The organism is Streptomyces mangrovi (assembly GCF_900114215.1).
GTDB classification, from domain to species: domain Bacteria; phylum Actinomycetota; class Actinomycetes; order Streptomycetales; family Streptomycetaceae; genus Streptomyces; species Streptomyces barkulensis.
The window spans coordinates 111,654-161,825 of record NZ_FOSG01000014.1 but is presented as its reverse complement, the minus strand read 5'-3'; the positions used below and the strand labels follow the sequence as shown (position 1 = coordinate 161,825).

The 50,172-nt window shown below is 71.2% G+C and carries 47 protein-coding genes and 3 tRNA genes; 26 read left to right on the top strand and 24 right to left on the bottom strand.

The window, feature by feature from the left end; translation table 11 throughout:
- The first annotated feature begins 2 nt into the window (after positions 1-2).
- Together trxB and trxA are read left to right on the top strand one after the other, a co-directional pair.
- Complete coding sequence (gene trxB / locus BM237_RS19830; protein ID WP_245793788.1) at positions 3-977, top strand: thioredoxin-disulfide reductase; 975 nt, start codon at positions 3-5, stop codon at positions 975-977.
- A 55-nt stretch (positions 978-1,032) separates the two neighbouring features.
- A complete protein-coding gene (gene trxA, locus BM237_RS19825; protein WP_093851040.1) occupies positions 1,033-1,356 on the top strand; it encodes a thioredoxin in 324 nt (107 codons plus the stop codon).
- A 66-nt stretch (positions 1,357-1,422) separates the two neighbouring features.
- On the opposite strand, the gene BM237_RS19820 is transcribed toward trxA, so the two are convergent.
- The 9 genes from BM237_RS19820 to rpmH form a co-directional block, all read right to left on the bottom strand.
- Complete coding sequence (locus BM237_RS19820) at positions 1,423-2,040, bottom strand: GNAT family N-acetyltransferase (protein WP_093851039.1); 618 nt, start codon at positions 2,038-2,040, stop codon at positions 1,423-1,425.
- Positions 2,041-2,105: 65 nt separating this feature from the next.
- On the bottom strand, positions 2,106-3,221 hold the full coding sequence (locus BM237_RS19815; protein WP_093851038.1) for a ParB/RepB/Spo0J family partition protein: 1,116 nt from the start codon (positions 3,219-3,221) through the stop codon (positions 2,106-2,108).
- Positions 3,218-4,291 (bottom strand): ParA family protein, encoded by a 1,074-nt coding sequence (locus BM237_RS19810; protein ID WP_093851037.1) that lies wholly within the window; start codon positions 4,289-4,291, stop codon positions 3,218-3,220. The genes BM237_RS19815 and BM237_RS19810 overlap by 4 nt, the downstream gene beginning before the upstream one ends.
- Positions 4,292-4,543: 252 nt before the next feature.
- On the bottom strand, positions 4,544-5,275 hold the full coding sequence (rsmG, locus tag BM237_RS19805) for a 16S rRNA (guanine(527)-N(7))-methyltransferase RsmG (RefSeq protein WP_093851036.1): 732 nt from the start codon (positions 5,273-5,275) through the stop codon (positions 4,544-4,546).
- Positions 5,272-5,769 (bottom strand): Jag family protein, encoded by a 498-nt coding sequence (locus tag BM237_RS19800; protein WP_093851035.1) that lies wholly within the window; start codon positions 5,767-5,769, stop codon positions 5,272-5,274. Before BM237_RS19800 ends, rsmG begins: the two co-directional genes overlap by 4 nt.
- Before the next feature lie 14 nt (positions 5,770-5,783).
- The gene (yidC, locus tag BM237_RS19795; protein WP_093851059.1) at positions 5,784-6,884 is read right to left on the bottom strand and encodes a membrane protein insertase YidC; all 1,101 of its coding nucleotides are present in this window, start codon (positions 6,882-6,884) and stop codon (positions 5,784-5,786) included.
- Between the two features lie 12 nt (positions 6,885-6,896).
- Complete coding sequence (gene yidD / locus BM237_RS19790) at positions 6,897-7,184, bottom strand: membrane protein insertion efficiency factor YidD (protein ID WP_093657129.1); 288 nt, start codon at positions 7,182-7,184, stop codon at positions 6,897-6,899.
- Positions 7,181-7,573: a ribonuclease P protein component gene (rnpA, locus tag BM237_RS19785; protein ID WP_093851034.1), complete on the bottom strand. Its 393-nt coding sequence runs from the start codon at positions 7,571-7,573 to the stop codon at positions 7,181-7,183. The genes yidD and rnpA overlap by 4 nt, the downstream gene beginning before the upstream one ends.
- A 33-nt stretch (positions 7,574-7,606) precedes the next feature.
- Positions 7,607-7,744 carry a 50S ribosomal protein L34 gene (gene rpmH, locus BM237_RS19780; RefSeq protein WP_003949374.1) on the bottom strand — a complete coding sequence of 46 codons (138 nt, stop codon included), beginning with the start codon at positions 7,742-7,744 and terminating at the stop codon, positions 7,607-7,609.
- A gap of 378 nt (positions 7,745-8,122) precedes the next feature.
- On the opposite strand from rpmH, the gene dnaA reads away from it, so the two are divergent.
- From dnaA to BM237_RS19725, 12 genes are all read left to right on the top strand, one after another.
- Entirely contained in the window at positions 8,123-9,952 is a 1,830-nt protein-coding gene (gene dnaA, locus BM237_RS19775) for a chromosomal replication initiator protein DnaA (RefSeq protein WP_093851033.1), read from the top strand.
- An 858-nt stretch (positions 9,953-10,810) separates the two neighbouring features.
- Positions 10,811-11,941, top strand: a complete 1,131-nt coding sequence (dnaN, locus tag BM237_RS19770) for a DNA polymerase III subunit beta (RefSeq protein WP_093851032.1) — start codon at positions 10,811-10,813, stop codon at positions 11,939-11,941.
- 186 nt (positions 11,942-12,127) lie between these two features.
- Positions 12,128-13,063 carry a phosphogluconate dehydrogenase (NAD(+)-dependent, decarboxylating) gene (gene gnd, locus BM237_RS19765; protein WP_093851031.1) on the top strand — a complete coding sequence of 312 codons (936 nt, stop codon included), beginning with the start codon at positions 12,128-12,130 and terminating at the stop codon, positions 13,061-13,063.
- A 20-nt stretch (positions 13,064-13,083) separates the two neighbouring features.
- Positions 13,084-14,205, top strand: a complete 1,122-nt coding sequence (gene recF / locus BM237_RS19760) for a DNA replication/repair protein RecF (protein ID WP_093851030.1) — start codon at positions 13,084-13,086, stop codon at positions 14,203-14,205.
- Positions 14,206-14,297: 92 nt separating this feature from the next.
- Entirely contained in the window at positions 14,298-14,816 is a 519-nt protein-coding gene (locus BM237_RS19755; RefSeq protein WP_093851058.1) for a DciA family protein, read from the top strand.
- Positions 14,817-15,279: 463 nt separating this feature from the next.
- Positions 15,280-17,376: a DNA topoisomerase (ATP-hydrolyzing) subunit B gene (gene gyrB, locus BM237_RS19750; RefSeq protein ID WP_093851029.1), complete on the top strand. Its 2,097-nt coding sequence runs from the start codon at positions 15,280-15,282 to the stop codon at positions 17,374-17,376.
- A 38-nt stretch (positions 17,377-17,414) separates the two neighbouring features.
- Positions 17,415-20,069, top strand: a complete 2,655-nt coding sequence (gene gyrA, locus BM237_RS19745) for a DNA gyrase subunit A (RefSeq protein ID WP_281253942.1) — start codon at positions 17,415-17,417, stop codon at positions 20,067-20,069.
- Between the two features lie 7 nt (positions 20,070-20,076).
- Positions 20,077-20,751 (top strand): DUF3566 domain-containing protein, encoded by a 675-nt coding sequence (locus BM237_RS19740; RefSeq protein ID WP_093851028.1) that lies wholly within the window; start codon positions 20,077-20,079, stop codon positions 20,749-20,751.
- Positions 20,752-20,844: 93 nt separating this feature from the next.
- Positions 20,845-20,918 (top strand) — tRNA-Ile (locus tag BM237_RS19735).
- 179 nt (positions 20,919-21,097) lie between these two features.
- Positions 21,098-21,232, top strand: a complete 135-nt coding sequence (locus BM237_RS29600) for a DLW-39 family protein (protein ID WP_217655894.1) — start codon at positions 21,098-21,100, stop codon at positions 21,230-21,232.
- 195 nt (positions 21,233-21,427) lie between these two features.
- Positions 21,428-23,506, top strand: coding sequence for a vWA domain-containing protein (locus BM237_RS19730; protein ID WP_175541067.1), 2,079 nt, complete (start codon positions 21,428-21,430; stop codon positions 23,504-23,506).
- 20 nt (positions 23,507-23,526) lie between these two features.
- Positions 23,527-24,819: a hypothetical protein gene (locus BM237_RS19725; protein WP_139238133.1), complete on the top strand. Its 1,293-nt coding sequence runs from the start codon at positions 23,527-23,529 to the stop codon at positions 24,817-24,819.
- Between the two features lie 57 nt (positions 24,820-24,876).
- Here the strand turns inward: BM237_RS19725 and BM237_RS19720 are convergent, their stop codons facing one another.
- Both BM237_RS19720 and BM237_RS19715 read right to left on the bottom strand, forming a co-directional pair.
- Complete coding sequence (locus BM237_RS19720; protein ID WP_093851025.1) at positions 24,877-26,277, bottom strand: serine/threonine-protein kinase; 1,401 nt, start codon at positions 26,275-26,277, stop codon at positions 24,877-24,879.
- Between the two features lie 65 nt (positions 26,278-26,342).
- Complete coding sequence (locus tag BM237_RS19715) at positions 26,343-26,894, bottom strand: helix-turn-helix domain-containing protein (protein ID WP_093851024.1); 552 nt, start codon at positions 26,892-26,894, stop codon at positions 26,343-26,345.
- Positions 26,895-27,023: 129 nt separating this feature from the next.
- Here BM237_RS19715 and BM237_RS19710 point away from each other — a divergent pair.
- Positions 27,024-27,096, top strand: a tRNA-Ala gene (locus BM237_RS19710).
- Positions 27,097-27,240: 144 nt separating this feature from the next.
- Here BM237_RS19710 and BM237_RS19705 read toward each other — a convergent pair.
- Positions 27,241-27,897, bottom strand: a complete 657-nt coding sequence (locus BM237_RS19705) for a DUF5324 family protein (RefSeq protein ID WP_093851023.1) — start codon at positions 27,895-27,897, stop codon at positions 27,241-27,243.
- Between the two features lie 317 nt (positions 27,898-28,214).
- Between BM237_RS19705 and BM237_RS19700 the strand changes: the two genes are divergently transcribed.
- The gene (locus tag BM237_RS19700; protein WP_093851022.1) at positions 28,215-28,742 is read left to right on the top strand and encodes a peptidylprolyl isomerase; all 528 of its coding nucleotides are present in this window, start codon (positions 28,215-28,217) and stop codon (positions 28,740-28,742) included.
- 200 nt (positions 28,743-28,942) lie between these two features.
- Positions 28,943-29,833 carry a rhomboid family intramembrane serine protease gene (locus tag BM237_RS19695; RefSeq protein WP_093851021.1) on the top strand — a complete coding sequence of 297 codons (891 nt, stop codon included), beginning with the start codon at positions 28,943-28,945 and terminating at the stop codon, positions 29,831-29,833.
- Between the two features lie 364 nt (positions 29,834-30,197).
- Here BM237_RS19695 and crgA read toward each other — a convergent pair whose 3' ends face one another.
- Positions 30,198-30,455: a cell division protein CrgA gene (gene crgA, locus BM237_RS19690; protein ID WP_093851020.1), complete on the bottom strand. Its 258-nt coding sequence runs from the start codon at positions 30,453-30,455 to the stop codon at positions 30,198-30,200.
- Positions 30,456-30,623: 168 nt separating this feature from the next.
- Here crgA and BM237_RS19685 point away from each other — a divergent pair, with 168 nt between their 5' ends.
- From BM237_RS19685 to BM237_RS19665, 5 genes are all read left to right on the top strand, one after another.
- Positions 30,624-31,361 (top strand): DUF881 domain-containing protein, encoded by a 738-nt coding sequence (locus BM237_RS19685; protein ID WP_245793782.1) that lies wholly within the window; start codon positions 30,624-30,626, stop codon positions 31,359-31,361.
- A 134-nt stretch (positions 31,362-31,495) separates the two neighbouring features.
- Positions 31,496-31,681: a hypothetical protein gene (locus BM237_RS19680; protein WP_093851019.1), complete on the top strand. Its 186-nt coding sequence runs from the start codon at positions 31,496-31,498 to the stop codon at positions 31,679-31,681.
- Positions 31,678-32,307, top strand: a complete 630-nt coding sequence (locus BM237_RS19675; protein WP_093851018.1) for an aminodeoxychorismate/anthranilate synthase component II — start codon at positions 31,678-31,680, stop codon at positions 32,305-32,307. The genes BM237_RS19680 and BM237_RS19675 overlap by 4 nt, the downstream gene beginning before the upstream one ends.
- Positions 32,304-33,593: a class E sortase gene (locus BM237_RS19670; RefSeq protein WP_245793780.1), complete on the top strand. Its 1,290-nt coding sequence runs from the start codon at positions 32,304-32,306 to the stop codon at positions 33,591-33,593. The genes BM237_RS19675 and BM237_RS19670 overlap by 4 nt, the downstream gene beginning before the upstream one ends.
- 42 nt (positions 33,594-33,635) lie before the next feature.
- Positions 33,636-34,376, top strand: a complete 741-nt coding sequence (locus tag BM237_RS19665) for a class E sortase (RefSeq protein ID WP_175541066.1) — start codon at positions 33,636-33,638, stop codon at positions 34,374-34,376.
- 201 nt (positions 34,377-34,577) lie between these two features.
- Here the strand turns inward: BM237_RS19665 and pknB are convergent, their stop codons facing one another.
- The 6 genes from pknB to BM237_RS19635 all read right to left on the bottom strand — a co-directional run bounded on the left by pknB (position 34,578) and on the right by BM237_RS19635 (position 42,582).
- Complete coding sequence (gene pknB, locus BM237_RS19660; RefSeq protein ID WP_093851016.1) at positions 34,578-36,569, bottom strand: Stk1 family PASTA domain-containing Ser/Thr kinase; 1,992 nt, start codon at positions 36,567-36,569, stop codon at positions 34,578-34,580.
- Positions 36,570-36,718: 149 nt separating this feature from the next.
- Positions 36,719-38,176, bottom strand: a complete 1,458-nt coding sequence (locus BM237_RS19655) for a peptidoglycan D,D-transpeptidase FtsI family protein (protein ID WP_093851015.1) — start codon at positions 38,174-38,176, stop codon at positions 36,719-36,721.
- The gene (locus tag BM237_RS19650; RefSeq protein WP_093851014.1) at positions 38,173-39,612 is read right to left on the bottom strand and encodes an FtsW/RodA/SpoVE family cell cycle protein; all 1,440 of its coding nucleotides are present in this window, start codon (positions 39,610-39,612) and stop codon (positions 38,173-38,175) included. Before BM237_RS19650 ends, BM237_RS19655 begins: the two co-directional genes overlap by 4 nt.
- 16 nt (positions 39,613-39,628) lie before the next feature.
- A complete protein-coding gene (locus BM237_RS19645) occupies positions 39,629-41,230 on the bottom strand; it encodes a Stp1/IreP family PP2C-type Ser/Thr phosphatase (RefSeq protein WP_093851013.1) in 1,602 nt (533 codons plus the stop codon).
- 25 nt (positions 41,231-41,255) lie between these two features.
- Positions 41,256-41,756 (bottom strand): FHA domain-containing protein FhaB/FipA, encoded by a 501-nt coding sequence (locus BM237_RS19640; protein WP_093851012.1) that lies wholly within the window; start codon positions 41,754-41,756, stop codon positions 41,256-41,258.
- 10 nt (positions 41,757-41,766) lie between these two features.
- Positions 41,767-42,582: an FHA domain-containing protein gene (locus tag BM237_RS19635; RefSeq protein WP_093851011.1), complete on the bottom strand. Its 816-nt coding sequence runs from the start codon at positions 42,580-42,582 to the stop codon at positions 41,767-41,769.
- 323 nt (positions 42,583-42,905) lie between these two features.
- Here BM237_RS19635 and BM237_RS19630 point away from each other — a divergent pair.
- The 4 genes from BM237_RS19630 (at position 42,906) to BM237_RS19615 (ending at position 46,231) form a co-directional block, all read left to right on the top strand.
- A tRNA-Leu gene (locus tag BM237_RS19630) sits at positions 42,906-42,989 on the top strand.
- A 218-nt stretch (positions 42,990-43,207) separates the two neighbouring features.
- A complete protein-coding gene (locus tag BM237_RS19625; protein ID WP_093851010.1) occupies positions 43,208-44,629 on the top strand; it encodes a DUF2252 domain-containing protein in 1,422 nt (473 codons plus the stop codon).
- Positions 44,630-44,851: 222 nt separating this feature from the next.
- A complete protein-coding gene (locus BM237_RS19620) occupies positions 44,852-45,784 on the top strand; it encodes a J domain-containing protein (protein WP_425443717.1) in 933 nt (310 codons plus the stop codon).
- Positions 45,785-45,889: 105 nt separating this feature from the next.
- On the top strand, positions 45,890-46,231 hold the full coding sequence (locus BM237_RS19615; RefSeq protein WP_093851009.1) for a rhodanese-like domain-containing protein: 342 nt from the start codon (positions 45,890-45,892) through the stop codon (positions 46,229-46,231).
- 149 nt (positions 46,232-46,380) lie between these two features.
- Here the strand turns inward: BM237_RS19615 and paaE are convergent, their stop codons facing one another.
- The 5 genes from paaE to paaA form a co-directional block, all read right to left on the bottom strand.
- Positions 46,381-47,448 carry a 1,2-phenylacetyl-CoA epoxidase subunit PaaE gene (paaE, locus tag BM237_RS19610; protein ID WP_093851008.1) on the bottom strand — a complete coding sequence of 356 codons (1,068 nt, stop codon included), beginning with the start codon at positions 47,446-47,448 and terminating at the stop codon, positions 46,381-46,383.
- On the bottom strand, positions 47,445-47,939 hold the full coding sequence (gene paaD / locus BM237_RS19605; protein WP_093851007.1) for a 1,2-phenylacetyl-CoA epoxidase subunit PaaD: 495 nt from the start codon (positions 47,937-47,939) through the stop codon (positions 47,445-47,447). Before paaD ends, paaE begins: the two co-directional genes overlap by 4 nt.
- Positions 47,940-48,004: 65 nt before the next feature.
- Positions 48,005-48,727: a 1,2-phenylacetyl-CoA epoxidase subunit PaaC gene (gene paaC / locus BM237_RS19600; RefSeq protein ID WP_093851006.1), complete on the bottom strand. Its 723-nt coding sequence runs from the start codon at positions 48,725-48,727 to the stop codon at positions 48,005-48,007.
- The gene (gene paaB / locus BM237_RS19595) at positions 48,724-49,011 is read right to left on the bottom strand and encodes a 1,2-phenylacetyl-CoA epoxidase subunit PaaB (RefSeq protein WP_093851005.1); all 288 of its coding nucleotides are present in this window, start codon (positions 49,009-49,011) and stop codon (positions 48,724-48,726) included. Before paaB ends, paaC begins: the two co-directional genes overlap by 4 nt.
- Positions 49,008-49,994 carry a 1,2-phenylacetyl-CoA epoxidase subunit PaaA gene (paaA, locus tag BM237_RS19590; protein ID WP_093851004.1) on the bottom strand — a complete coding sequence of 329 codons (987 nt, stop codon included), beginning with the start codon at positions 49,992-49,994 and terminating at the stop codon, positions 49,008-49,010. The genes paaB and paaA overlap by 4 nt, the downstream gene beginning before the upstream one ends.
- Positions 49,995-50,172: the final 178 nt, after the last annotated feature.

Here is a 50,172-nt window from a genome sequence, read left to right as displayed (position 1 = left end):
TCATCGGCTCCGGGCCGGCGGGATACACCGCAGCGCTCTACACCGCCCGCGCCGCCCTGAAGCCGCTGGTCTTCGAAGGCTCGGTGACCGCCGGCGGCGCGCTGATGAACACCACCGAGGTGGAGAACTTCCCCGGCTTCCGCGACGGCGTCATGGGCCCGGACCTGATGGACGACATGCGCGCCCAGGCCGAGCGGTTCGGCGCCGAACTGATCGCCGACGACATCACCGCCGTCGACCTCGAGGGCGAGATCAAGACCGTGACCGACTCGGCCGGCACCACCCACCGGGCGCGGACGGTCATCGTCGCCACCGGCTCGGCCTACCGCAAGCTCGGCCTGCCCCGGGAGGAGGAGCTGTCCGGCCGCGGAGTGTCCTGGTGCGCCACCTGCGACGGGTTCTTCTTCCGGGGTCAGCACATCGCGGTGGTCGGCGGTGGTGACACCGCCATGGAGGAGGCCACCTTCCTGTCCCGCTTCGCCGAGAAGGTCACCATCGTCCACCGCCGCGACACCCTGCGGGCGTCCAAGGCCATGCAGGAGCGGGCCTTCGCCGACGACAAGATCGAGTTCGTCTGGAACAGCGAGGTCGCCGAGCTGCACGCCGACGGCGGCAAGCTGTCCGGGCTGACCCTGCGCGACACCGCCACCGGCGCCACCTCCCAGCTGCCGGTGACCGGGCTGTTCATCGCCATCGGCCACGATCCGCGCACCGAGCTGTTCCACGGCCAGCTCACCCTGGACGGCGAGGGCTATCTGACCGTGGACGCGCCTTCCACCCGCACCAACATTCCCGGGGTCTTCGCCGCCGGCGACGTGGTCGACCACACCTACCGCCAGGCCATCACCGCCGCCGGCACCGGCTGCTCGGCCGCCCTGGACGCGGAGCGCTATCTGGCCGCCCTGGTCGACGCCCCCGAGAAGCACCACGCCGAGCCGGAGAAGACCGACCGGGCCGCGGCCGCCGCCGCCCTCTGAGACCCCACCCCCACCCCCACCCCCACCCCTACACCGAGGTACAAGGAGATTCACCATGGCCACCGTGACCGCCACCGACGCCACCTTCGAGGAAGTCGTCCTCAAGAGCGACAAGCCGGTCCTGGTCGACTTCTGGGCAGCCTGGTGCGGTCCGTGCCGTCAGATCGCCCCGTCGCTGGAGGCGATCTCGGAGGAGCAGGCCGACAAGCTCACCATCGTCAAGCTCAACATCGACGAGAACCCGGCCACGGCCGCCAAGTACGGGATCATGTCCATCCCGACGATGAACGTCTACCAGGGCGGCGAGGTCGTGAAGACCATCGTCGGCGCCAAGCCCAAGGCCGCCATCGAGCGCGACCTGGCCGACTTCATCGGCTGACGTTTCACGTGGAACAGGCCCGCCCCGTCTCGGGGCGGGCCTGTCGCCTTTCCGCCACCACAGAAATCACAGGGGCCTGAGAGCAGGCTCCTTCTGCACCGCTCCCAGCAGTCGGTCGATCGCCAGCTCCACATCCTGTTTCCAGGAGAGAGTGGTACGCAGCTCCAACCTCAGCCTGGGGTAGGCATAGTGCGGCCGGACCGTCTTGAAGCCCACCGAGAGAAGATGATCGGCAGGGAGCAGACAGGCGGGCTCCTTCCACCGAGCGTCCCCGAACGCCTCGATCGCCTTGAAGCCCCGCCTCAGCACATCCTTGGCCACGGTCTGCACCATCACCCGGCCCAGCCCCTGCCCCTGATACCCGGGCATCAGCCAGGCTGTGATCAGTTGCACCGCATCCGGAGAGACAGGACTGGTGGGGAAAGCCGTCGAGCGCGGCACATACGCGGGCGGCGCGTACAGCACGAAGCCCACCGGTACGTCATCGACATAGACGAGCCGTCCACAGGAGCCCCACTCCAGCAGCACCGCCGATATCCAGGCTTCTTTCTCCAGATCGGGCCGACCCGCCTTCACCGCGGCATCGCCGCTGACAGGGTCTAGCTCCCAGAAGACGCACCTGCGGCAGCGCTTCGGGAGATCCGGCAGGTTGTCCAGGGTGAGCGGAACGAGTTGACGCCCCATGGAGACATCGTATCCATGGGGCGTCGTAAGGCGGTGTTCTTGGCTGTGTCCTCGGCGACTCGGATTCACTCGTCGCTGTCGTCGTCTCCTTGAGCGAGCTGGCGCTCCAGAAGCTGGTTCTCTCCGGGTGCGAACTGGCTCAGAATCCTCTCCAGATCCTCCATCGAGGCGAACTCGACGACGATCTTGCCCTTCCTCTGCCCGAGGTCCACCTTGACCCGGGTATCGAAGCGGTCCGAGAGGCGGTTCGCCAGATGATCCAGCGCGGGGGAGACCCGCTTACCGGCCCGCGGCCCCCGAGCCTTGCTCTTCCCCTTCGGCTTGGGGTCCATCACGGTCACGATCTCCTCGACCGCCCGCACCGACAGTCCTTCGGCCACGATGCGGTGGGCGAGACGGTCCTGCTCCTCGGAGTCATCCACCGACAGCAGCGCACGCGCATGCCCTGCCGACAGCACCCCGGCCGCCACACGACGCTGAACCGACGGCGAGAGACGCAGCAACCGGAGCGTGTTGGAGACCTGAGGACGCGAGCGGCCGATACGGTCCGCCAACTGGTCATGGGTGCAGTTGAAGTCCTTCAGCAACTGATCGTAGGCCGCCGCTTCCTCCAGGGGGTTCAGCTGTGCCCGGTGCAGGTTCTCCAGCAGGGCATCCAGAAGGAGCTTCTCGTCCTCTGTGGCCCGGATGATCGCAGGAATCCGCTCCAGACCCGCCTCCCGGCAGGCCCGCCAGCGACGCTCCCCCATGATGAGCTCATACTGCTCCGGGCCCGTCTGCCGAACGACCACCGGCTGCAGGAGACCCACCTCCTGGATGGAGGTCACCAGCTCCGCCAGGGCATCTTCATCGAACACCTCACGCGGCTGCCGAGGGTTCGGGGTGATCGCTTCGACAGGCACCTCGGCGAAGTGAGCCCCTGTCGCCTCACTGCCCACATCACCGTCCATGGCTTCGGTTTCACGTGAAACACCGCTGCCATGCTGCTGCCCAGCACCACTGGACAGACCGGCCACCTTGGCCGCCGCCACACCACGCCCCGGGGTGAGCACCGGAACAGCGGTCGGAGAGGTCGCTCCATTCTCTCCCACCACAGGGGTGACACTGTCATCCGGTCCCGCCGGCGCCGCGGGAATCAGCGCGCCGAGCCCTCGACCCAGCCCTCTACGTCGTTCCGTCACTGAGTCCCCTCCACCATGTGCTGCTCCTGCTGCTTACCGGCGCCTCGCAGCGCGATCTCCCGGGCCGCCTCCAGATAGGAGAGCGAACCACTGGAACTCGGATCGTAAGTGAGAACCGTCTGCCCGTAGCTGGGCGCCTCCGAGATGCGCACCGACCGCGGGATGTTGGTCCGCAGGACCTCGTTACCGAAGTGTCCTCGTACCTCCTCCGCCACCTGGGAGGCCAGCCGTGTACGGCCGTCGTACATCGTCAGCAGAATCGTCGAGACATGGAGCTTGGGGTTGAGGTGCCCCTTCACCAGCTCGACGTTCCGCAGAAGCTGCCCCAGTCCTTCGAGCGCGTAGTACTCGCACTGGATCGGGATGACCACTTCCGCGCCGGCGACCAGCGCATTGACGGTCAGCAGGCCGAGCGAGGGCGGACAGTCGATGAAGATGTAGTCCAGCGGCTGCTCATAAGCGGAGATCGCCTTGTGCAGACGGCTTTCCCTCGCCACCAGCGACACCAGCTCGATCTCCGCACCGGCGAGATCGATCGTGGCCGGAGCACAGAAGAGACCCTCCACATCCCGCACCGGCTGGACGACGTCGGAGAGCGGCTTGCTGTCCACCAGAACGTCGTAGATCGACGGCACCTCGGCGTGGTGGTCTATCCCCAGGGCGGTGGATGCGTTGCCCTGGGGGTCCAGGTCGATCACCAGGACCCGGGCACCGTGCAAGGCCAGGGAGGCAGCGAGATTGACCGTGGTCGTGGTCTTACCCACTCCGCCCTTCTGGTTGGCGACCACCATCACCCGGGTCTCCTCGGGCCTGGGAAGACCCTCGCCGGCACGATTCATCGCCTCGACCGCCTGCTGAGCGGCACGGCCGACGGGGGCGGAGACATCCCCTTCGTACCGGGGGGAGGCGTCCATCGGAGGCGGTGTCTCACTCATCGTTTCACGTGAAACATCCGCCGTTTCGGAACGGGGACCCGGGACCGGATCGGTCATCGGTCCCGCGATATGGCCGTCGGACCGCAACGGTTCACTCTCCTCGACGTCAGGCTCGCAATGAGAAGAGCCTGCCATGCCCTCCGGGTCGGGAACCAGCGAGCCCCGCTCACCTGTGGATGAATCCACCTCTGAGCGGGGCTCGGATGGGTCTGACGCGTCAGCCGCGCGCCCTCGACGGATGAATCCATGCAGAAAGCGACGTTTCACGGGAAGCACGATGCATCCACGCTCGCCCGCGGGCGCGACGACACTCCGCATGGCTCGTCTTTGGCGACTCTACGGAGTAACGGAAGCCCTTCCAGGAGGGCGCCGTGGACCTTCCGGGAATCAGCGTCGGCGGCGTGCACTCCGCGAGCGGCCCGTCCTGGCTGCCTTCGCTTTCTTGGCCGCGAAGCGCACCCCGCCCGGGCTCTCACCGACCTCGACGCGGACCACGGTGGCCGCCGGCTCCACCAGGCCCTCACCGATACGGAGTACCGAGGAGTCCACCGCGCCGAGCTTCTGAAGTGCGGACCGTGCCGCCTTCAGCTCCTCCTCCGCCGTGTCTCCCTTGAGGGCCAGCATCTCGCCGTACGGCCGCAGCAGCGGTACACCCCAGCCGGCGAGCCGGTCCAGCGGAGCCACGGCCCGGGCCGTCACCACATGCACCGGAGACAGCGACCCCAGAACCTCCTCGGCCCGGCCTCGCACCACCGACACATGGTCCAGCCCCAGCAGCTCGACGACCTCCTGGAGGAAGGTCGTACGCCGCAGCAGCGGCTCCAGCAGCGTGATCTTCAGATCCTGCCGCACCAGAGCGAGCGGAATACCCGGCAGGCCGGCACCGGAGCCGACATCGCAGACCGTCACACCATCGGGCACGACCTCGGAGAGCACCGCACAGTTCAGCAGATGGCGCTCCCACAGCCGGGGCACCTCGCGCGGCCCGATCAGCCCGCGCTTGACCCCGACCTCCGCCAGCAGTTCCGCGTAGCGGACGGCATCGTCGAAGCGGTCACCGAAAACCTCCCGCGCCACCTCGGGCGCGGGAGGAAGGGGCGACGACACGGCGTCGGTCACGGCAGCACGACCACGCAGCGCTGCGGTTCCTCGCCCTCGGACTCGCTGCGCAGCCCCGCCTCGGCCACCGCGTCGTGCACCACCTTGCGCTCGAAGGGCGTCATCGGCTTCAGCTTCACCGGCTCACCGGTGCGCTGCGCCTCCTTGGCCGCCTTGGTGCCCAGCGCCGACAGCTCCTCGCGCTTACGGGCCCGGTAGCCGGCGATGTCCAGCATCAGCCGACTGCGGTCACCGGTCTCGCGGTGCACCGCGAGCCGCGTCAGCTCCTGCAGTGCCTCCAGCACCTCACCGTCCCGGCCGACGAGCTTCTGCAGGTCCCGGCTGTCACCGTCGCTGATGATCGACACGGCGGCGCGGTCGCCTTCGACGTCCATGTCGATGTCGCCGTCGAGGTCCGCGATGTCGAGGAGCCCCTCGAGATAGTCGGCCGCGATCTCACCCTCCTGCTCAAGGCGGGTCAGGGTGTCGGTGCCCTCTGCGGTCGTGTCCGTCACGAGTGGACTCCTTCTTACTTCTTGGACGGGTGCTTGGAACGCTGCGAGCCCTTGCGCTGTCCGGGCTTCTTCTTGGACTGCTGCCCGGGCCGCGTCGACGGGGAGTCCTCGGAGGCCCCCTTGCTCAGCGAGGTCTTCTGCCCGGCCTCCTTCTTCGCCTTGGCGTCCGCCTCCGCCTGGGCCGCGGCGGCCTGGCGCTGCGCCTTGGTCATGCGCTTGGGCTGCTGGCGGTTGGCACGGGCGGCCTCGACGGCCTTCCTGGTCTCGACCTCCGCCGGGTCCTCCTTGAGCTTGCCCTTGGCCCGCAGCTTCTCCTGACGCTGCTTGTAGGCCAGCGATCCCGGCGTCGGGTTGCGCTTGATGATGTACATCTGCTGCCCGAGGGTCCACACGTTGGTGGTCAGCCAGTAGACGAGGACACCGACGGGGAAGTTGATGCCGAAGACGGCGAAGATGATCGGGAAGACGTACATCAGCATCTTCTGCTGCTGCATGAACGGCGTCTTCGCCGTCAGGTCGACGTTCTTGGTCATCAGCTGGCGCTGCGTGTAGAACTGCGACGCCGACATCATCAGGATCATGATGACCGTGACCACGCGCACGTCGGTCAGTTCGGCGCCCAGCGCCTCGACCTTCTCGGCGCTGTCCATGAACCGGGTCGCGATCGGGGCCCCGAAGATGCTCGCGTTCCGGGCGCTCTCCACCAGGCCGGCGCCCATGACGCCGACCTCCTGGTTGTTCGCGATCTTGTTCAGCACCTGGTAGAGCGCCAGGAAGAACGGTGACTGCGCGAGGATCGGAAGGCAGCTGGAGAGCGGGTTGGTACCCGTCTCCTTGTACAGCTTCATCATCTCTTCCGACTGGCGCTGCCGGTCGTTCTTGTAGCGCTCCTGGATCGCCTTCATCTTCGGCTGGATCGCCTGCATGTTCCGCGTCGCCTTGATCTGCTTCACGAAGAGCGGGATCAGGGCGATGCGGATCACGATCACCAGCGAGACGATGGACAGACCCCAGGCCCAACCGCTGTCCTCGTCGAACACGAGGCTGTACAGCTTGTGGAACTGGACGATGATCCAGGAAACAGCGGTATAGAGAGGACCGAGGATCGTGTCGATCGTGTCCACGAGTCAGGCTCCTTGGGCGTTGGACTGGGACCGGTGCTGCCAGCGGTCACGCATTCGCTGGTGCCAGACCGGATGCTTCCGGGCGGGAACGTGGTCGACCCCACCGGGCGACCATGGATTGCAGCGCAGAATGCGCCAGGCGGTCAGCGCCGTCCCCTTCACCGCGCCGTGCCGTCGGATGGCTTCGTAGCCGTAGTGCGAACACGACGGGTAGTACCGGCACACCGGGCCGAGCAGCGGGCTGATGGTCCACTGGTACAACTTGATCAACCACAGCAGCGGGTATTTCACGACGGGCCTCCAAGCAGCCGCTGCAGCGCGGTGTCCAGATCGCGGGCCAGCCTGTCGTGGTCCGCCTCCCCCGCACCGGGCAGCGCCCGTATGACCATCAGGCTACCGGGCGGCAGAACGTCAAGCCTCTCCCGGACCAGATGACGCAGCCGCCGCTTCACAAGGTTGCGAACCACCGCGTTGCCCACTGCCTTGCTCACGACGAAACCCGCACGCGCCGGGGGAGTGTCTCCCCCGGCGGCGTGCGGGTCCGTGCGTTCCCCGGAATCGCTCCGGGGCGACGCCCTGCGCAGATGGACGACGAGGAGCGGGCGCCCGGCCCGGCGTCCTCGACGTACCGCGGCCGCGAAATCCTCGCGCCGCCTCAGCCGGTTCTCGGTGGGCAGCACGTCACGGATCCGCGGTCAGACTTGCCGGGTCGGTCAGGCCGACAGACGGGCGCGGCCCTTGCCGCGGCGGGACGCGAGGATCGCGCGGCCGGCGCGGGTCCGCATGCGCAGCCGGAAACCGTGGGTCTTCGCGCGACGGCGGTTGTTCGGCTGGAAGGTGCGCTTGCTCACTCGGGGCTCCAGGAATGCTTGTGTCTCGTACGAGACGTGTGGGGCGCCGACTGGCTGTCACCGTGCGCCCACGAGTAGCTCGCAACGCCCGAGTGCACCGCTTCTATGATCACCAGGATCTGCCCATCGGAGGCAGGCGGCAGCAGCCATCGACAACTCGACCTGGTTACGGTACGCGCGGCCGCACCATCAGGTCAAACCAGGGCCGGGCGGGGGGTTCTGTACACAGCCTGTGGACAACGACTTGAACCACGCATGCCGCGCTGACTACCGTGGCCGAACTTCCGTTTCCTCCCGACCGTCCCAAGCACCACACATGGGTGGGACTGTCGAAGCCCGAACAACCCCACCCAGCGAGTGAGTGAGAGAGCGTGCCCTGTGGCTGACCTACCTGCCGATCTTGCCGCAGTGTGGCCACGCGTGCTGGAACAGCTCCTCGCCGACGGCCAGGGAGTCGAGGCCAAGGACCAGCGGTGGCTCAAAGACTGCCAGCCCCTGGTGCTGGTCTCCGGCACCGCGCTGCTCGGCGTGCCCAACGAGTACGCGAAGGGCGTACTGGAAGGACGGCTCTCCCCGCTGATCACCGACGCGCTCAGCCGCGAGTGCCAGCAGCCGATCCGCCTGGCGATCACCGTCACCGGGCCGGTTCCCGAGCCCCAGGCCCCGGCGCCTCCCGCCCCGCCGGCCTCCCCGGAACCGCCCCAGCACCACCGGCCAGCGCCGCACCAGCAGCCGCTGCACTTCGACGAACCGCGCTACGACGCCCCCCGGCACGGCGGCCGCCACGCCCGGCCGCACAGCCCGCAGCAAGGTCCGCAGCACGGCGGCCCCCAGCACGAGGACCGTCAGCAGGAACTCGAACTGCCCAGCGCACGGCCCGCGTACCCGGACTATCCGCACGCCCCCCAGCAGCACCGGCCCGGTGCCTGGCCCCGGCCCCAGGATCCCGACGCCTGGCAGCCGCCGCACGACCCGTACCAGTCGCAGAGCCCGTCGTACGAGCCGCCCCCCTACGACGGCCGGCACCACGCTTCCCCCTACGACCAGCCGCCGGTGCCGCGCTACGACGGCTCCCGGGGCACCGGCCGCCCCGATCCCCAGCAGCTCCCCGCGCCCAGCGGCGCCCCCGGCCCGCTCGCCGCGCAGCCGGCGCCCGCGACCGGTCCCGGTGAGCCGACGGCCCGGCTGAACCCGAAGTACCTCTTCGACACCTTCGTCATCGGCGCCTCCAACCGCTTCGCGCACGCCGCCGCGGTGGCCGTGGCCGAGGCGCCGGCCAAGGCGTACAACCCGCTGTTCATCTACGGCGAGTCCGGGCTGGGCAAGACCCACCTCCTGCACGCCATCGGGCACTACGCCCGCAGCCTCTACCCGGGCACCCGGGTGCGGTACGTGAGCTCGGAGGAGTTCACCAACGAGTTCATCAACTCCATCCGCGACGGCAAGGCGGACGCGTTCCGCAAGCGCTACCGCGACATGGACATCCTGCTGGTCGACGACATCCAGTTCCTGGCGAGCAAGGAGTCGACCCAGGAGGAGTTCTTCCACACCTTCAACACCCTCCACAACGCCAACAAGCAGATCGTGCTCTCCTCCGATCGGCCGCCCAAGCAGCTGGTCACCTTGGAGGACCGGCTGCGCAACCGCTTCGAGTGGGGACTGATCACCGACGTCCAGCCGCCGGAGCTGGAGACGCGCATCGCGATCCTGCGCAAGAAGGCCGTCCAGGAGCAGCTGAACGCGCCGCCCGAGGTGCTGGAGTTCATCGCCTCCCGGATCTCGCGCAACATCCGCGAGCTGGAGGGCGCGCTGATCCGGGTCACGGCCTTCGCCAGCCTCAACCGGCAGCCGGTCGACCTGGGCCTGACCGAGATCGTGCTGAAGGACCTCATCCCCGGCGGCGAGGACGCCGCCCCGGAGATCACCGCGGCCAACATCATGGCGTCGACGGCCGACTACTTCGGGCTGACGGTGGACGACCTGTGCGGCTCCTCGCGCAGCCGCGTCCTGGTCACCGCCCGGCAGATCGCCATGTACCTGTGCCGCGAGCTGACCGATCTGTCGCTGCCGAAGATCGGCGCCCAGTTCGGCGGCCGGGACCACACCACCGTCATGCACGCCGACCGCAAGATCCGCGCGCTGATGGCCGAACGGCGGTCCATCTACAACCAGGTCACCGAGCTGACCAACCGCATCAAGAACGCCTGACGCCGCCGCGCCCGCCGCCGCGCCCGCCGCCGTGTGCGGCCGCGCGGATCACGTCGGCCGCCCTGCCCGCCGAAGCCCCCGAGGAGACCTCTCCCGGGGGCTTCTCGCTGTTCGAATCCACAGGCGGGAAGAAGAGTGATCCACAGATTCACCGACTTTCTTCCGTCCACACTCTGGGGACCATCGGGTTGTCCAGATAGCGTCCACAGGCACACCGCTCGATGATCGAATGGGCCTGGTCAGGTGCCTGGGGATCTGTGGTCAGAAGTTTTCCACAGGCTGTGGATCCCGATTGCGCCCACAAGCGGCAGATCGGATTGTCCACCGCCCGCCCACAGCCCCGGCCGTGTTGTGCACAGCTTTCACCAGCTTCTCCACAGGGCTGTCCACTGTTCGACAACACGGCGCGCGATGTCACCCCTCCGTGTGAAAGGCGTCACACCGAGGGGCTGGGTTGGGCTGTTGAGAAGGTGGGTAAAACTGTGGGCGGCCCTGGGGAGAAGTCCCGGATCGCTGTGCACGGGATGTGCAGAACTTTCCGGCGTCCACAGGAACCCCCTGTTCGTCCACCTCCCCACCCACAGGGCCGGTGGACAAAACTTCCGGCCTGACCTGCGCGGATCGAGTTATCCCCGGTTTCCACAGGCCCTACTACTACGACCACGGAGATAAAGGGCGGACTTCGATCGGAAACGGGCCCTGTGCACAACTCGGCCCGACCGCGCTCCGGGCCCCTCCCCTCGACTTGACCCCGACCCGCCCCGACTGTCGGCCGGGTGCGTCAGACTGGTCCCCGGCGACAAGCCGACGACGAAGACCAGCAAGGCGAGCAGCCAGCAACAGCGGGAGGCGGCTTAAGTGAAGATCCGGGTGGAGCGCGACGTCCTCGCGGAGGCGGTGGCCTGGGCGGCCCGCAGCCTGCCGGCCCGGCCCCCGGTGCCGGTCCTCGCGGGGCTGCTGCTGAAGGCCGAGGAGGGCTCGCTGAGCCTGTCCGGTTTCGACTACGAGGTCTCCGCGCGGGTCTCGGTGGAGGCCGATGTGGAGGAGGACGGGACCGTCCTCGTCTCCGGCCGCCTGCTGGCCGACATCTCGCGAGCCCTCCCCAACCGCCCGGTGGAGATTTCCACAGACGGTGTACGGGTGAGCGTCGTCTGCGGATCCTCCCGGTTCACACTCCACACACTGCCTGTGGAGGAGTACCCGGCGCTTCCCCAGATGCCGAGCGCGACCGGCACGGTCCCCGGCGAGGTCTTCGCCGCCGCCGCGGCCCAGGTCGCCATCGCGGCCGGACGCGACGACACCCTGCCGGTGCTCACCGGCGTGCGGATCGAGATCGAGGGCGACACGGTCACCCTGGCGTCCACCGACCGCTACCGCTTCGCGGTCCGCGAGTTCCTGTGGAAGCCGGAGACGCCGGACGCCTCCGCGGTGGCCCTGGTTCCGGCCAAGACCCTGCTGGACACGGCGAAGTCCCTCAGCGGCGGCGACAACGTGACGCTGGCGCTGTCGGGCTCCGGCGCGGGCGAGGGCCTGATCGGTTTCGAGGGCAACGGGCGGCGGACCACGACGCGGCTGCTCGAGGGCGACCTGCCGAAGTACCGCACGCTCTTCCCGACGGAGTTCAACTCGGTCGCGGTGATCGAGACGGCCCCCTTCGTGGAGGCGGTCAAGCGTGTGTCCCTGGTCGCCGAGCGGAACACCCCGGTGCGGCTCACCTTCGAGCAGGGCGTCCTGATCCTGGAGGCGGGATCCAGCGACGACGCACAGGCTGTGGAGCGTGTGGACGCGCAGCTGGAGGGCGACGACATCTCGATCGCCTTCAACCCGGGCTTCCTGCTGGAGGGCCTGAGCGCCATCGACGCCCCGGTCGCGCAGCTCTCCTTCACCACCTCGACCAAGCCCGCGCTGCTGAGCGGCAGGCCGGCGGTGGACGCGGAGGCGGACGAGGCCTACAAGTACCTGATCATGCCGGTGCGGCTGTCGGGCTGAGGCCGGTGGCGGGCGGCCGGGCCGGGGCTGCCGGGCCGGGGCCCGGGGAACCGGGGCAGCCGGAGCTGTTCTCCGGCCCGGTCCGCGCCCATACGAGCGGAGTGTGCCCGCAGCTGTGCGCCGCCCTCTCCGTCGTAGGCTCGTACCCGGGTACGCAACACCAGGACACCGAAGAAAGGCCCCCTGATGGAGCTCGGTCTCGTCGGTCTCGGCAAGATGGGCGGCAACATGCGCGAGCGCATCCGCCGCGCAGGCCACACCGTCGTCGGATTCGACCGCAACCCGGACCTCGCCGACGTCCAGAGCCTCGAGGAGCTCGTGGACTCGCTGAAGGCCCCGCGGGTGGTGTGGGTCATGGTCCCGGCCGGCGGCCCGACGCAGTCGACGATCGACTCGCTGGGTGAGCTGCTCTCCCCCGGCGACGTGGTCGTGGACGGAGGGAACTCCCGCTGGACGGACGACGAGCGGCACGCCGAGGAGCTGGCGGCCAAGGGCATCGGCTTCGTGGACTGCGGCGTCTCCGGCGGCGTGTGGGGTCTGGAGAACGGCTACGCGCTGATGTACGGCGGCGACGCCGAGAACGTCGCGAAGGTGCAGCCGGTCTTCGACGCCCTCAAGCCGGAGGGCGAGTTCGGCTCCGTGCACGCCGGCAGGGTGGGCGCCGGCCACTTCGCGAAGATGGTCCACAACGGCATCGAGTACGCGATGATGCAGGCCTTCGCCGAGGGCTGGGAGCTGCTGGAGGCGGCCGAGGCCGTCACCGACGTCCGCGAGGTCTTCCGCTCCTGGCAGGAGGGCACCGTCATCCGCTCCTGGCTGCTGGACCTGGCCGTCCGCGCACTGGACGACGACGAGCACCTGGGAGCGCTGCGCGGCTACGCGGCCGACTCCGGCGAGGGCCGGTGGACGGTGGAGGCGGCGATCGACCACGCCGTGCCGCTGCCGGCGATCACCGCGTCGCTGTTCGCCCGCTTCTCCTCGCGCCAGGACGACTCCCCGCAGATGAAGATGGTCGCCGCGCTGCGCAACCAGTTCGGCGGCCACGCGGTGACCGCCGCGGCCGGCGGCGAGAAGGGCGCCGACGCGCCGGGCGCGGACGTCGACCCGCCCGTCGGCGGCTGACCGGCCCAGAAGCGGATCCGATGCACGTCACGCATCTGTCGCTGGCCGACTTCCGGTCCTACGCCCGGATCGAGGTTCCGCTCGATCCGGGCGTCACCGCTTTCGTCGGTCCGAACGGCCAGGGAAAGACCAATCTCGTCGAGGCGGTCGGCTATCTCGCGACGCTGGGCAGCCACCGGGTCTCCTCCGACGCGCCCCTGGTGAGGCAGGGCGCCGACCGCGCGGTGGTGCGGGCGGCGGTGCGGCAGGGGGAGCGGCAGCAGCTGGTGGAGCTGGAGCTGAACCCGGGGCGGGCCAACCGGGCGCGGATCAACCGCTCCTCGCAGGTCAGGCCGAGGGATGTGCTGGGCATCGTGCGCACGGTGCTGTTCGCCCCGGAGGACCTTGCGCTGGTGAAGGGCGATCCCGGGGAGCGCCGTCGTTTCCTGGACGAGCTGGTGACGGCGCGCTCGCCGCGGATGGCGGGGGTGCGGTCGGACTACGACCGGGTGCTCAGGCAGCGCAACACCCTGCTGAAGACGGCGGCGATGGCGCGCCGGCACGGTGGTGGGTCCGGCGGCGGGGCGCTGTCCACCCTGGACGTGTGGGACCAGCATCTGGCCCGTGCCGGGGCGGAGTTGCTGGCGCACCGGATGTCGCTGGTGGCGGCGCTGGGGCCGTTGGCGGACAAGGCGTACGAGCGGCTGGCCCCGGGCGGTGGCCCGGTGGTGCTGGAGTACCGCTCGCCGGTGGAGGGCGGCACGCGCGAGGAGCTGTACGAGGGGCTGCTGGCCGCGCTGTCCGGGGCGCGCCGCCAGGAGATCGAGCGCGGTGTGACGCTGGTGGGCCCGCACCGTGACGATCTCGTGCTGAGGCTGGGGGAGTTGCCGGCGAAGGGGTACGCGAGCCACGGGGAGTCGTGGTCGTACGCCCTGGCGCTGCGGCTGGCCTCGTACGACCTGCTGCGCGGCGAGGGCAACGAGCCGGTCCTCGTGCTCGACGACGTCTTCGCCGAGCTGGACGCCAGGCGGCGGGAGCGGCTGGCGGAGCTGGTGGCGCACGGTGAGCAGGTGCTGGTGACGGCGGCGGTGGAGGAGGACGTCCCCGAACTGCTGGCGGGGGCGCGGTACGCGGTCGGCGGCGGGGAGGTGACCCGGCTGTGAGGCGGGAGGATCGTCCGGAGGAGCTCTCCGGCCTGCCCGGGAGCCCTCCCGGGCCTTCCTCGGGCGGGCGGGGGGATTCTGCGGAGGGGCGGATTCCGGGACCGGCGGCCGAGCCCTCGGGAGTCGATCTGGCCAGGGTGGCGCTGCGGGCGGCCAGGGAGCAGGCGCGGGCGCGCGGCAGTGCGGCGCGGCAGAAGCGGCAGGCGCGCACCGGCGGGGGCCTGCGGTCCGGGGCGCGGCGGGACGGCCGTGATCCGCTGCCGCTGGGGGCGGCGATCGAGCGGCTGAAGACCGAGCGCGGCTGGGAGATGCCGATGGCGGTCGGCGGTGTGATGGGCCGCTGGCCGGAGTTGGTGGGCCCGGAGCTGGCGCGGCACTGCGTACCGCAGTCCTACGACGAGCGGGAACGGGTGCTGTCGGTGCGCTGCGACTCGACGGCGTGGGCGACGCAGGTGCGGCTGCTGGCTCCGCAGCTGGTGGCGCGGCTGAACGCCGATCTCGGGCAGGGGTCGGTGAAGTCGATCAGGGTGCGGGGGCCACAGGCGCCGGACACCCGGCACGGCCGGCTGCGTGCTCCGGGCAGTCGGGGGCCCGGGGACACCTACGGCTGACGGGCGGCTCGCCGGGGTGCGGCCGCGGCCCGCCGGGCCGCCCGTGCCTCCCGGAAGTCCTCCCGGAGCCCTCTCAAGGTTTTCCCGGGCCCCGCAGAGGCCGCCCCGCTGTCGCGGACGGGCCTCTGACCAGCACGGATACCCGGCGTTCGGAGGGAGTCGGAGGCCCTCGTTCCGTGAGTGCGCTCACAGTGACGGTCCATTGACATGTCGAGGCGCTGAGGGCCGTCGTGAGCGTCCTGGGGGCCCGGCCCGCATATGGGGAGTCGGCGGAGGCCGGTTCAGGGCGGCACATGCGGCCCCAGGTACCGGCAAACCCCCATCGATGTCAGTGGTACCGGTAGACTGGAGACACACCCGCCTTACTGCGGAACATGTCGAACGACGCAGCCGCTCCTGCCGTGCGGACAGGGTCTCCGGAAGGCCTTCCGGAACTCTTCCCTCCGGTCGCAGGGGAAGGCTTGTGCTGTGCCAGAAAGGGCGCTTCGTGGCCGATTCCGGCAACTCCAACGAAACCATCCCCGCTTCCGGCGAGGAGACCCCTGTCCCGTCCGCGACCCCGTCCGTCTCCGGAGCCGGTGGCGGCGAGCCGTCGTACGACGCCAGTGCGATCACGGTCCTGGAGGGCCTGGACGCGGTCCGCAAGCGACCCGGCATGTACATCGGGTCCACCGGTGAGCGCGGCCTCCACCACCTCGTGCAGGAAGTGGTGGACAACTCCGTCGACGAGGCGCTGGCCGGCCACGCGGACACCATCGACGTGACGCTGCTGGCCGACGGCGGCGTCCGGGTCGTGGACAACGGCCGCGGCATCCCGGTGGGCATCGTTCCCTCCGAGGGCAAGCCGGCCGTCGAGGTCGTGCTGACGGTGCTGCACGCGGGCGGCAAGTTCGGCGGCGGCGGCTACGCGGTCTCCGGCGGTCTGCACGGTGTGGGCGTCTCGGTGGTCAACGCGCTGTCCACCAAGGTCTCGGTCGAGGTGAAGACCGACGGCCACCGCTGGACGCAGGACTACAAGATGGGGGTGCCCACCGCTCCTCTCCAGCGGCACGAGGCCACCGACGAGACCGGCACGACGGTCGTGTTCTGGGCCGACGGCGACATCTTCGACACCACCGACTACTCCTTCGAGACGCTCTCGCGGCGTTTCCAGGAGATGGCCTTCCTCAACCGCGGTCTGACGATCACCCTGACCGACGAGCGGGCGGCGGCCAAGCAGACGGCCGGGGCCGACACCGCGGACACCTCCGAGGACGACAAGCCGCGCCACGTCCGCTACCACTACGAGGGCGGTATCTCGGACTTCGTCCGCCACCTCAACTCCCGCAAGGGCGATCCCGTTCACCCCTCGGTGATCGACATCGAGGCGGAGGACAAGGAGCGCAAGATCTCGGTGGAGATCGCGATGCAGTGGAACACCCAGTACACCGAGGGTGTCTACAGCTTCGCGAACACCATCCACACCCACGAGGGCGGTACTCACGAGGAGGGCTTCCGGGCCGCGCTGACCGGTCTGGTCAACCGCTACGCCCGTGACAAGAAGCTGCTGCGCGAGAAGGACGACAACCTCACGGGCGAGGACATCCGCGAGGGTCTGACGGCGATCATCTCGGTGAAGCTGGGCGAGCCGCAGTTCGAGGGCCAGACGAAGACGAAGCTGGGCAACACCGAGGCCAAGACCTTCGTCCAGAAGATCGTCCACGAGCACTTCGGCGACTGGCTGGACCGCAACCCCAACGAGGCCGCCGACATCATCCGCAAGGGGATCCAGGCGGCCACCGCGCGCGTGGCGGCCCGCAAGGCGAGGGACCTCACCCGCCGCAAGGGCCTGCTGGAGACGGCCTCGCTGCCGGGCAAGCTGAGCGACTGCCAGTCCAACGACCCGGCCAAGTGCGAGATCTTCATCGTCGAGGGGGACTCCGCGGGCGGCTCGGCCAAGTCCGGCCGCAATCCGCAGTACCAGGCCATCCTGCCGATCCGCGGCAAGATCCTGAACGTGGAGAAGGCGCGGATCGACAAGGTCCTGCAGAACCAGGAGGTCCAGGCGCTGATCTCGGCCTTCGGCACCGGGATCCACGAGGACTTCGACATCGCCCGGCTCCGCTACCACAAGATCATCCTGATGGCCGACGCCGACGTCGACGGCCAGCACATCAACACCCTGCTGCTGACGCTGCTGTTCCGCTTCATGCGGCCGCTGGTCGAGGCCGGTCACGTCTATCTGTCCCAGCCGCCGCTGTACAAGATCAAGTGGTCGCGCGACGAGTTCGAGTACGCCTACTCCGACCGCGAGCGCGACAGCCTGATCCGCCTGGGCCGCGAGCAGGGCAAGCGCATCAGGGACGACTCGGTCCAGCGGTTCAAGGGTCTGGGCGAGATGAACGCCGAGGAGCTGCGCATCACCACCATGGACCAGGCCCACCGGGTGCTGCGCCAGGTGACGCTGGACGACGCGGCCGCCGCCGACGACCTGTTCTCGATCCTGATGGGCGAGGACGTGGAGGCGCGGCGCTCGTTCATCCAGCGCAACGCCAAGGACGTCCGCTTCCTCGACATCTGAGTCGGCCGTACGCCGCTCAACGAAGGGATTGACCAGTAATGGCCGACGAGACCACCCCTGCCCCGATCGAGGGCGACGCCGCCCCCGGCCCCCTGGCGCCGGCTCCGGGCACCCCCGTGGTCGACGAGAGCGCCGGACTCCGGGTGGAGCCGGTCAGCCTCGAGACCGAGATGCAGCGCTCGTACCTCGACTACGCGATGAGCGTGATCGTCTCGCGTGCGCTGCCCGACGTGCGCGACGGGCTCAAGCCGGTGCACCGCCGCGTGCTGTACGCCATGTACGACGGCGGCTACCGGCCCGAGAAGGGCTTCTACAAGTGCGCCCGCGTCGTCGGCGACGTGATGGGCACCTACCACCCGCACGGCGACACCTCCATCTACGACGCCCTGGTCCGGCTGGCCCAGTCGTGGTCGATGCGGATGCCGCTGGTGGACTCCAACGGCAACTTCGGCTCGCCGGGCAACGACCCGGCCGCGGCCATGCGCTACACCGAGTGCAAGATGGCGCCGCTGGCCATGGAGATGCTCCGGGACATCGACGAGGAGACCGTCGACTTCCAGGACAACTACGACGGCCGCAACCAGGAGCCGACCGTCCTGCCGGCGCGCATCCCCAACCTGCTGGTCAACGGCTCGGCGGGCATCGCGGTCGGCATGGCCACCAACATCCCGCCGCACAACCTGCGCGAGGTGGCCGCCGGCGCCCAGTGGTACCTGGAGCACCCCGAGGCGTCCAACGAGGAGCTGCTGGACGCGCTGCTGGAGCGGATCAAGGGCCCCGACTTCCCCTCCGGCGCGCTGGTGGTGGGCCGCAAGGGCATCGAGGAGGCGTACCGCACCGGCCGCGGCTCGATCACCATGCGCGCGGTGGTGGCGGTGGAGGAGATCCAGGGCCGGCAGTGCCTGGTCGTCACCGAGCTGCCGTACCAGGTCAACCCGGACAACCTGGCACTGAAGATCGCCGAGCTGGTCAAGGACGGCCGGGTCGCCGGCATCGCGGACGTCCGCGACGAGACGTCCTCGCGCACCGGCCAGCGGCTGGTGATCGTCCTCAAGCGGGACGCGGTCGCCAAGGTCGTGCTGAACAACCTGTACAAGCACACCGATCTGCAGACCAACTTCGGCGCCAACATGCTGGCCCTGGTCGACGGGGTGCCGCGCACGCTGTCGCTGGACGCGTTCATCCGCAACTGGGTCACCCACCAGGTCGACGTCATCGTCCGCCGCACCCGCTACCGGCTGCGCAAGGCCGAGGAGCGCGCCCACATCCTGCGCGGTCTGCTCAAGGCGCTGGACGCGATCGACGAGGTCATCGCCCTGATCCGGCGCAGCAACACCGTGGAGGTGGCGCGCGGGGGCCTGATGGAGCTGCTGGCCATCGACGAGATCCAGGCGAACGCGATCCTGGAGATGCAGCTGCGCCGCCTGGCCGCCCTGGAGCGGCAGAAGATCACCGCCGAGCACGACGAGCTCCAGGCGAAGATCGACGAGTACAACGCGATCCTGGCCTCGCCCGAGCGGCAGCGGCGGATCATCGGCGAGGAGCTGGCCGCGATCGTCGACAAGTACGGCGACGACCGGCGCAGCAAGCTGGTGCCCTTCGAGGGCGACATGTCCATCGAGGACCTGATCGCCGAGGAGGACATCGTCGTCACCATCACGCGCGGCGGCTACGTCAAGCGCACGAAGACCGACGACTACCGCTCGCAGAAGCGCGGCGGCAAGGGCGTGCGCGGTACGAAGCTCAAGGAAGACGACATCGTCGACCACTTCTTCGTCACCACCACCCACAACTGGCTGCTGTTCTTCACCAACAAGGGCCGCGTCTACCGGGCGAAGGCGTACGAGCTGCCGGACGCCGGGCGGGACGCGCGCGGCCAGCACGTGGCGAACCTGCTGGCGTTCCAGCCGGACGAGACGATCGCCCGGATCCTGGCGGTCCGGGACTACGAGGCCGCGCCGTACCTGGTGCTGGCCACCAAGTCGGGCCTGGTGAAGAAGACCCCGCTGAAGGACTACGACTCCCCCCGCTCCGGCGGTGTCATCGCCATCAACCTCCGGGAGCTGGAGGGCGGCGGCGAGGACGAGCTGATCGGCGCGGAGCTGGTCTCGCCCGAGGACGACCTGCTGCTGATCAGCAGGAAGGCGCAGTCGATCCGGTTCACCGCCACCGACGACGCGCTGCGCCCGATGGGGCGTGCCACATCCGGTGTGAAGGGCATGAGTTTCCGTGAAGGGGACGAACTGCTCTCGATGAACGTGGTGCGAGCCGGTACGTTCGTTTTCACCGCCACCGATGGCGGGTACGCGAAGCGCACGGCCGTGGACGAGTACCGCGTGCAGGGCCGTGGCGGTCTGGGCATCAAGGCGGCCAAGATCGTGGAGGACCGCGGTTCGCTGGTGGGGGCCCTGGTGGTCGAGGAGACGGACGAGATCCTCGCCATCACCCTCGGCGGCGGCGTGATCCGTACGCGGGTCGCCGAGGTCAGGGAAACCGGACGTGACACGATGGGCGTCCAGTTGATCAACCTCGGCAAGCGCGATGCCGTGGTCGGTATCGCACGCAATGCCGAGGCCGGCCGCGAGGCCGAGGAGGTCGACGCGGAAACCGGTGCCGGGGACGGCACCGAGGAGCCCGCGCAGGCGTCTTCCCCGGAGACGGCCGCCGAGGCGGCTCCGGACAACGAGGAGTAGACAGAACGTGAGTGGAACCGCGGGCGCCGCCAGGGGCGGCGACGATGACGGCGGCGCCCGTGGACCGGCCGCTGACGACGCTCGACGACAGGGCGAATCCCACCGTGGGGGAACAACCGTGACCAGTGCCCACCCGCAACCGCAGCCGCATGCCCAGCAGCACGCGGGCGCGCCGCAGCCGCACCAGCCGCCGCAGGCCTATCCGCCTCCGCCCGGCACCACCCCGCCGCCGCGGGCCGCCCAGGGCGAACGGGGCGACCTCCGGCAGGACGTCATGCGCCGCTCGCGCACCGGCGCCCGTACGGTCCCCAGGACGCGCAAGGCGCGGCTGCGGGTGGCCAAGGTCGACCCGTGGTCGGTGATGAAGGTCGGCTTCCTGCTGTCGATAGCCCTGGGCATCTGCACCGTCATCGCGGTGGCCGTGCTGTGGATGGTGATGGACGCCATGGGGGTGTTCGCCGCGGTCGGCGGGACCGTCAGCGAGGCGACCTCCTCGGACAGCGGCGGGGGCTTCGACCTCCAGGGCTTCCTCTCCCTGCCCCGGGTGCTGACCTTCACCTCGGTGGTGGCGGTGATCGACGTGGTGCTGATGACGGCCCTGGCCACGCTGGGGGCGTTCATCTACAACATGTCGGCCGGCCTCGTCGGCGGCATCGAGGTGACCCTCGCGGAGGACGAGTGACCCCGGGAGCCTCCCGGGTGCCGCACCGGAGCGGCCGCGGACCGACGCGATTTTGGCACGCGGCTGAAGTGCGCTAATCTTTCGGTGCAGCGCGGGGCTATAGCTCAGACGGTTAGAGCGCTTCCCTGATAAGGAAGAGGCCACAGGTTCAAGTCCTGTTAGCCCCACACGGCGGACCGAACGCCCGGACCCTCTCCGGAGGGGCCGGGCGTTCGGCGTTGAAGGCCCTTCGACGCACGGACGGGCGGGTGCCGCCCGCCCGGGTCGGTCACTCTGCCGGGATGCCCGCTTGGGTATCATCGGGCGCCAGTAGGTCCCAACGTCTAGAAGAGGACGAGGTAGCGCGGTGAAGAAGCTTCTCCTGATCGCACTGGCCGCCGTCGGCGGGCTCCTCGTGTACCGCCAGATCCAGGCGGACCGCGCCGAGCAGGATCTGTGGACGGAGGCGACCGACTCCGTGCCCGCAGGTTCGGGCGTCTGAGAGCAACCAGTACTTCGCGCGAAGCCCCGGCCGGTCTCCGGCCGGGGCTTCGTCGTCTTCGCGCATCCGGGCCGGGCCGGTACGGGCGCGCCTGTTGCGGGACCGTGACGCGACCGCCTTGATATACGCGTTAGCAAATATATACGATGCTTCCGCAAAGCTATCGGAGAGGCACGCCCGAGGGGGGCAAGGCACATGGCACGACTCCATCGCCGTATGGTCGCGGCGCTGAGCGGCGGCACACTCCTGGCGCTGATCGCGGCACCGCTTGCCGCGGCGTCTCCCCGGGAGGCTCCCGCGACACCGCGGGCGGTTGCGGAAGGCAACGCCTCACTGGTGATGGTGCTGGACTCCTCCGGCTCGATGGCCGAGGACGACGGCTCGGGCAGCACCCGTATCGAGTCCGCCCGCCGCGCCGTGGGCACGGTCGTCGACGCGCTCCCCGACGGCCATCCCACCGGTCTGCGGGTCTACGGCGCCGACCGGGAGGAGGGGTGCACCGACACCCGTCTGGTGCGGCCGGTGGAGCCACTGGACCGCGCCGCGCTCAAACGCGCCGTCGCCGGGGTGGAGCCCAGGGGAGACACCCCCATCGGCCTGGCACTGCGCAGAGCGGCCGAGGACCTGCCCGGGGCGGTTGGAGGTTCCCTGGACCGCCGTACGATCCTGCTGGTCTCCGACGGGGAGGACACCTGCGGCACCCCCGACCCGTGCGAGGTCGCCCGGGAACTCGGCGGGCAAGGGCCCTCCCCGAAGTCCTCGGGGTCTCCGGGGTCCTCGGGAACCCTGCGGATCGACGCCATCGGCTTCCAGGTGGACGGGAAGGCCCGCGAGCAGCTCGAGTGCATCGCCCGGGCCGGCCACGGCTCGTACTACGACGCGCCCGACGCCGACGCCCTGGCCCGCCAGCTCCAGCGCGCCTCGCGGCTTTCCGCCGACGGCTACCGCATGGAGGGCGAGCGGATCACCGGCGGGCGGACGGCGGACGACGCCCCCGAGATCGCCCCCGGCCAGTACACGGACACCATCGGCCCCGGCGAGAAGCGCTGGTACGCCGCGAAACTGGGCGGCCCCGCCGAATCGGCCGCCGACGACCTCGCCGTGACGGCCGTGCCCCAGCCCGGGGTGCCGGTCGCCTCCATGGACGGCCTCCGGCTCACCCTGGTCCGGGACGAGAAGTACCGGCCGCGGTGCGGCAGTACCTGGCGGTACTTCGGCCGGAACGCCGGAGCCATGCCGATCACCGCCGCCGTCAGCCGGATCCCGTCGGCCGACGGCGACCGGGCCTGCGACGGGGCCGGCCGCTACCTGCTGACGGTCGAACGGCGTTCCCACGCGGACTCCGACCGGGGCCGCTGGCCCTTCGAACTGCTCCTCGCCACCGAGAAGCCGCTCGCCGAGGGCACCGTGCCGGCGCACTCCGAGCCCCACTACGGCGCGGGCGGCAAGGACGCGCCCCTGCCCACCGACCCGCCGCGCGACGTCGAGGGCGGCACCGGCTTCAACGACGCCCGCCGCCTCGGCCCCGGCGTGTGGCGCGACGAGCTGATCCCCGCGCAGACCCGCTGGTACCGGGTGCGGGTCGGCTGGGGCCAGCAGCTGCGCTACGACGTGGAGTTCGGCAACGAGCCGACCGTCGACGGCCCGGCCGGGACGCTGACGCGCGTGAGCACCGAGGTCTACGGCCCCACCCGGGTGCCCGTCCGCCCATCCGGCGAGTTCGACACCGGGGCCCTCTACCGCGGCGAGCCGGCGGCGGTGTCGGGCGGCACGGTGCCGGTGGCGTGGACCAACCGCTGGGAGAGCGCGGCCCGTGCGGTGCCGGTGCGGCGCGCGGGCGAGTACTACATCGGCGTCGGCCTCGACCCGGACGCCGCCGAGCTCGCCGAGAACGTGGCCGTCGGCTTCGTGCTGCGGGTGGCGGTGATCGGCGAGGAGAGGACCGGACCGGAGCACGGCGCGCCCGCCGTACGCGAGCGGGGCGGGGATCGGGACGGCGGACAGACGCGGAAGGAAACGGAGGCCGCCGGGGACGGCTCGGGCCCCGGCGGTGCAGGATGGTCCGGTCCGGCCGTCGCCGCGGCGGCCGGAGCGGTGACGGCGCTGGCGATCGCGCTGGCGGCCGTGTACACGCGGTACACGCGCTCGCGCGGGCGTACGGCTGCGCGTACGGCTGCGCGTACGGCGGTGGCGAAGGACGGCGGCGCCGGCAGGACGGCCGACGGTACGGGGAACGGCGCGCAGAGCGGCAAGACGGAGGGTGGCGCATGGTGAAGGGGCGGGCGGGACGCACGATGAGGAGTTCACTGGCCGCCGCGGCGGCGCTGTGCGCGGTCGCGGCGCTGCCGGGCTCGGCCGCGGCCGCGCAGTCGGCCGGACCACAGGACCCGCCCGCGTACGAGACGGCTCCGAGCGCCCAGCGCGTCGAGGGCGAGGAGAGCAGCGCCCACGGGCCGGCCATCGAACCGGGCTTCTACACCGACGACATCGGGCCGGGCGAGCGCAGGTACTACAGCGTCACGCTGGACGGCGAGTCCAACGTCTGGATCTCCGCGACCGCCCTGCCCGAGCCGGGCAGCCGGGTCAAGAGCATGGACGGCATCGAGGTCGCCCTGGAGTCGGCGGACGGCACGAACTGCGGTGACGGGGACGTGAGCTTCGGCTCCGACGACACGGCCAGGCCGATCGCCGACCTCGCCGGGCGCATGATCAAGAAGGACGGCTACTGCCAGGAGCCCGGCGTCTACCACTTCTCCGTGGAGCGGGACAGCGACGAGACCGCCGACGCCGGCCGCTGGCCGCTGGAGATCTCCTTCATGCGGGAGCCGGGGCTGCGCGACCCGGCCTCCGGCGGCCCGTCCGAGGCCGCGCCCGACGCCGCGACGCCGAGCCCGCCGGGGGCGCCGAAGGGGGAGACCCGGCCGATCGAGGGCGGCACCGGCTTCAACGACGCGCCCGGCATGGGCGAGGGCAACTGGAGCGACCGGCTGCGGCCCGGCGAGACCCGCTTCTACAAGGTGCCGCTCGACTGGGGCCAGCGGCTCCACACCCAGGTGGAGTTCGGCACGGCCAAGGCCAGGGGCGACAGGGCCCCGTACGTCAGCGGCGCCTTCCGGGTGGACTTCTACAACACCGCTCGCGGGCGGATCGGCACCGACGGCGTGGGCTACCGGCCCGACAAGTCCGCCGCGTACCGGCTGGACGGACAGCGCGTCGCCTTCGCCAACCGCTTCGACGGCAGCACGGAGCTCGGCGAGACGCGCTTCGCCGGCTGGTACTACATCGCGGTGCACGCCAACGGGAAGCTGGCCGAGTCCGTCGACGGCACGGTGCCCGTGGTGCTGCGCACCACGGTCGCGGGCGAGCCGGAGGCCGGCCCCGAGTACGACGGGAACGCCGAGGAGGCCGGCTTCGGGGTCACCGAGGACGACCGCGAGGCCGCGGCCGAGGGGCTGAACCGGTCGGCCGCGGAGAGCGGGGAGACCCTCCGGCTGCTGGGCTGGGCCGGGATCGGCGCCGGCACCGCGCTGATCCTGGGACTCGGCCTGTGGGCGATCCTCGCCCGGCGGAGCGCGGCCCGCGCCTGAGGGCCGGGGCGCGGGGCGCGGGGTTTCAGGGTGTCTGGTCGTCAGGGCGTCAGGGCGTCAGGGCGTCTGGGTCAGAGCCCAGACGCCGACGGCGATGAGGACCAGGGCCAGCGCCAGGAGCGGGGCCGCCACCTTCACGGGCGGCCCCGGCCTGCGCGCCGCGGGAGCGCGGTGCCCCGAGTCCGCCGGCCCGGCGGGGGCGAGCGGGCGGGCGGTCGTATAGGGCTGTGTCGGCTGCGTCGGCTGTGTCGGCATACCGGCGAGGGGCGGCTGTGAGTACGGCTGTGGCTGCGGATACGGATACGGCTGGGCGGCGGGTGCCCCGGGAGACGTCTGCGTGGTCTCCTGCGCCGCCGCCGGCGCGTGGGCCTGGGCCGCGGGAGGAGCCGGCGCCGGGAACGGCGGGGCCTGCGGTGGTTCCCGGGTGTACGCCTGTACGGGCGGGGGGAGGTGGAAGCTCCCGGTGTCGGAGGCCGGGAATCCCGAGGCCTTGAGGCCTTCCCCGTCCCCGCTCTCCGGCCCCTGCCCGGTGCCCCCGGCGTCCCCGGTGCCCCCGGCGTCCCGCGGGCCCTCCCGGTTCTCCGGCCCGTCCGGCCCGAACCCCGGCGGCAGCGGACCGATCTGGTCGAAGACCTCCACGGCCTCCTGCTCCGCCGTGGCGTCCGCCGACAGCAGCTCCGCGGCGGAGGCCAGCGCCCTGCGTACGCCCGTCGCCGTACGGAAGCGGGCTTCCGGATCGGGGTGCAGCAGAGTGCCCAGCACCTGCCACAGCGGCTCTGGGATGTCCTGCGGCGCGGGCGGCACCCCGTGGACGTACGCCTCCACCAGCGCCTGGGAGTCGGGCTTGCGGCCGGTCAGCAGGTACAGCGCCACCAGCCCGACCGCGTACAGGTCGGCGGGGAAGTCCGGCTCGGCGCCCATCAGCTGCTCGGGGGCGAAGTAGCCGGGGGTGCCGACCACGTAGTCGGCCTCGGTCAGCCGCGGTTCGCCCTTGCGCATCGAGATGCCGAAGTCGGACAGCCGCAGATGGGGCCGGCCGGTGCCGGTGGCCTCCAGCAGGATGTTGGCGGGCTTGATGTCGCGGTGCACCACGTCCTCGGCGTGCACCGCGGAGAGCCCCGAGAGCAGCTGGTCGAGCAGTGTGCACACATACGCCGGCGGCAGGGGGCCGTAGTCGCCGATGAGGTGGGCGAGCGATCCGCCGCGGACCAGGTCCATGGTGAACAGGACCTTGTCGTCGTCGGCGGCCCAGCTCGTCGGGGCCAGGACATGGGGGTGGTCGATGCGCAGCGCCTGCTCGCGGACGAACCGCAGCAGGGTGTGCGCGTCGCTCTGCTGGAGGACCTTGGCGGCCACGTAGCGCCCGCGCCGGTGGTCCCAGGTGCGCCAGACCGCGCCCACGCCGCCGCGTCCGATCGGGTCGACCAGTTCGTACCGACCCGCGAAGACCTCGCCCATCGCGCTGTGCCCGCCTCGTCCCTGTGCCCGTCGGTTGCCCGTCCCGCCGGCCGCCGCCGTCGTTCTCAGGCCTGATGCGCCTCGTAGTGCCGGACCGCGTCGGCGGTCTTGCCCGCGCCGTACACCCTCAGGAACTCTGCCAGCTCCGGGTGGCTTCCGGCGAGGGAGTCGGAGGCCTCGATGATGTCGGCGGCGTCCGCGACCGAGCGCAGCAGCGCCTGGATCTCGCGTACGACGCGCTTGACGGTGGTGGCCTGTCCGCCGGATGGGGTGACATGGGTGGAGGAGGTCAGCACGTTGCCGCCGGCGGTGCGGCGGATCTCGTCCATGCGCTGGGTGGCCTCGGCCGCGGTGACGGTGCCCTTGCTGACCTCGGCGGCCAGTTCCTGCAGCGCCTGGACCCGCTGGACGACGGCGGGGTTGCCGATCTTCGCCCGCTGGCCGCTCATGAGCTGGGAGAGCATGGGGGCCGAGAGGCCGAGCACCGTGGCCAGCCGTGCCTGGTTGAGGCCGAGGTCGTCGATGAGCCGGCGGAAGAGGGTGCCCAGCGGTTCGCCGTACCACTGGCTCTGCAGTTCCCTCGCCCGGGCGGTCGCCTCCTGCTGTGCTGCGTCCATCGCTCTCTCCCCTGTCTCCCCGGGTCCGCTTCGCTGGAGCGAACTTCCGGAGCATCCTACGGAGGCGGCGCACGCGGAGCGATACCCGGTCGGAACCAAGCCGGGGCATTGGGTACTCTGTTCCGTGGCGGGGCTTTAGCTCAGTTGGTAGAGCGCTGTCTTTGCATGGCAGATGTCAGGGGTTCGACTCCCCTAAGCTCCACACCACACAGGCCCGGTGCCGCGGAATCCACGGATTCCGCGGCACCGGGCCTGCTGCGTGCCGTGCCGCTTCGCGCGGCTCTGCCGAAGCTCGGCGGACGGCGAGGGGGCCGCCCGCCGGAGAGGAGGGCGGACGCCGGCGCCGTCAGCGCTCCTCGTCCGACGGGGCGGCCTCGGAGGAGGTGCCCTGGGTGTCGGTCTGGGCGGCCGTCGCTCCGGCCTTCGGCTCGGCGGACCCGGTCTCCTCCATGACGGCCGCGTCGTCGCCGACCTCGGTGGCGGCCGGGGGCTCGACCAGCCAGTCGGGGCTGGACTGCTTCTCCCACCACTTCCAGGCGGCCGCCACGCCGCCGGCGACGACACCGACCACCATCAGCCGCTTGAACGCCCGGCCCCGGCGCGCCCGGCGGGCGTTGCGCCGGGCGAGCTTGCGGATGTCCTGGGCGGTCAGCTCGCCGCGCAGCGCGGCGACGGCCGCGGTGGAGCGGGCCACCGCCGCCTCCCGTACCGGGCCGGCCGCGGCGCGGGCGGCCTCGACGCGGGGAGCCGCGTACTCGCTCGCCGTGCGTGCCGCCTCGCGGGTGCGGTGGGCGGCCCGGGAGGCGGCCAGGTCGACCGCGGGGGGCAGGGTCTCGCGGGCTTGCTCCAGCCGCGGCGCGACACGGGCGGCGTACTGTCCGCGCACCGTGGACCGGGCCTGTCCGGCCGCGAGGGCCACCTTCGGCGCCACCGCTTCCGCGGCGTGCCGCACGGTCTCCCTCGCGTTGTCGGTCGCGCTGCGCACGCTGTCCATGCGGGTCACGGGATCTCCTCCTCGTCGGTGGCGTGTGTCTTCCGCCTTCCACCCATGATGGAGATCATGCCTTCACAACAGTGTCGAGGCATGTCTCAACGGGCATACGGGCTATGCCGTACTTCCGCCGCTTGTCCCGTTGGCGGGTCTTTCGCGGTTTCCGCCCTCTCCGTACCCGTCGTCGGCCACGCGCTCCCGCGGTTTGCGCGGTCCGCGTAGGCCACGGGGTCGCCGAGGCCCGCCCGGCCGGACCCCCGCCGCACGGCGCGGCGGGTCCGGCTGTGCGAGGATCGGGGGGTTCCGAAAGTGCAGACGGAAGGTAGACCGTGGCCGAGCAGCTCTACGCCACCCTGAAGACCAACCAGGGCGACATCACCATCCGGCTCTTCCCGGACCATGCGCCGAAGACGGTCAGGAATTTCGTCGAACTCGCCGAGGGCAAGCGCGAGTGGACCCACCCGGCCACCGGGAAGAAGTCCACGGACCGGCTGTACGACGGCACGGTCTTCCACCGGGTGATCAGCGGCTTCATGATCCAGGGCGGCGACCCGCTGGGCAACGGCACCGGCGGCCCGGGCTACGAGTTCGGTGACGAGTTCCACCCGGACCTGGCCTTCAACAAGCCGTACCTGCTGGCGATGGCCAACGCCGGCCCGGGCACCAACGGGTCGCAGTTCTTCATCACCGTCTCCCCGACGGCCTGGCTGACCGGCAAGCACACCATCTTCGGCGAGGTCGCCGACGAGGCGGGGCAGCGGGTCGTGGACGCCATCGCGGCCGCCCCGACCAACCAGCGCACCGACCGTCCGCTGCAGGACGTCGTGATCGAGTCGGTGATCGTCGAGAAGCGCTGAGAAGCGCTGAGAAGCGTCGGCCGGAGCCGGCCGGCGAGGGCCCCGGCCTCGCGCGCGCCGCGCGGCTGGGCCGCCCGTCGGGAACCCGCCGCCTTCTCCGTCCGTAGGACGGAGGGGGCGGTGTTCTCCGTCCCCGTGGGTATGCCACGACCGTGGGCGGGGGTATGCCGTGTCCGTCGTGAGGGGGCGTTGAGGTGGCCATGGAGGATCAGCAGGGCGGTGCGCGGCCGGCGATGCCGCGCTGCTACCGGCATCCCGACCGGGAGACCGGCATCTCCTGCGCCCGCTGCGACCGGCCGATCTGCCCCGAGTGCATGATCCCGGCCTCGGTCGGCTACCAGTGCCCCGAGTGCGTGCGCGGCGGCTTCGGTACGGGCAGCGCCGCGGGCGACGCCCGGCCGCGCACCCTGGCGGGCGGCGCCGTCGCCGCCGACCAGCGCCTGGTCACCAAGGTGCTGCTGGGGATCAACGTGGCGGTGTTCTTCGCGGTGCTCGCCGCCGACGACCGCTCGCTGCTCGGCGCGCTGACGATGCTGGGCTACGCCTACGATCCGGCGGCGGCCGACTGGGCCGGGGTCGCGGACGGCGAGTGGTACCGCATGCTGACCTCGGCCTTCCTGCACCAGGAGATCTGGCACATCGGCTTCAACATGCTGGCGCTGTGGTGGCTCGGGCCGCAGCTGGAGGCGGCGCTGGGCCGCTGGCGCTTCCTGGGGCTGTATCTGCTGTCCGCGCTGGGCGGCAGCGCGCTGACGTATCTGCTCGCCGCGCAGAACCAGGAGTCGCTGGGCGCCTCGGGCGCGATCTACGGGCTGTTCGGCGCCACCGCCGTGCTGGTGCGGCGGATGCGGTACGACATGCGTCCCATTCTGGTGCTGCTGGCGATCAACCTGCTCATCACCTTCAGGATCCCGAACATCGCCTGGGAGGCGCACATCGGCGGCCTGGTGGTGGGGGCGGTCATCGCCTACGCGATGGTGTACGCCCCGCGTGCCCGGCGCGCGCTGGTGCAGTACGGGACGATGGCCGCGGTGCTGCTGGTGATCGCGGTCGTCTGCGTGGTCCGCACGGTGGAACTGCTCGGCCGCTGACCGGCGGCCGGCGGCTGCCGCGCGCCGACTGTCGACCGGTGGTTGTCGGCCGCCGACCACCGCGCACGAAGCTGTGGCCAGAGGTTATCCACAGCAGGTGACCGGTCTTGTGCATGGTGTGGGCGGCCGCCGGTACGGGGTTCCCGGCGGCCGCGCGCATGCGTGTTTCCCCAGGGTGACGGGGGTCGGGCCCACTCGTCTACCGAGGGTCACCAGTCATAACGACAGACAGGCTGAAGAAGTTATCCACAGATCTTCTGAAGTTTTCCCAGGGCTGTGGAAGACCTGTGGATAACGCTGCCGCGGGGGCGGAACCGGTCCGGTCGTGGCGGGGCGTGGCGGGTGCGGCGGGGTGTGGCGGCGACTACTTCCACTGGGTGGAGACGACGAACCCCGCCGCGATGAAGCCGAAGCCCACCACGATGTTCCAGTTGCCGAGCGACTGGACCGGCAGGTCGCCCGTCGTCACATAGAAGACGACGATCCATGCGAGCCCGATCAGGAACAGCGCCAGCATCAGCGGCGCGACCCAGCTCCGCCCCGAGGTGAGGCTGATGTTCGCGGCCTTCTTCGCCGGCGGCGGTGTGAACTCGTCCTTCTTGCGGATCCGTGACTTCGGCACGAGGGACTCTCCTGTCGATGCGCTGCGTGACCGCGCGGGCCTGTCCGTGATGGCCCTTCCCCGGCGGCCGGAGTCCGGTCCGGGGACCGGGGGAGGAGGCCGGGGAGGGGACGATTCCTGATTCCGCTAGCGTAGTACTTCCGCGTGCTGGAGGGAGACAAGGGTAAGGTGACCAATTCCCGCTTCCGGCCCGTCCGGCTCGCCACGGCGGGTGTCTTCGCCCTCGCCGGCTTCCTCTTCTGGATCAGCTTCAACACCGCCCAGGGCACCGACCTGCGCACCGACGACTCGATGCTGCGCCTGTCCGACCTCATCGAGGACCGCAGCGACGACATCGAGGCGCTGGACGAGTCCGTGGGCGCCCTGCGCCGGGAGGTCGACGCCCTCGCCCGGCGCGACAGCGGCGGCACGGAGAGCGAGAAGCGCGTCTTCGAGGAGCTGGAGCGGACCGCGGGGACGAGGAAGCTCTCCGGCTCCGGCCTCACCGTCACCCTCGACGACGCCCCGCCCGACGCCACCGCCCGCATGCCCGGCCTCCCCGAGCCCCAGCCCAACGACCTCGTCGTCCACCAGCAGGACCTCCAGGCCGTGGTCAACGCGCTGTGGGCGGGCGGGGCCGAGGGCATGAAGGTCATGGACCAGCGGCTGATCTCCACCAGCGCGGTGCGCTGCGTGGGCAACACCCTGATCCTCCAGGGCCGCCTGTACTCCCCGCCGTACACCGTCACCGCCGTCGGCGACCCAGACCGGATGCGCGAGGCGCTGGACGACGCCCCCGCCGTCCGCAACTACCGGGAGTACGTAGACGCCTACGGCCTGGGCTGGTCGGTCGACGAGCACGACGAGGTGACCCTCCCCGGCTACTCGGGCGCGATCGACCTGACCCGGAGCACACCGGTGGACTAGGCGGCCCGCCCGGGCCGGACGGCCCGCGGCCGGGCCGCCGGTGGTCTGTGACGCATTGCGGGACTTGTGCCTCCCGCCGGGCCCGCGTACCCGTACTCTGGTTGCGCGAGTAACAGAAGGGACGGCTACACGGCATGTACGGCTGGATCTGGCGGCATCTGCCGGGCAACACGCCCGTACGGGCGCTGCTCTCGTTCGTGCTGGCCCTGGCGGTTGTCTACGTGCTCTTCCAGTACGTCTTCCCCTGGGCGGAGCCACTGCTGCCGTTCGGCGACGTGACGGTCGACGAGGGCCGGGCCGGATCGGGGCAGGGACGATGAGCGCACGCATCCTGGTCGTCGACAACTACGACAGCTTCGTCTTCAACCTCGTCCAGTACCTCTACCAGCTCGGCGCCGAGTGCGAGGTGCTCCGCAACGACGAGGTCCGCCCCGAGCACGCGCGGGACTCCTTCGACGGAGTGCTGCTCTCCCCCGGGCCGGGCACGCCCGAGGAGGCCGGGGTCTGCGTCGAGATGGTCCGGCACTGCGCTGCCAGTGGTGTGCCGGTCTTCGGTGTCTGCCTGGGCATGCAGTCCATGGCCGTGGCGTACGGCGGCGTGGTGGACCGGGCGCCGGAGCTGCTGCACGGCAAGACATCGCTGGTCAGCCATGGCGACGGCGGTGTCTTCGCCGGGCTGCCCTCCCCCTTCACCGCCACCCGCTACCACTCGCTCGCCGTCGAGCCCGCCACCGTCCCGGCGGAGCTGGAGGTCACCGCGTGGACGGAGACGGGCGTGGTCATGGGGCTGCGCCACCGCGAACTGCCGGTTGAGGGCGTGCAGTTCCACCCCGAGTCGGTGCTCACCGAGTGGGGCCACCTGATGCTCGCCAACTGGCTCGCGGAGTGCGGTGACACCGGCGCCGTGGAGCGCTCGCGGGGGTTGGCCCCCGTGGTCGGGGCGTGACGGCCCTGCGTCCGGAGGGCACCCACGGGGCTGACCCGCTCGCCGGGCGCCACCGGGCCGGCCCGCCCGCCGACGCCGACATCGAAGCCGGTATCGACGCCTACGCCGAGCAGGCCGAGCAGCAGGCCTTCGAGGCCGCGGTGGGACGGCTCGCCGATCCGCTGAACGACCCGCTGCCGGGGCAGGAGCCGGTACGGGGGGAGGAGCGGCCGAAGTCGTACGCGCCCTACGCCGATCCGTACGCGCCCGGTGCCGGTCCGTACGCGGAGCCCTACGCGGAGGCGTACCGACCGACCGCCCCCGCCCCCGCCCCCGAGCCCGAGCCCCGGCCCGCGCCGGTGTCCGCGCCCGCCCTCGACGACGAGACGATGACGCTGCGGCAGGCGCACCTCCCGGCGGACGAGACGATGGCGCTGCGCCGGGTGGCGGCCCCGACCCCGTCACCGCACGAGGAGTCCCCCGTCACCGGGTCCGCCTCCGAGCCCGCCTCCGAGCCCGCGGCCGAGCCCGCGGCCGAGCCCGCGGCCGAATCCGCGCCGGCCTCCGGCGAGCCCCGGCCCGGCGGCCGTGCCGCCCGGCGGCGGGCGGCACGGGCGAGCCGGGAGAGTCCGATGGTGGTCGCCAGCCGGGTCCTCGGAGAGCTGTTCATCACCCTCGGCGTGGTGATGCTGCTGTTCGTCTCCTACCAGCTGTGGTGGACGAACGTGATCGCCAACCACCAGGCGGGCGACGAGGCGAAGAAGCTGGAGCAGCGGTGGGGCGAGAAGGGGGACGAGGACAACCGCGACCCCGGGGTCTTCTCCGCCGGCGAGGGCTTCGCGATCATGCACATCCCCAGGCTGGACGTGAAGGTGCCCGTCGCCGAGGGCGTGGACGAGGACGGCGTCCTCGACCGGGGCATGGTCGGCCACTACGGGGAGGATCCCCTGAAGACGGCGATGCCCTGGGACGAGAAGGGCAACTTCGCGGTGGCCGGGCACCGCAACACCCACGGCGAGCCGTTCCGCTACATCAACAAGCTCAACCCGGGTGACCCGATCGTGGTGGAGACCAAGGACACCTACTACGTCTACGAGATGGCCAACCGCCTCGACTCCACCCTGCCCTCGAACGTCAGCGTCATCGACCCCGTCCCCGAGGGATCGGGGTTCACCGGGCCGGGGCGGTACATCACCCTGACCACCTGTACGCCCGAGTTCACCTCGAAGTACCGGATGATCGTCTGGGGGAAGCTGGCCGAGGAGCGCCCGCGCAGCGAGGGGAAGCCGGACGCCCTCGTCCGATAGCCTGCGCGCAGGGACTGCGGAGGGGAACGGGCGGTGCGTCGGGTGGCAGTGATCGACCAGGACAACGGTTCGCGGACGGATCCGCCGCCCCCGCCCCGACGCCGGCGCCCGTGGCTTCCGGCCGTCGTCAGCCTGCTGGGCGAGCTGCTGATCACCGCCGGTGTGGTGCTGGGCCTCTTCGTCGCCTACTCGCTGTGGTGGACGAACGTGATCGCCAACCGCGAGGCCGAGCGCGACGGCAACGAGGTACGCGAGAGCTGGGCGAAGGACGGGCCGGGCGGCGAGGAGAAGAAGGAGTACGAGGGCGGGGACGGCGTCGGCTTCCTCCATGTGCCGTCGATGGGCGGCGAGGTGCTGATCAAGAAGGGCACCGACACCGATGAGCTGAACAAGGGCGTCGCCGGCTACTACACCGACCCCGTGGAGGCCGCACCGCCGTGGGAGGGCGAGGGGAACTTCTCACTGGCCGCGCACCGCGACGGCCACGGCGCCAAGTTCCACGACATCCACAAGATCGACGAGGGCGACCCGATCGTGGTGGAGACCGAGGACACCTGGTACGTCTACAAGGTCTACGAGACGCTCCCCAGGACCTCCAAGTACAACGTCGGCGTACTGGCGGACATCCCCGAGGAGTCGGGGAAGAAGAAGCCCGGCCGGTACATCACCCTGACGACCTGCACCCCCATCCTCACCTCCGACTACCGCTACATCGTCTGGGGCGAGCTGGTGCGCACCGAGAAGGTGGACGAGCGGCGCACCCCGCCGAAGGAACTGCGCTGACCGGCACGCGTTGACCGGTACGCGCTGAGCGGCGGGATCCGGCCGCCGCGCGTACCGTCCGCGCCACCGCCCCGTCGGGGGACGGAGACGGAACGCCCGAGGGCCCCGACCGGAAGCGGAAGCGACCGGTCGGGGCCCTCGGCTGTGCGCCTCATGCGTACGGGGCTCACGGGCCTCGCGGGCGGCGGGCGCCCGGCGGGATCAGTCGCCCCCGCCGGTCATCCCCTCGATGAAGCCGCCGCCGCCCGGCCCGCCGTCCCCGCCGGGAAGGGTGCGCACGGTGACCGTCTCGCCCTTCTTCAGCTGGGTGCCGGCGGGCGGGTCGGTGGCGAGGACGACGGCCTTGTCGTCGCCCGGACCCGACACGGCGACGTTGAAACCGGCGTCCTGGAGCGCCTTGCGGGCGTCCTTGAGCGGTGTGCCCGCCGCGATGGCGGGGACGGCCACCTGCTCCTCGGCCGGTGCCTTGGCCACGATCAGGGTGATGGGGGTGTCCGCCTCGACCTTCTGGTTCCCCGGGGGGTCCTGCTTGAGGACCGTGTTCGGGGGCTGCTCGGCGTTCTCCTGCTCGGCGCGCGAGATGTTGGTGAAGCCCGCGTCCTGCAGCTGCTTCTTGGCCGCCTCGAAGTCCTGTCCGACGACGGGCGGCATGGTCGGCCGCGGGTCCTCCGTGGCCACCGTGATGGTGACGGTGGCGCCCGGCTTCGCCTTCTCCCCGCTGCCCGGGTCCTGCTCGGTGACGGTGCCGGCAGGCTGCTCCGAGACCTCGGTCTCGCGCTCGACCTCGAAGCCCGCGTCCTTCAGCTCCTGCTCGGCGTCGTCCGCCGTCTCGCCGACGACGTCCGGGATCTCGACCTCGCTGGGCCCCTTGGACATGATCAGGGTGATCGTCTCACCCCCCTCGACCTCGGTCCCGGCCACCGGGTCGGTCTTGCAGACGGTGCCTTCCTTCTCCTCGCAGAACTCGCTGGTGCCCTCGGCGACCTTGAGTCTGGAGTTGACGGCCTTCTGCTCGGCCTCCTCGAAGGTGTCCCCGATCAGGTTCGGCACCTTCGGGTTGTTGTCGGTGGGACCGAAGATCACCTTGCCGATGAACACCGCGCCGATCAGCACCAGGATGCCGCCGAGGACCAGCAGGATCGTGGAGAGCTGGTTGCGGCCCCCGCCGCCGCGCCGCCGGTCGGGCCGTTCGTCGTAGCCGTAGCCGCCGTCGTCCTCGCGCATCGGCGGCAGCATCGACGTCTGGGCGGACGCCGGGGCCGTGGCGCGCAGGGCCGTGGTGGGCTGGTCGTCGGGGTGGTAGCCGCCCGTGCCGTAGGCGGCCGCCCCCATGGCCGCCGCGGCGCCGACCGGCTGGCCGTCGAGGGCCGCCTCGATGTCGGCGCGCATCTCGTCGGCGGACTGGTAGCGGTAGTCCGGGTCCTTCACCAGCGCCTTGAGGACGATGGCGTCCATCTCGGGCGTGATCTCGGGATCGAAGGAGCTGGGCGCCTGCGGCTCCTCGCGCACATGCTGGTACGCCACCGCGACGGGGGAGTCCCCGACGAACGGGGGCCGCACCGTCAGCAGCTCGTACAGCAGACAGCCGGTGGAGTACAGGTCGGAGCGGGCGTCGACCGTCTCGCCCTTGGCCTGCTCCGGGGAGAGGTACTGGGCGGTGCCGATGACGGCGGCGGTCTGGGTCATGGTCATGCCGGAGTCGCCCATGGCGCGGGCGATGCCGAAGTCCATCACCTTGACCTGTCCGGTGCGCGTCAGCATGACGTTCGCGGGCTTGATGTCGCGGTGGACGATGCCGTTGCGGTGCGAGTACTCCAGCGCCTGGAGGATGCCGACGCACATCTCCAGGGAGCGCTCGGGCAGCAGCTTGCGCCCGGAGTGCAGCAGCTCGCGCAGGGTCGAGCCGTCCACGTACTCCATGACGATGTACGGGATGGAGATCCCGTCGACGTAGTCCTCGCCGGTGTCGTAGACGGCGACGATCGCCGGGTGGTTGAGCGAGGCGGCGGACTGGGCCTCACGGCGGAAACGAGCCTGGAACGTGGGGTCGCGCGCGAGGTCCACCCGGAGGGTCTTCACCGCGACGGTGCGGCCCAGGCGGGTGTCATGGGCGAGGTAGACCTCGGCCATACCACCCCGGCCGAGCACCGAGCCCAGCTCGTACCGGCCGCCGAGGCGACGCGGCTCTTCCATAGTCTCCAGCCCTCTCCGTGCGTCCTGACCGTCTCCCTGCGCGGTCCGGCGGTGCTGCTCGGCATACGGTACCCGGACCGTGTGCTGGGCCGGGATGCGACCGCTGATGTGACCGTCGGCGTGACCGCCGAGGCGACCGGGCCTCCCGGTCACCTCTTGCCGTCGAGAGCCGCCTCCATCATGGCCTTGGCCACCGGGGCGGCCAGCTTGCTGCCCGCGATGTCGTCGCGGAGGACGTCGGCGCTCTCGACGACGACCGCGACGGCGATCGGGGTCGAGCCGTCGGAGGTCTTGGCGTACGAGATGAACCACGCGTACGGGTTCTTCTCGTTGTTCTCGCCGTGCTGTGCGGTACCGGTCTTGCCGCCCACCGTGACGCCGTCGATCTGCGCGGGGACTCCCGTGCCCTTCTCGACGACCGTCTCCATCATCTGCTGGAGCTTCTGGGCGTTCTCCGCCGAGGCGATCTCGCCCATCTCCCGGGGCTTGTGCTCCTCGACGACGCTGAGGCCCGGCGCGATGAGCTGGTCCATCATGTACGGCTCCATCAGCTTGCCGTCGTTGGCGACGGCGGCGGCCACCATGGCCATCTGGAGCGGGGTGGCGCGGTTGGACGCCTGACCGATGCCGGCCATGGCGTTCTGCGGCCGGTTGTCCTCGGGGTAGACGGACTCGGCGGCGCGGACCGGGACGAAGTGCTCCTGGTTGAAGCCGAACCGCTCGGAGTACTCGATCATCTTCTCGTTGCCGAGCTCGTCGCTGATCTTGGCGAAGACGGTGTTGCACGACCACTGCATGGCCACCCGCAGCGAGGCGTCCTCACAGGGGTGGTTGCCGTCGTTGCCCAGGTCGGTGGTGCTCTGCGGCAGCCGGTACGGGTCCGGGGTGTCGGTCTTCTCGTCGATGTCGTACATGCCGCTCTCCAGCGCCGCGGCGGCCGTGACGACCTTGAACGTCGAGCCGGGCGGGTAGGTCTGGCGCAGCGCCCGGTTGAGCATCGGCTCGTCCTCGTCCTTCAGCAGCCCGTTCCACTTCTCCGCGTCCTTGGAGGAGTTCCCCGCGAAGGAGGACGGGTCGTACGAGGGGGTGCTGACCAGGCCCAGGATCGCGCCCGTCTCGGGGTTGATCGCGACGGCCGCGCCCTTCTTGTCGCCCATCGTCTCGAAGCCGGCCTTCTGGACGTCGGCGTCCAGCGTCGTGACGACGTTGCCGCCCTTCTGGTCCTCGCCGGTGAACATGTCGATGGTCTGGTTGAAGAACAGCCGGTCGTCGTCGCCGGTGAGGATGCCGTCGTAGATGGACTCGAGCTGGGTGGCGCCGAAGGCCTGGGAGGCGTATCCGGTCACCGGGGCCCAGATCTCGCCGTTCTTGTACGTCCGCTTGTACTTGAAGTCGGTGCCCTTGGTCGCCTTCGATCCGGTGACGGCCTTGCCGTCGACGATGATGTTGCCGCGCGGCTGGGCATACCGCTCGATGGCGACACGGCGGTTGTTCTTGTGTGTCTTGTACTCGTCGGCCTGGGCGAACTGGATCCAGTTGTCCCGGATCAGCAGGGCGAGTACGAGCAGGCCGCAGAAGATGGCGATCCGGCGCAGGGGCTTGTTCACGGTCGTACCACCTGAGTCATCTCTGCATCGGGTGAGGGAACGGGGGCGGGCGCGGGTCGCCGCGCGGTATCACTGATTCGTAGCAGGATGGCCACCAGGGCCCAGTTGGTGATGACGGACGAACCACCCTGCGCCATGAAGGGCATGGTCATACCGGTCAGCGGAATGAGCCCCATGACCCCGCCCGCGACGACGAAGACCTGGAGTGCGAAGGCTGAGGACAAGCCAATGGCCAGCAGCTTTCCGAACGGATCCCGGGCGGCCAGGGCCGTGCGGATGCCGCGCTCCACCAGCAGGCCGTACAGCAGCAGTATCGCCATCGTCCCGGTGAGCCCCAGTTCCTCACCGACGGTGGCGAGGATGAAGTCGCTCTTGGCGGCGAATCCGATCAGATCGGAGTGTCCCTGGCCGAGGCCGGAGCCGAGCGTGCCGCCGGAGCCGAAGGCGAAGAGGGCCTGGGCGGCCTGGTCGGAGATCAGCCCCTCCGGCCGCTGGTCCTCGGGGAGGAAGATGTCCATCGGGTGCAGCCACGCCATGATGCGGCCTCGCACATGCGCCTCGAAGGTGGCCACGAACGCGGCTCCCCCCGCGGCCATGAGCAAGCCGAACAGAATCCAGCTGGTGCGCTCCGTGGCCACGTAGAGCATGACCACGAACATGCCGAAGAACAGCAGCGAGGTGCCCAGGTCGGTCTCGAAGACGAGGATGAGGATGCTCATCGCCCAGACCACCAGGATCGGGCCGAGGTCGCGGCCTCGCGGCAGGTACAGCCCCATGAAGCGACGGCTGGCCAGTGCGAGGGCGTCCCGCTTGACCATCAGGTAACCCGCGAAGAAGATCGTGATGATGATCTTGGCGAACTCGCCGGGCTGGATGGAGAAGGAACCGAAACGGATCCAGATCTTGGCGCCGAAGTTCGCCTCACTGGCCGGGAAGAAGGCCGGCGCCGCCAGCAGGATCAGCGCGACGACCATGGAGATGTAGGTGTAGCGCTGCAGAATGCGGTGGTCCTTGAGGAAGACCAGCACCGCCAGGAAGAGCGCTATCCCCAGCGCGGACCACATCAGCTGGTTGGGCGCGGCGATCCCGTCCCCGCGCAGGGCGAGTCTCTCCGACTGGTCGAGCCGCCAGATCAGCACCAGCCCCAGCCCGTTGAGGAGCGTGGCGATCGGCAGCATCAGCGGGTCGGCGTACGGCGCGAATCTGCGCACCACCAGGTGGGCCACGCCGGCCATCAGACCGAGGCCGAGGCCGTAGCCGAGCATGCCCGCGGGCATCTCGCCGTTGATGGCCAGGCCCACGTTGGCGTAGGCGAAAACCGGGATCAGCACGGCGAAGACGAGCATCGCCAGCTCGGTGTTGCGGCGGCTGGGCAGGCCTCCGGGGGAGATCGTCGTGTTGCTGCCGGTGTTCCCGGTGGCTTGACTGGTGCTCATGGCGTGCGGCCCCCTATCACGTGGTGCACTGCTTGGCGAGCCGCTGCTGCTCCTCCGGGAGGGTGGGGCCGGGAGTGGGAGCGGTCGGGCTCTTGACGCTGGCGGTGGCGGCGGAGTTGAGGGAGTCGGGAGAGGACGCGGTCGGGTCGGGGGAGGCGGACGGCTCGGAGCGCTCGCCGGCCCCGGCGCCCTCGCGGGCGGAGCCGCTCTCCTCGGCCTTCCCGGCCTCCGCCTCCGCGCGCTCCTTCTCCCTGCGCTGGGCGGCGACGATCTCGCAGACCTCGGCCTGCTCCGCCAGCTTCTCCAGCCGGTTCTCCGCCTGGGCGAGGCTGTCCATGGAGATTCCGGCCTCGACCTCGTTGCGCTGGTAGGTCGGAAGGTACTTGAGTTCGACCGGCGAACTCCGCTCGACCTCGCTGAGCTGGATCCAGGCCAGCTTCTGGCTGATGCCGCGGTAGATCGCGACGCGGTCGCCGTCGGCTCCGACGTAGAACTGGGTCTGGGTCCATCTGTGGGCGCCGTACAGGCCGCCGCCGAGCAGGCCGAGGACGAGCAGGGCGAGGAAGATCCGCTTCAGCCACCTGAACCGCTTGCGCGGCTTGGCGAAGTCGCCCTCGGCGTAGGCGCCGAACGCCCCGGCGGGCGGGGTGGCGCCACCGCTTCCGGGCGGGCCGAAGCTCCCCTGCGGCCCTTCGGGCGACTGCTGCTGGGGCACTCCGCCGCGGCCGAGCTCGGCGGCGCGGGCGGCGGGGGTCCGGAGGGTGCCGGGGTCGCCGAGCTGCTGCTGGTTCTCGGCGACGGCGCCGACGATGACCGGGGTGTCGTTGAGCCGGCCGGCGAGGGTGTCGTCGCCGACGTCCAGGACGTCCGCGACGATGCAGGTGATGTTGTCGGGACCGCCGCCGCGCAGGGCGAGCTGGATCAGGTCCTGCACGGTCTCGTGCGGTTCCTGGTGGGCGGCGAGGGTCTCCTCCATCGTCTGGTGGCTGACGACGCCGGACAGGCCGTCGGAGCACAGCAGATAGCGGTCCCCGGCCCGCACCTCGCGGATGGACAGGTCCGGCTCCACGTGGTCGCCGCTGCCCAGCGCGCGCATCAGCAGGGAGCGCTGCGGGTGGGTGGTGGCCTCCTCCTCGGTGATCCGGCCCTCGTCCACCAGGCGCTGGACCCAGGTGTGGTCCTGGGTGATCTGGGTGAGCCGGTCGTCGCGCAGCAGGTACGCGCGGGAGTCGCCGACGTGCACCAGGCCGAGCCGCCGGCCCGTCCACAGCAGGGCGGTGAGCGTGGTGCCCATGCCCTCCAGCTGCGGGTCCTCCTCGACCATGACGCGCAGCTGCTCGTTGGCGCGCTGCACCGCCGTGCCCAGCGAGGTGAGCAGGTCGGAGCCGGGGACGTCGTCGTCCAGCTGCACGAGGATCGAGATCACCTCCGAGCTGGCGACCTCGCCGGCGGCCTGGCCGCCCATCCCGTCGGCGATCGCGAGCAGCCGGGGACCGGCGTAGCCGGAGTCCTCGTTGCCCTCGCGGATCATGCCTCTGTGCGATCCGGCGGCGAAGCGCAGTGACAGACTCATGCGCACCTCGCCCGTCGGCTCCGGGTACATCCGCACGGTGCCCACCCTCCGGTCGTCATGGTCGCGTTCACTACTTCCGCAGCTCGATGACCGTCTTGCCGATGCGGATCGGCGCACCGGGCGGGATCGGTGTCGGTGTGGTGAGCCGGGTCCGGTCCAGGTACGTGCCGTTGGTGGAGCCCAGGTCCTCGACGATCCACTGGCCGTCGCGGTCCGGGTAGATCCTGGCGTGGCGGCTGGAGGCGTAGTCGTCGTCCAGCACGATCGTCGAGTCGTGGGCCCGGCCGAGCGTGATGGTCTGGCCCTGGAGGGCCACGGTGGTGCCGGTGAGCGACCCCTCGGTGACCACCAGCTTGGTCGGGGCGCCGCGGCGCTGCCGCCCGCCGCGGGCCGCCTGCTGCGGGGCCTGGCGCGGCTGGGGAGGGCGCTGGGCCTCGGCGCGGCGGGCCGTGCGCTGGGTCACGCGGGTGCCGAAGAGGTCGCTCCTGATGACCTGCACGGTCACGATGACGAACAGCCACAGTACGGCGAGAAAACCCAACCGCATGACCGTCAGGGTCAGCTCTGACATTGCCCCCGCTTCACCCTTCGGCTTGCCGGTAAATGATCGTGGTGCTGCCCACGACGATGCGTGAGCCGTCGCGGAGCGTAGCGCGCGTGGTGTGCTGTCCGTCCACCACGATGCCGTTGGTGGAGCCCAGATCCTGGATCGTCGCCGGATCTCCCGCCCTGATCTCGCAGTGGCGCCGCGAGACGCCGGGATCGTCGATCCGCACGTCGGTCTCGGTGGAGCGGCCCAGCACCAGGGTGGGGCGGGAGATCTGGTGGCGGGTGCCGTTGATCTCGATCCAGCGGCGGGTACGGCCGGGCGGCACCGGAGCGCCGGGGGCGTGCCCGGGGGGCGGTCCGGCAGGCATGGGAGGCGGACCGGCCGGGCGCTGCGGCGGGTACCCGTAGCCGCCGGGGGCGCCGGGGGCGTGTGCGGGAGGCGGCGCGCCGTGCGGGGGCTGGTGCTGGGAGGTGCTGGCGGCGAGGGTGCGGCTGCGCACCCGGTACAGGCCGGTGTCGAGGTCGTCGGCCCGCTCCAGGCCGACCTTGACCGAGCCCATGAACGTGTAGCGCTGCTGCTTGGCGTACTCGCGCACCATGCCGGCCAGCTCGTCGCCGAGCTGCCCGGAGTAGGGGCTGAGGCGCTCGAAGTCCGGTGCGCTGAGCTGGACGACGAAGTCGTTGGGGACGACCGTCCGCTCCCGGTTCCAGATGGTGGCGTTGTTGTCGCACTCGCGCTGGAGGGCGCCCGCGATCTCGACGGGTTGCACCTCGGACTTGAACACCTTGGCGAAGGTGCCGTTGACGAGACCCTCGAGACGCTGCTCGAAGCGCTTCAGAACTCCCACGGTGCACCTCCTTCCCCGATGTCCACGGCTCTAGTGCGCCGGTCGCGGTCGCGCACGACGCGTTGCCTTCCGATACTGCTTACTGATCGTATCCACGCGCGGGGTGAACGGCTGGTTCCCCACCGGGGCCCGGCGCGCGGGTGTCAACCCTCACACGGATCGTAGAGGTGGCACGGGACCAGTGTCCCAAACCGTGGGCGGTCGATATGGGTGTGAGACCACCCCGGACAGCGTGCTAATGTTCTGTGTGTCGCCAGGCGATCCCACCGGACCGGACGAGAGCAGTCCGGAAGGTGTGGGAGAATCAGAGCGGCAACACCCATGCGCGGGTGGCGGAATAGGCAGACGCGCTGGATTCAGGTTCCAGTGCCCGAAAGGGCGTGGGGGTTCAACTCCCCCCTCGCGCACAGAGAGCGAGCCTCTCACGGTGACGGAAGTCACCGTGAGAGGCTCGCTTCGTTTTCCGGGCCGGTCGCGGCTCCGGAGTGGTCCGGGCGGTTCCGGGGGCTGCCCGGCTCCGGGCCGAGGGGTACCTTCGAACCCGCTGATCGTCGCGGTCGGCACGGGGCGGCCCGGTCGGTGCCGGGCCGCAGCCGGCCGCTGGTAAGTAGCAGGGGGTGGGGCCGTGGACGAGCGGCTGCCGTATGTGCCGGGCTTCGCGGACCGGAGGAGCCCGCGGGCACCGAAGCGGGAGGGCAGAGCGCTGCGGGAGGCGGTGCCCAGGCGGGCGCACGCCGGGTTCTCCGAGGCTCCGGGGCGGCCGGACGCGGTGAAGGCCGTGGAGGAGTCCAACCGGGGCCGGATCGGGGAACTGGTGCCGATCCGGGTCGGCCGGATGGTCGCCTCGCCCTTCGCGTTCCTGCGCGGCTCCGCCGGGCTGATGGCGTACGACCTGGCGCACGGCACACCCGCCACCGGTGTCGGCGCGCAGATCTGCGGTGACGCGCACGCCGCGAACTTCGGCCTCTACGGCGACGCCCGCGGCGGTCTGACCATCGACCTGAACGACTTCGACGAGACCGTGCGCGGCCCCTGGGAGTGGGACCTCAAGCGGCTGGCCGCCTCCCTGGTGCTGGCCGGGCGGGAGGCGGGTGCGGACGAGGACGTGTGCCGGGCGGCGGCCCGCGACGCGGCCGGCGCCTACCGGCACACCCTGCGGCTGCTGGCGAGGATGCCGGCGGCCGACGCCTGGAACGCCGTCGCCGACGAGGAGCTCGTCTCGCACGCCGACGCCCACGACCTGCTGGGCACCCTCCGGCGGGTCTCGGAGAAGGCCCGGCGCAACACCAGTGCGCGCTTCGCCGCCAAGTCCACCCGGGAGACCGGCGACGGCGGCCGGGTCTTCGTGGACGCCCCGCCGGTGCTGCGCAGGGCGTCGGACGAGGAGGCGGCGGCCGTGGCCGCCTCGCTGGAGGAGTACCTGGGAACGCTGCCCGAGGACCGGCTGCCGCTGCTGGCGCGGTACGCGATCCACGACGTGGCGTTCCGGGTCGTGGGCACCGGCAGCGTGGGCACGCGCTCGTACGTGGTGCTGCTCCTGGACCACCGGGGCAAGCCGCTGGTGCTCCAGGTGAAGGAGGCGCGGCCGTCGGTGCTGCGGCCGTACACGGCCCTGGCGGGCATCACCGGGCCGGATTCGGGATCGGGGCAGGGGCCGGGGCAGGGGCCGGAGCACGAGGGGCGCCGGGTGGTGCTGGGACAGCAGCGCATGCAGGTGGTCTCCGACACGCTGCTGGGGTGGACGACGGTGGAGGGGCGGCCCTACCAGGTGAGGCAGTTCCGCAACCGCAAGGGCAGCGTGGACCCCGCGGCGCTGGGCGCCGGCGAGATCGACGACTACGCGCGGATGACCGGGGCCCTGCTGGCCCGTGCGCACTCCCACAGCGCCGACCCGCTGCTGCTGGCGGGGTACTGCGGCAAGTCGGAGGAGCTGGACGAGGCGGTGGCCGCCTTCGCGGTCGCCTACGCCGACCGTACCGAGAGGGACCACGCGGAGCTGGCGGCCGCGGTGCGCGCCGGGCGGCTGCCGGCCGAGCGGGAGGTGTGAGGACGGGACGCGGGGCCGCGCCTGAGGGTCCGCGAGGGTCTGGGAGGGCTCGCGCGGAGGCGGGAGCGCGGGCGGGATGTGAGGCCCGGGCCGGGGGAGCCGTAGGCTGGCCGGGTGGCGCCGCCGTCCGGCCGGGGAGCTTTCCCGGTGGCCGCGGCGTGAATCCCGGTCAGGGTCACGGTCAGGGCCGGGGCGCAGTGGAACGCCGTCGCGAGGAAGCCCGTGGAACCGGAAGCCCAGCAGGAAGCCCGGCAGGCCGGGCACGAACCGCACGAACCGCACGAGCCGCAGGACGCGCCGGAGGCCGTCCCGAGCGCCGACGGGGAGGCCGTCGAGCGTCTGGAGCGGGCCGTGCGCGCGGCCGAGACGGCGCTGATCGAGTACGAGATCGCCGTGGAGACCTTCCGGGTCGAGGTGGAGAACTTCTCCCGGCTGCACGAGCAGCGGCTCGGCCCGCTGTACGGCCGCATCGAGGAACTGGACGTCCTGATCGCCGAGGCGCTGGCCGCGTGCACCGGCGATCCCGAGGATGTGCGCAGGGCGCGCGAGGCCCGTGCGTCCTTCCTGCCGATGCCGGCCGTGGAGGAGCTGTACCAGGGCTGGATGGACTCCGCCGGGCTGCCGCCGGAGGCCGTCGCGATGCTCACCGGGCAGCGTGTGCGGCCTCCGGAGCGGGTGCGGCCCAGCGAGCGGGCCAGGCGCCTGTACCGGGAGCTGGTGCGCTCCGCGCATCCGGACCTGGTGCAGGACGACGCGGAGCGCGGGCGGCGCGAGGAGTTCATGACCCGGGTGAACAAGGCGTACTCCGACGGCGACGAGGAGGCGCTCGCCGCGCTGGCCGAGGAGTGGGCCGCCGGGCCGCCGACCGGGGAGGAGCGGGCGGCCGTCCGCGGTGAGGAACTGTACGCGCGCCTGGAGTGGCTGGCGCGGCGCAAGGAGATGCTGGCCGCGGCCGTGGCGGAGCTGGAGGAGGGCGCGATCGGCTCCATGCTCAGGCTCGCGCCCGACGATCCGGACGGCCTGCTGGAGGAGATCGCCGGGCGGCTGCGTGAGCGGATCGCCGAGAAGGAGGCGCGTCTGGCCGAGCTGAACGGCCGGATGGGGCAGGCGGGGTGGACCGGCCACCAGGCGGAGCGGCCGGGGCCGACGGTTTAGGTTCCCGGCCGGTGGCCGGGCGGGGCGTCCGGCCGGAACGTGCGAGTGTGCGAGTGTGCGAGACGGCGCCGGAGGACCGGGGCCGGGTGAGAGGGGCGTGACCTGATGCAGTACGGCCGGATTCCTTCGGTGGAGGCCACGGCGGTGCCGTCGGAGGGCCTGCTGCTGGACGTCAGGGAGGACGACGAGTGGGCGGCCGGGCACGCCGAGGCGGCCCTGCACGTGCCGATGAGCGAGTTCGTGGAGCGGTTCGGCGAAGTGACCGAGAAGGCCGCGGACCGGCGGGTGTACGTGGTCTGCCGGGTCGGCGGCCGGTCGGCGCAGGTCACGCGGTATCTGCTGGGGCAGGGCATCGACGCGGTGAACGTCGACGGCGGCATGCTGGCCTGGGAGGCGGCCGGGAAGCCGCTGGTGAACAACGGGCGGGGGCCCGCCCACGTGGCGTGAGTCGCGTGCCGTGTGACGTGAGGCGTGAGCGAGAGGGGCCCGGCGCGGGGTCGGAGCGCGCCGGGCCCGCCGGCTGTGCGAAAGCCGGCCGTACGGAAGGGCCGTGGGCCCGTACCGCCTGAGGTGTCCTGAGGTGTCCTGAGGTGCCCTCAGGCGTCGAAGTCCACCTCGACGGTCTCGGTGACCGGCCGTGACTGGCAGGCCAGCACATACCCCGCCGAGACCTCCTCCGGCTCCAGGGCGAAGTTGCGGTCCATGCTCACCTCGCCGGACACCAGCCGCACACGGCAGGTGCCGCACACCCCGCCCTTGCAGGCGTAGGGCGCGTCGGAGCGGTTGCGCAGCACCGTCTCCAGCAGCGTCTCGCCCTCGGCGGCGGGCCAGACGCCCATCCGGCCGTCGAGCGTGGCGGTGAGCTTGGAGCCGCCGGGCGCGGTACGGGCGGCGGTCCGCTTCTCCTCGGCCGGGGAGGCGTCGTCCACATGGAAGATCTCCTGGTGGACCGCGGCGGCGGGCACCCCGAGCGCGGTCAGTGCGCGCTCGGACTCCCGGACCAGCCCGTGCGGCCCGCACAGGAACCAGCCGTCCACGTCGGGCACCGGCAGCAGGGCGGGCAGCAGGGCGGCGAGGCGCTCGGCGTCGAGCCGCCCGGTGGGCAGGCCCGCCTGGCGCTCCTCGCGGGAGAGCGTGTGCACCAGATGGAAGCGGTCCGGGTGGCGGTCCTTCAGCTCGGCGACCTCGTCCAGGAACATCGCCGACGCCGCGGTGCGGTCGGTGCGGACCAGGCAGAACCGGGCGTCCGGCTCCTCGGCCAGCAGCGTGGCGGCGATGGACAGCACCGGTGTGATGCCGCTGCCGCCGACGACCGCCGCGAAGCGGCCGGGGCGGGGACGCAGGGTGAAGCGGCCCGTCGGGGGCATCACGTCGACCGTGTCCCCGGCGGACAGCTCCTTGACGGCGTGGGCGGAGAACGCGCCGCCCTCCACCAGCCGGATGCCGACCCGCAGCACCGGCTCGGCGGGTGCGGGGACGGCGGGGGAGCAGACGGAGTAGGTGCGGCGCACCTCCGCGCCGTCCACCTCGCGCCGCAGGGTGACGTGCTGGCCCGGGACGTGGCGGAAGGTGCCGTGCAGCTCGGGCGGCACCTCGAACGCCACGGCCACCGAGTCGTCCGTGAGCCGCTCGACCTCGCGGACCCGGAGCGGATGGAACCTCATAGCAGCTCCTTGAAGTGGTCGAACGGCTCCCGGCAGGAGGCGCAGCGGCGCAGCGCCTTGCAGGCGGTGGAGGAGAAGCGGCTGAGCAGGGTGGTATCGGTCGAGCCGCAGTGGGGACAGCGGATGGCCAGGTCCACCGCGACCGGACCACCACCGTCGGAGGCACCCGCACCGGGCCGGGGCGGGGCTATCCCGAACTCGGCCAGCTTGCGGCGGCCCTCGGCGGTGATCGCGTCCGTCGTCCAGGGCGGGGAGAGGACCGTGCGGACCGTCACCTCCGCCACGCCGTGCTCACGCAGCGCCCGCTCCACGTCGGCGGACATCGCCTCCACCGCCGGGCAGCCGGTGTAGGTGGGGGTCAGCTCGACCTCCACCCGGCCGGGTCCAAGGATGTGCAGACCGCGCAGCACTCCCAGCTCGGCCAGGGACACCACCGGCAGCTCCGGGTCCGGGACGGAGCCGGCGACCTCGCGCAGCTCCGCCTCCAGCACCGTCGCCTCCGCCGTTGTCTCCGCCGTTGTCTCCGCCGTCGCTTCTGCCGCCTTTGCCGGGAGCGTCACCACGATGCTCCCGGGTGGCTGCGGTGCAGATGCTGCATCTCGGCGAGCATCCGGCCGAACGGCTCGGTGTGGACGCCCTGCCGTCCGGCGCCGGCGGCCCAGGGGCTGCTCCGCGGCCCTTCGGGGACGGCGAGGGTCGCACGCTCCAACACGGCGGTGATGCGCCGCGTCCACTCCTCGTCCAGCCCGGCCCAGTCGACGTCCAGGCCCTCGACGGGCCGGAACAGCTCGCCGGTGTGGCGCCACAGCCCCTCCAGCGCGTCCTTCATGCGCCTGTGGCTCGCCTCGGTGCCGTCACCCAGGCGCAGCGTCCAGTGCTCGGCGTGGTCGCGGTGGTAGGCGACCTCCTTGACCGCCTTGGCGGCCAGCGCGGCGAGCTCCGCGTCGTCGGTGCCGCCACCGGCCAGCCGCTCGTACAGCAGCTCCTGGTAGGCGGAGAAGTACAGCTGGCGGGCGATGGTGTGGGCGAAGTCGCCGTTCGGCTGCTCGACGAGCTGCACGTTGGTGAAGGCCCGCTCCTCGCGGAGGTACGCCAGCTCGTCCTCGTCCCCGGCCATCGACAGCAGGGTGCGGGCCTGGCCCAGGAGATCCAGCGCGATGTTGGCGAGGGCGACCTCCTCCTCCAGAACGGGCGCGTTCCCGGCCCACTCCCCCAGCCGATGGGAGAGGACCAGCGCGTCGTCGCCGAGGGCCAGCACGGCCGTACGGGGAGCGCTCACAGGTGCCGCACCCCTTCCGGGACCTCGTAGAAGGTGGGGTGGCGGTAGGGCTTGTCGGCGGCGGGCTCGAAGAACGGATCCTTCTCGTCGGGCGAGGAGGCGGTGACCGCGGACGACGGCACCACCCAGATCGAGACGCCCTCCGACCGCCGGGTGTACAGGTCCCGCGCGTTGCGCAGGGCCATCTCGGCGTCGGGCGCGTGCAGGCTCCCGGCGTGGGTGTGGGACAGGCCGCGCCTGCTGCGGACGAAGACCTCCCACAGGGGCCATTCGCTGGTGGTCATGCCGCCGTCCTTCCGTCGCCGTCCTGCTCGCCGTGCTTGCGGGCGTACGCCGCGGCGGCCTCGCGCACCCAGGCGCCCTCCTCGTGGGCGCGGCGGCGGCGGTCCAGCCGCTGCTCGTTGCAGGGGCCGTTGCCGCGCAGCACCTCGTGGAACTCGGACCAGTCGATCGGCCCGAAGTCGTAGTGCCCGCGCTCCTCGTTCCACCGCAGCTCGGGGTCGGGCAGGGTCAGCCCGAGGGACTCGGCCTGGGGCACGCAGATGTCCACGAAGCGCTGCCGCAGCTCGTCGTTGGAGTGCCGCTTGATCTTCCAGGCCATCGACTGGGCGGAGTGCTTCGAGGCGTCGTCGGGCGGCCCGAACATCATCAGCGACGGCCACCACCAGCGGTCCACGGCGTCCTGCGCCATGGCGTGCTGGGCCTCGGTGCCCCGGCTCAGCGCGAGCAGCAGCTCGTATCCCTGGCGCTGGTGGAAGGACTCCTCCTTGCAGACACGGACCATGGCCCGCGCGTAGGGCCCGTAGGAGCAGCGGCACAGCGGCACCTGGTTGGTGATGGCCGCGCCATCCACAAGCCAGCCGATCGCGCCGACGTCGGCCCAGGTCAGGGTGGGGTAGTTGAAGATCGAGGAGTACTTCTGGCGCCCGGAGTGCAGCTTGTCCAGCAGCTCGTCGCGACTGGCGCCGAGCGTCTCGGCGGCGCTGTAGAGATAGAGCCCGTGCCCCGCCTCGTCCTGCACCTTGGCCATCAGGATCGCCTTGCGGCGCAGCGAGGGCGCACGCGTGATCCAGTTGGCCTCCGGCTGCATGCCGATGATCTCGGAGTGGGCGTGCTGGGCGATCTGGCGCACCAGCGTGGCGCGGTAGGCGTCGGGCATCCAGTCGCGCGGCTCGATCCGCTCGTCCGCCGCGATCGCCGCGTCGAACGCCTCCTCGTGCGCTCCGGGACCTCCGCCCCGGTCCGTCTCCGGCAGCAGCGTCGTCATGCAGAGCTCCCTTGCTCCTGGCGAGGAACCAACCAACCGACCGATCGTTCGGTTCAATGGTGGTCGTCCGGGCCCCAAGGTGTCAAGGCTGTGGATAACCTCGTAGGGCCGCCGCGGACCGGGGCGGCCGCGGGGGAGCGCGACCGGTGTCGCGGGGTCGTGAGAGCGGGGCCCGGCC

Bases quoted from the DNA above. Each gene is read 5' to 3' on its own strand.
- BM237_RS19615 (WP_093851009.1), top strand. From the start codon at position 45,890: ATGCAGTACGGCCGGATTCCTTCGGTGGAGGCCACGGCGGTGCCGTCG.
- BM237_RS19820 (WP_093851039.1), bottom strand. From the start codon at position 2,040: ATGGGGCGTCAACTCGTTCCGCTCACCCTGGACAACCTGCCGGATCTC.
- paaB (WP_093851005.1), bottom strand. From the start codon at position 49,011: ATGACCACCAGCGAATGGCCCCTGTGGGAGGTCTTCGTCCGCAGCAGG.
- pknB (WP_093851016.1), bottom strand. From the start codon at position 36,569: ATGGAAGAGCCGCGTCGCCTCGGCGGCCGGTACGAGCTGGGCTCGGTG.
- recF (WP_093851030.1), top strand. From the start codon at position 13,084: ATGCACGTCACGCATCTGTCGCTGGCCGACTTCCGGTCCTACGCCCGG.
- BM237_RS19640 (WP_093851012.1), bottom strand. From the start codon at position 41,756: ATGTCAGAGCTGACCCTGACGGTCATGCGGTTGGGTTTTCTCGCCGTA.
- BM237_RS19720 (WP_093851025.1), bottom strand. From the start codon at position 26,277: ATGGGCGAGGTCTTCGCGGGTCGGTACGAACTGGTCGACCCGATCGGA.
- gnd (WP_093851031.1), top strand. From the start codon at position 12,128: ATGGAGCTCGGTCTCGTCGGTCTCGGCAAGATGGGCGGCAACATGCGC.
- BM237_RS19810 (WP_093851037.1), bottom strand. From the start codon at position 4,291: ATGGCAGGCTCTTCTCATTGCGAGCCTGACGTCGAGGAGAGTGAACCG.
- paaE (WP_093851008.1), bottom strand. From the start codon at position 47,448: ATGAGGTTCCATCCGCTCCGGGTCCGCGAGGTCGAGCGGCTCACGGAC.
- paaA (WP_093851004.1), bottom strand. From the start codon at position 49,994: ATGACGACGCTGCTGCCGGAGACGGACCGGGGCGGAGGTCCCGGAGCG.
- BM237_RS19725 (WP_139238133.1), top strand. From the start codon at position 23,527: ATGAGGAGTTCACTGGCCGCCGCGGCGGCGCTGTGCGCGGTCGCGGCG.
- BM237_RS19715 (WP_093851024.1), bottom strand. From the start codon at position 26,894: ATGGACGCAGCACAGCAGGAGGCGACCGCCCGGGCGAGGGAACTGCAG.
- BM237_RS19675 (WP_093851018.1), top strand. From the start codon at position 31,678: ATGAGCGCACGCATCCTGGTCGTCGACAACTACGACAGCTTCGTCTTC.
- BM237_RS19730 (WP_175541067.1), top strand. From the start codon at position 21,428: ATGGCACGACTCCATCGCCGTATGGTCGCGGCGCTGAGCGGCGGCACA.
- BM237_RS19680 (WP_093851019.1), top strand. From the start codon at position 31,496: ATGTACGGCTGGATCTGGCGGCATCTGCCGGGCAACACGCCCGTACGG.
- trxA (WP_093851040.1), top strand. From the start codon at position 1,033: ATGGCCACCGTGACCGCCACCGACGCCACCTTCGAGGAAGTCGTCCTC.
- gyrA (WP_281253942.1), top strand. From the start codon at position 17,415: ATGGCCGACGAGACCACCCCTGCCCCGATCGAGGGCGACGCCGCCCCC.
- BM237_RS19695 (WP_093851021.1), top strand. From the start codon at position 28,943: ATGGAGGATCAGCAGGGCGGTGCGCGGCCGGCGATGCCGCGCTGCTAC.
- BM237_RS19650 (WP_093851014.1), bottom strand. From the start codon at position 39,612: ATGAGCACCAGTCAAGCCACCGGGAACACCGGCAGCAACACGACGATC.